Source organism: Lentzea sp. NPDC059081, from assembly GCF_042738015.1.
GTDB lineage: Bacteria > Actinomycetota > Actinomycetes > Mycobacteriales > Pseudonocardiaceae > Lentzea.
Map to the genome: position 1 here is coordinate 56,192 of NZ_JBHYGW010000015.1, position 54,728 is coordinate 110,919.

Here is a 54,728-nt window from a genome sequence, read left to right on the forward strand (position 1 = left end):
AGCGGCGCCGGGCGCGGGAAGCGGAAGAGCGTCGACTTCATGGCCGACGTGGCGTTGTCGACCGAGCGCACCGCCCAGTCGAGCAGCCGCCGCAGCGCGAGCCGCGAGTCCGCGCGGCCCTCCTCGAACGCCAGGCGCTCGGCCGCGTAGTCGCGCAGCAGGTCGTGGAACTGGTAGCGCGACGGTGCGTGGTTCGCGATCAGGTTCGCGGTGGCCAGGCGGTCCAGCCGGCGGCGGGCGTCCTGAGTGGTCAGTCCCGACAGCGCGGCCGCCATCTCCGGCGTGAAGTCCGTGCCGGGCACCAGCGACAGCACCCGGAACATCTGGGCTAGCTCGGGCTTCAGGGCCGTGTAGGAGAGGTCGAACGCCGCGTGCACCGCGACCCGTTCGTCGCCCTCGACGGCCAGCGCGGCGAGCCGGTTGCCCGCCCGCAGCTCCTCCACGTAGTCCGCGATGGACAGTTCCGGACGCGACACGAGGTTGGCCGCCGCTATTCGCAAAGCCAATGGCAGATGAGCGCACAACGACGCCAGCTCGACCGCGGCGTCCTCCTGGGACGCCAGCTCGTCCGCGCCCAGGATGCCCGCCAGCAACGCCCGCGTCTCGTGCCAGTCGAGGACGTCGAGCCGCACGTTCGACGCCGCGTGCGAGACGGCCAGGCCGCGCAACGTGTCCCGCGAGGTCACCAGCACCGCGCATCCCGGCGACCCCGGCAGCAACGGCCGGATCTGCTCGGCCGACGACGCGTTGTCCAGCAGCAGGAGCACGCGCTGACCGGTCAAAGTGGACCGGAACATCGCCTCCTGCTCGTCCTGGTCGAGCGGCACCTGGTCGGGCTCGGTCCCCAGCGCCCGCAGGAAGCGCGGCAGCACGTCGACCGCGCTCAACGGCGGTCCGGGGGCGTAGCCGCGCAGGTTGACGTAAAGCTGGCCGTCCGGGAAGTCCGCGCGCATCCGGTGCGCGGCGTGCACGGCCAGCGCCGTCTTGCCCACGCCCGGCGGCCCGGCCAGCGTGACCACCGGCACCCCCTGGGCGGTCCTCAGCAGGGCGATGATCAACGACACGGCCTCGTCGCGGCCCACGAAGTCCGGGATGTCCGCCGGCAGCTGCGACGGCACGACCCGCTCCGGCTTCGCGGCCACGACCGGCGCGCCGGGGGCGGCGGACGCCACCGCGTCGATCGACCCGGACAGCACCTGGCTGTGCACGCGCCGCAGCTCGTCGCCGGGGTCGATGCCCAGCTCGTCGCCCAGCAACCGGGAAACCCGCTGGTAGGCGGCCAGCGCCTCGCTCTGCCGGCCGGAGCGGTACAGCGCCACCATCAGCTGCGCCCAGAACCGCTCGCGCAACGGGTGGTCGCTGGTCAGCCGGGACAGCTCCGCGACGAGCTCGCCGTGCCTGCCCAGCTCGAGGTCGACCTCGACCCGGCGTTCCAGCACGTGCAGGCGCCGCTCGTCGAGCCTGGGCACCTCGTCGCGGTGCAGGATCTCCGACGGCACGTCGACCAGCGCCGGCCCCCGCCAGAGCCCCAGCGCGGCGGCGAACGCGGCCGACGCGGCCTGCAGGTTCCCGGCCGCGCGCTCCTGTTCGCCCTGGTCGATCAGGGGTTCGAAGCGCATCAGGTCGATCGTCTTCTCGTCGACGTCGATCAGATAGCCGTCCGGGACCGTCCTGATGGACGTCGACGGCCCGAGGAGCTGTCTGAGACGCATGACATACGTCTGCAACGTCGCGCGCGCACGCGCGGGGGGCTCGTCGCCCCAGACGTTCGCGGCGAGCTCGTCGACGGACACCGAGGTGCCCGCGCGCAACAGCAACGACACGAGCAGCGCCCGCTGCCGACCGGCCCTGACCAGCAGAGGTTCGGAGTCGACGAGCACCTGGAGGGGGCCGAGAACGCGGAACTCGACCTGCCTGCCCATGCGACCTCCTCCGCGTTTCGTAGTTGTTTCTACAGCCTAGGAGAGCCCCCGACGCATCTGCCGTGCTCACGTTGGGTCAGCGAGCGTGCGCCGGACGTATCAGAATGCCTGGTCTAGTGGCCGGATCGTGACCTGAGTAACCCCGGACGGGGTATCTACAACGGTTATGGTCGGCGACCACACCGTGAGATGTGCGGATTGTCCAAGGGGTGTTTGATGGTCCACTCAGTAACGGCTCGCCGCCGTTGGGTTGCCGCGATCGGCTTCCTCAGCGTCAGCGCGCTCGCCCTGTCAGGTTGCGCGCAATCCCAGCGCGACTCCGGCGGTGGCGGCAAGGAAGGCGGGACGCTGACCTTCGGCGCCGCCGGCGCGCCGAAGCTCTTCGACCCGTTCTACGCGACTGACGGCGAGACCTTCCGGGTTTCCCGCCAGATGTTCGAGGGTCTGGTCGGGTTCAAGCCGGGTACCGCCGAGGTGGAGCCCGCGCTGGCGACCAAGTACGAGCCCTCCGCGGACGGCAAGACGTGGACGTTCACCCTCAAGGAGGGCGTGAAGTTCCACGACGGCACCGCGTTCAACGCCGAGGCCGTGTGCTTCAACTTCGAGCGCTGGTACAACCAGAAGGGCGCCGGCCAGTCCGACGCCGTCTCCCAGTACTGGCTCGACAACTTCGGCGGGTTCAAGGACACGCCGGACAAGCCCTCGCTCTACAAGTCCTGCACGGCCAAGGACGCCAAGACCGCGGTCATCGAGCTGAACGAGGTCACCTCGCAGTTCCCGTCGGTCCTCGGCTTCACGTCGTTCTCCATCTCCAGCCCCGAGGCGCTGAAGAAGTACGACGCCGACAACGTCCAGGCCGCCGGTGACGCGTTCACCTACCCGGCTTACGCGAACGAGCACCCGACCGGCACGGGCCCGTTCAAGTTCAGCAAGTACGACAAGGCCAACAACACCGTCGAGCTCGTCCGCAACGACGACTACGCCGGCACCAAGGCCAAGCTGGACAAGATCGTCTTCAAGATCATCCCGGACGAGACCGCCCGCAAGCAGGCGCTCAAGGCCGGCGACATCGACGGTTACGACCTGCCGAACGCGGCGGACTGGGCCGGCTTGAAGTCCGACGGCTTCAACGTGGCGATCCGCCCGGCGTTCAACGTGTTCTACCTGGGCATCAACCAGAAGAACAACCCGAAGCTCGCCGACCTCAAGGTCCGTCAGGCCCTGCAGTACGCGATCAACCGCGAGCAGCTCGTCAAGTCGCAGCTGCCCGAGGGCGCCAAGGTCGCGACGCAGTTCATGCCGGACACCGTGAACGGCTACAACAAGTCGCTCACCGCGGTGAAGTACGACCCGGAGAAGGCGAAGTCGCTGCTGGCCGAGGCCGGCGCGTCCGACCTGACGCTGAAGGCGTACTGGCCGTCCGAGGTCACGCGTCCGTACATGCCGTCCCCGAAGGACCTGTGGGGCGCCATCGCCGGCGACCTGCAGAAGGCCGGCATCAAGCTGGACGTCGTCACCAAGCCGTGGAACGGCGGTTACCTGACCGACGTCGACAACAGCATCCCGGACCTGTTCCTGCTCGGCTGGACCGGTGACAACGGCACCGCGCACAACTGGGTCGGCACGTTCTTCGGCCGCACCGACAACCGCTTCAACACCGGTGTGTCGCCGTGGGGCAAGACCCTCGCGGACGCTCTGGCCAAGGCCAACTCCGAGCCGGACGAGGCCAAGCGCACCACGCAGTACGAAGAGATCAACAAGAAGATCATGGACGAGTACCTGCCCGCGATCCCGATCTCGCACTCCCCGCCCGCTCTGGTGTTCAAGTCGGACATCAAGGGTGTCGTTCCCAGCCCGTTGACCGACGAGAAGTTCGGCCCGGCCTCCAAGGGCTGAGCAGAACCGGCTCCCACCACAAGAGAACATACGGGGTAGCTCACAGTGCTCCGCTACACCATTCGACGGCTGATCCAGCTGGTCGGCGTGGTGCTGGTGCTCTCGCTGCTGCTCTTCGCGTGGTTGCGCGTGCTCCCAGGAGGGCCGGTCTCGGCCCTCCTGGGAGACCGCTCTACGCCGGAGAAGGCGGCGGAGCTCACCAAGCAGCTCGGCCTCGACCAACCGATCTTCGTCCAGTACTTCAAGTTCCTCGGTCGCGCGGCGACCGGGGACTTCGGCGTTTCCACCGGCGTCCAGCCCGGTGACTCCGCGCTCGACATCTTCCTGCAGCGGTTCCCCGCGACGCTCGAGCTGAGCTTCTTCGCGATCCTCATCGCGATCGCGATCGGTGTTCCGCTCGGGTACCTCGCGGCCAAGCGCCGCGGCAGCTGGTTCGACAACCTCAGCGTCGTCGGCTCGCTCATCGGTGTCGCCGTCCCGGTCTTCTTCCTCGCCTACGTGCTCAAGGGCGTCGCGTCGTCCTCGCTCGGCCTGCCCTCCAGCGGTCGCCAGGACGCCATCGACGCCACGCGCGTGACGGGGTTCTTCACCCTGGACGGACTGATCACCGGTGAGATCGACGCGACGCTGAACGCGCTGGAACACCTGATCCTGCCCGCGATCGCGCTGGCCACGATCCCGTTCGCGGTGATCTTCCGGATCACCCGCGCGGCCGTCCTCGACGTGCTCGACGAGGACTTCGTGCGCACCGCCGAGTCGAAGGGCCTCACCGCACCGGTGATCCGCCGCCGGCACGTGCTGCGCAACGCGATGCTGCCGGTCGTCACGACGATCGGTCTGCAGACGGGCGCGCTGCTCTCCGGCGCGGTGCTCACCGAGAAGGTGTTCTCCTTCGCCGGTGTCGGCGAGGCGCTCGCCATCGGGTTCGAGAGACGCGACTACCCGGTGCTGCTGTTGCTGATCATCATGGCGACCATCGTCTACGTCGTGGTCAACCTGCTGGTCGACCTGTCGTACGCGCTCATCGACCCGCGCATCAGGACGAGGTGAGCGACGTGGTTCTCGGACTTTCCGCGAAGAAGGAAAAGATCGACGCGACCGCCGGCGTCTCGCTGGCCGCGAGCGCGTGGAAGCGGCTGCGGCGCAGCCCGGTGTTCCTCACCGGCGCGGTGATCATCGGCATCTTCGTCGCGATCTCGCTGCTCTCCCCGTGGCTCGCCCCGCACGACCCGGCGAACCCGATGCTGATCGACCAGGTCGTGAAGGCGCGCAACGAGATCCCGCCGTCGCAGCCGGGTCACCCGCTCGGCGGCGACCTGCAGGGCCGCGACTTCCTGTCCCGTCTGCTGGTCGGCTCGCAGCAGACGCTGATCGTCGGCGTGGGTGCCACGATCATCGGCCTCACCGGCGGCCTGATCCTGGGCACGCTCGCGGGCGCGCTCGGCGGCTGGGTCGACTCGGTCGTCATGCGCATCGTCGACGTCATGCTCTCGCTGCCGTCGCTGCTGCTCGCGTTCTCGATCGCGGCCATGTTCGCGCGGCCCAGCCAGTTCACGGTGATCCTCGCGGTCTCGATCGTGCAGATCCCGGTGTTCGCGCGGTTGCTCAGAGGCTCGATGCTGGCGCAACGGCACAGCGACCACGTGCTGGCGGCGACCGCGCTCGGCGTGAAGAAGGGCGCGATCGTGTTCCGGCACATGCTGCCGAACTCGCTCGGTCCCGTGATCGTCCAGTCCACGCTGGTGCTGGCCACCGCGATCATCGAGGCGGCGGCGCTGTCGTTCCTCGGTCTCGGCAACCCGGACGACCGGGTGCCGGAGTGGGGCCAGATGCTCGGTGACGTGCAGAAGGTGTTCGACACCCACCCGCACCTCGCCGCGTGGCCCGCGATCTGCATCATCATCGTCGCGCTCGGCTTCACGCTGATGGGTGAGACCCTGCGCGAGGCCCTCGACCCGAAGAACAGGCGGTGAGTCGTCGTGGCACTGCTCGAAGTTCGTGACCTCTCCGTCGTGTTCCAGCGCAAGGGCGAGGAACCGTTCCGCGCGGTCGACGGCGTCAGCTTCGACGTCGAGCCCGGCCAGACGGTCGGTCTCGTCGGCGAGTCCGGCTGCGGCAAGTCCGTGACATCGTTGGCGATCATGGGTCTGCTGCCCAAGCGCGGCGCCACGGTCACCGGCACCGTCTCCTACGACGGCGTGGACCTGCTGAAGCTGTCGGACAAGGAGATGCGCGACCGTCGCGGCCGCGATCTCGGCATGGTCTTCCAGGACCCGCTGTCCTCGCTCAACCCCGTCGTCCCGATCGGCCTGCAGGTCACCGAGGTGCTCGAACGGCACCGCGGCCTGGCCCGCAAGGAAGCCATGATCGAGGCGAAGGACCTGCTCGACAAGGTCGGCATCCCCGACCCGAACCGCCGGCTCAAGGAGTACCCGCACCAGCTCTCCGGCGGCATGCGGCAGCGCGCGCTCATCGCGATCGCGCTGGCGTGCCGGCCGAAGCTGCTGATCGCGGACGAGCCGACGACGGCGCTGGACGTGACCATCCAGGCCCAGATCCTCACGCTGATGAAGGAACTGGTGCAGGACCTCGGCACCGCGCTCGTGATGATCACCCACGACCTGGGTGTCGTCGCGGGCCTGTGCGACGAGGTCAACGTGCTGTACGGCGGCAAGGTGGTCGAGAAGGCGTTGCGGCACAAGCTCTTCGCCGAGCCGCGCCACCCGTACACGCACGGCCTGCTCGCGTCCATCCCGCGGCTCGACGCCCCGCGCGGCGAGAAGCTGACGCCGATCAAGGGGTCCGTCGCGGACAACATCCCGTGGACGAGCGCCTGCGCGTTCGCCCCGCGGTGCCCGAACGCGCTGGACGTCTGCCGTGCGGAGACGCCGGCCGAGGAGGACCAGCTCGGCCGTCTGCTGCGCTGCCACAACCCGGTGGTGCCGGGAACTCCCGCCGCCGAGGAGGTGCCGGTATGAGCGAGACCCTGGTTTCCGTCCAGGACATGAAGGTGCACTTCCCGATCAAGCGGGGGGTGTTCTTCGACCGGACTGTCGGCCACGTCTACGCGGTCGACGGCGTCGACCTGGAGATCAAGCGCGGCGAGACGTACGGCCTGGTCGGCGAGTCGGGCTGCGGCAAGTCCACCCTCGGGCGGGCGATGCTGCGGCTCAACGAGCCCACCGACGGCAAGATGATCTTCGACGGGCAGGACTTCTCGACCCTGAAGGGCGAGGAGCTGCGCAAGATGCGGCGCCGGATCCAGATGGTGTTCCAGGACCCGCTGTCGTCGCTCGACCCGCGCCAGTCCGTGGAGTCGATCCTGGTCGAAGGCCTGCGGGCGCACGACCTGGACAAGGGCAAGGAGGAGACCGGCAAGCGCTTGCGCGAGCTGCTCTCCGCCGTGGGCCTGCCGACGTCGGCGCTGCGCAAGTACCCGCACGAGTTCTCCGGCGGTCAGCGCCAGCGCATCGGCATCGCCCGTGCCCTGGCGCTCAACCCGGACCTGATCGTCGCCGACGAGCCGGTCTCCGCGCTCGACGTGTCGGTGCAGGCCCAGGTCGTGAACCTGCTGGAGGAGCTCCAGGAGCAGTTCGGCCTGACCTACCTGGTGATCGCCCACGACCTCGCGGTCGTGAAGCACATCTCCGACCGGGTCGGCGTGATGTACCTCGGCGGCCTGGTCGAGGAGGCCACCGCGGAGGACCTCTACGCCGAGCCGCTGCACCCGTACACGCGGGCGCTGCTGTCGGCGATCCCGGTGCCCGACCCCGAGGTCGAGGACCGGCGCGAACGGATCCTGCTCGCGGGTGACCTCCCGTCGCCCGCGAACCCGCCGAGCGGCTGCCGGTTCCACACCCGGTGCCCGTGGCGGCAGGCCACCAAGTGCGACACGGAACGCCCCGTCCTGCGGGAGCTCAAGCCGGGTCACAAGGTGGCGTGCCACTGGGCGGAGCAGATCCAGTCCGGCGAGCTCCAGCCGCACGAGGTGAAGCCGATCCTGATCGAGGAGGGCGACGGCCTGTCGCCCGACGTCCCGCTCGTGGGACCGGCCTCGGTCACCGAGGCGCTGAACCCGTAGGCGTTCTGGACGGGGCCACCTTTCGAGGTGGCCCCGTTCGTTTCTCCAGGTCGTTCTGGTGCGCTGGGCAGCATGGACAGTCGAGGCTCGATCCTGTTGAGAGCAGCGGAGATCGCCTCGGTCGACGGCCTGGAGGGCGTCACGATCGGGCGGCTCGCGATCGAGCTCGGCATGAGCAAGAGCGGCGTGTTCTCGCACTTCGGTGCGAAGGAGGAGCTGCAGATCTCGACGGTGCACGCGGCGGCGGAGATCTTCGCGCGCGAGGTCGTGGTCCCCGGTGGCTCCGTCCTGGACCTGGCCGACCGCTGGCTCGACTACTCGAAGCGCCGCGTGTTCCCCGGCGGCTGCTTCTTCGTCGTGACCCGCTCGGAGTTCGCCGCCCGCCCCGGCCGCGTGCGCGACGCGTTGATGCTCTTCACCCTGCGCTGGTTCACCCTGCTGGAACGCCTGTGCGGCGACGCGCAGCTGGCGTTCGAGGTGGACGCCCTGCTATCCGCCGCCGACCGGTTCGCCGTGCTCTACGACGACGCCTCGGCGTACGAGAGAGTGCGGTTGGCATTGCGCGCACGGATGGCCATGCCGACCGGGATGGAGATGAGCGTGGCCACGCCGAACGACAACAGCATCGCCAGCCAGGCCTCGTCCACGATCTGACCGCCGATGTACCCGACGGTGGCGGGGTAGAGACTCCACAACGCCGACCCGACCGCCGCCACCGGCACGAACCGCTTGAGCGGCCACTTCAACGCCCCGGCCAGCAGCGCCCCGACAATGCCCCCGGCCGGCAGGAACCGAGCCGCGATGAGGATCGTCTCGCCCTTCGACGCGAGCTGGTCGGCCGTCCACACGACCATGGCCCGAGCCTTGGCGTTCTTGTTCACCTTGTCGAGCGCCTTCATCCCCATCCGGCGCCCCGCGGTGAAGTTGATCATGTCCGCCACCAGGCAGCCGGCGGCGGCGACGAGCACCACCAGGTAGAGCGGAACCTCACCGGCCGCGGCCAGGACACCGGCGCCGATGAGCACTGCCTCCGTCGGTGCCAGTGGCACGACGGCGACCAGGAACAGCACTACGAGGCTGGCTGTGGTGCTCATGATCGGTGAACGTACGTGACCGAGATGAACAATCCCGACCAGGGGGTTTCTTCAGCGCAACCACAGGTACGGGGTTCGGTCGGGTGCGTGGCGCGAGAGAGATGGGGGTCGCGTGGGGGTGAGAGGGGGCTGTGCGCGAGAGGCGTGACGTGCGCAGGGGGTGCGGCGTGCGCGAGGGGTGCGGCGTGCGCGAGAAGCGTGGCGTGCGCGAGAGGGGTGGCGTGAGTGGAGAGGGGTGGCGTGCGCGAGACGGTCGCGGAATGGCGGGAGGGTGGCGCGAGAGAGATGGCGCCGCGTGTGGGGTGAGAGGCCGCCGGCTGCGAGAGACGTGGCGTGCGCGAGAGGTGTGGCGTGCGCGAGAGGTGTGGCGTGCGCGAGAGGTGCGGCGTGCGCGAGAGGCGTGCGTGCGCGAGAGGCGTGGCGTGCGTCAGAGACGGGGCCTCGAGAGAGACTGCGCCCGCAAGAGAGACCGTGCGCGCAAGAGAGACGGCGTGCGCGAGAGAGAGACCGTGTGCGAGAGAGACCGTGTGCGTCACACAAGTGGCGTCCGCGAGAGACGCGGCGCCCGCGACCGAGGCCGTTGCCCGAGATAGGCCGTGTGCGTCACAAGAGCGACGCCGCGAGAGAGACGCCATCCTCAACCCCCGCGGCGCGCGCCTGAGCCGGCCATCCACCAGCCACGCGATCGCGCCCACCCCACCGCCCACTGTCCAAAAGGGCACAACCTCTCCTCCGTGAACCGGGATTTCCCGGTACGCCGTTGACCCGTCCGTCCACCGGTCGCTACCGTCCGAAGTCAATTGGAAAGCTTCTTTACCAATCCTTCGAGCCGCCGCCCGCGCCCAGGAGGACGAAGTGATCAGAAAGCGAACCCGGACCGGTACAGCGGTAGCCCTGCTCGCCCTGGTCGTGCCGCAGGTCGCGGCATCGGGCACGGCCAACGCCGCCGACTCCCTGCTCTCCTCGAACAAGCCCACCACCGTGTCGTCCGTCGAGGCCGAGACGTTCGGCGGCGCCAACGCGGTGGACGGCGACCCGGCCACGCGCTGGGCGAGCCTCGAAGGCGTCGACCCGCAGTGGATCGCCGTCGACCTGGGCGCGAACGCCACGATCTCCAAGGTCAAGCTCGACTGGGAGGCCGCGTACGCCTCCGAGTACAAGATCCAGACGTCGGGCGACGGGTCGTCGTGGACCACGAAGAAGACCCTGACCGGCCAGGACGGTGGCGTCGACGAGACGGCGCTGACCGCCACCGGCCGGTACGTGCGGATCTACGGCACCAAGCGCGGCACGGCCTACGGGTACTCGCTGTTCGGCCTGGAGGTCTGGGGCAGTAGCGCGAACGGCGACACCGCGGCGCCGACCGCGCCGTCCGGGCTGGCGAGCACCGGGGCCACGTCGAGCGCGGTCAGTCTGCAGTGGACGGCGGCGACCGACGACGTCGGCGTGACCGGGTACGAGGTGCTCCGGAACGGCAGCGTCGTCGGTACGCCGAAAACGACCACGTTCACCGACACCGGGCTCGCGTCCGGCACGCAGTTCACCTACACCGTCCGCGCCCGTGACGCGGCCGGCAACCTCAGCGCGGCGAGCAACGCGGTGCAGGTGACCACCTTGCCTGCGGCGCCCGGCGATGCGATCACCGTCGTCGTCGCGGGCGATATCGCGTCGTTGACCAACACCGAGCACTACGAGACCGCGAAGCTCATCGACCAGATCAGGCCGAACCACATCCTCACGGTCGGCGACAACCAGTACGACAGCGGCACGCTCGCGGAGTTCAAGGCCCACTACGACAAGTCGTGGGGCAGGTACAAGAGCATCACCCATCCCGCGACGGGCAACCACGAGTGGGAAGACGGCCTCAACGGCTACAAGTCGTACTTCGGCGCCCAGGCCTACCCGCAGGGCAAGCCGTACTACAGCTGGGAAGCCGGCGAGTTCCACTTCGTCTCGTTCGACTCGAACACGCTGTACGAGAAGGGCAGCGACGCGACGCAGCTGAGCTGGCTCAAGGCCGACCTGGCCGCGAACACCAAGGCGTGCGTCGTCGGCTACTGGCACCACCCGCGGTTCAACTCCGGCCAGTACGGCGACAAGTCCGTGATGGCGCCGCTGTGGAACGCCTTCGCCGACGCCAAGGCCGACCTCGTGTTCAACGGGCACGACCACCACTACGAGCGGCTCAAGCCGTTGGGCAAGAGCGGTTCGGTCGACGAGGCCAACGGGCTGCGGATGGCGATCGTCGGCATCGGCGGTGACTACCTCTACGACGAGGTGAAGCCGCGCACGGGTGTGGAGAAGTGGTTCGCGGACAGCCACGGCGTCCTGAAGCTCACCCTGTCGGGCCGGTCCTACTCGTGGGAGGTCATCGACACGGCGGGCAAGGTCCGCGACCAGGCCGGTCCCTACAACTGTCGTTGATCCGGAGGCCGTCGTGTACATCGCAACCGCAAGGCAGGCCCCGGCAGCGGGCGGCACCGGCAGGATCGCGGGCAACGTGCTCGCGCTGGGCGCGGTGTCGCTGCTCACGGACGTGTCGTCCGAGATGGTCACCGCGATCCTGCCGCTCTACCTGGTGCTGGGACTGGGGTTCTCCCCGTTGCAGTTCGGTGTGCTCGACGGCGTCTACACCGGCGTGACGGCACTGGTTCGCGTTGCCGGCGGTCATGCGGCGGACCGTTGGCAGCGCCGCAAGCTCGTGGCCGGGCTCGGGTACGGGATCTCGGCGCTGGGCAAGCTCGGCCTGCTCGCCGCCGGGACCTCCGCCACCGCGATGGGGCTCGTGCTGGCGGGGGACCGGACCGGCAAGGGCCTGCGCACGGCGCCGAGGGACGCGCTGATCACGTTGAGCAGCGAGCCCTTGGCGCTCGGACGCGCCTTCGGTGTTCACCGCGCCATGGACACCGTGGGCGCGTTCCTCGGTCCGCTGGCCGCGTTCTGTCTCTTGTGGACGATGCCCGCCCGTTACGACGTGGTGTTCGTCGTGAGCTTCTGCTTCGCGGCGTTGGGTTTCCTGGTGCTGGTGCTGTTCGTGCGCGACCACCGGGACGTGCTGCCGCGCGTCGCGGTGTCGCTGCGGTCGGCGTTCGGGCTGCTGCGGTCCAGGCCGTTCCGGCGGGTCTGCCTGGTCGCGGGCGGGCTCGGGTTCCTGACCCTGGGCGACGGGTTCGTCTACCTGCTGCTGCAGAAGAAGCTCGACGTCGAGGTCGCCTACATCGCGTTGCTGCCCCTCGGCACGGCCGGCGTGTACCTGCTCGCCGCCGTGCCGCTGGGGTCGCTGGCCGACCGGCTCGGGCGGTGGCGGGTGTTCCTCGCCGGGCACATCGCCTTGTTCGGTGCGTACGCGTTGCTCGTCGGAGCGTCCGGGATCTCTTTGCTCGTAGGAGTTCTGGTGCTGCACGGCGTGTTCTACGCGTGCACGGACGGCGTGCTGACGGCCGTCGCCGGGCCGTTGATGCCCGACGAACTGCGCACTTCCGGCCTGGCCCTGCTCCAGACCGGGCAGGTGCTGGCTCGTGCGTGTTCATCGGTGCTGTTCGGGGCGTTGTGGACGTGGTTCGCGTGGTGAGGGCTTTGGTCGTCGTGCTCGCGGTGGTCGTGCTAGGTGCGGGGGCCACCGCCTATGCGCTGCGGTCGCCGGACTCCGTGGCGGTCGCAGTCGAACAGGGGCCAGTCGAGCTGACCGCCGGGAAGTTGCTGTTCCTGGACGAGGCGAGCGGCAAGGTCGCGTCGGTGCCGCTGTCGGACCCGACCGGACCACGACGCGTGAGCTCGTTGTCCTGCAAGCGTTTCTACACGGCAGCGCGGCAGGGCCTGTGTCTCGCGGAGGGGTCCGGTCCGTTGCCGGGGTCGGTGGCGCAGTTCGTCGACCAAGGGCTGGCCGAACGGCGGCGCGTCGAGGTGGCGGGCGTGCCGAACCGCGCGAAGCTGTCGGCGGACGGGCGGATGGCGTCGTGGACGACGTTCGTGACCGGCGACTCGTACGCGCAGACCGGCGCGTTCTCGACCCGCACGGCGATCTTCGACCGGCAGACCGAGGTGTACTCCAGCAACGTCGAGGGCACGCGGGTCGAGGGCATGAAGATGACCAACGACCAGAACTTCTGGGGCGTTACGTTCACCTCGGACGACCGCACGTACTACGCGACGTTCAGCGCTGCCGGGAAGACGTACCTGATCCGCGGGGACGCGGCGGACGAGTCGGCGAAACCGTTGCGGGAGAACGTGGAGTGCCCGTCGCTCTCCCCGGACGGCACGCGGCTGGCGTTCAAGAAGCGCGTGCCCGGCGACGGCGCGCGGCCGTGGCGCGAGCACGTGCTGGACCTGACCACGATGGTGGAGACACCGCTGGCCGAGACCCGCGGGATCGACGACCAGGTCGTGTGGCTCGACGACGACACCATCGCCTACGGCCTGCCGGGCGAGGGGATCTGGGCCGTGCAGGCGAACGGGGAGGGCGCGCCGCGGCAACTGGTGCCGCACGCGTCCTCCCCGTCGGTCGTCCTCTAGCGGTTGGCGCGGTTGATCGCGCTCACGATCGCGCGGAACGACGCCGCGACCGTGCTCGAGTCGATGCCGACGCCCCACAGCACCCGGTCGCCCACGGCGCACTCGACGTAGGCGGCGGCCCGGGCGTCGTCACCGGCGGACAGCGCGTGCTCGGCGTAGTCCAGCACCCGCACGTCGTAGCCGATGGACGCGAGCGCGTCGACGAACGCGGCGATCGGACCGTTGCCGGAACCCGTGATCTCCTGCTGGTCGCCGTCGATCAGCAGCGTCGCGGTGATCTCCTCGCGCCCGCTGCCGTCCGAGGTCGCGCGGTGCTTCAGCAGGTACAGCGGCACCCGGCCGTGCAGGTACTCGTCCGCGAAGGCGTCCCACATCTCCTTCGGGCCGATCTCGCCGCCCTGCGTGTCGGTGACCTCCTGGATCACCTTCGAGAACTCGATCTGCAGGCGCCGCGGCAGGTCGAGGTGGTGCTCCTGCTTCATCAGGTACGCCACGCCACCCTTGCCGGACTGCGAGTTGACCCGGATGACGGCCTCGTAGTTGCGGCCGACGTCCTTCGGGTCGATCGGCAGGTACGGGACCTCCCACGGGAAGTCGTCGACGTGCTGGCCCGCGTCCTTGGCGTCGGCCTCGAGCGCCTCGAAGCCCTTCTTGATGGCGTCCTGGTGCGAGCCGGAGAACGCCGTGAAGACCAGGTCGCCGCCGTACGGGTGCCGCTCGGGCACGGGCAGCTGGTTGCAGTACTCGACCGTGCGGCGGATCTCGTCGATGTCGCTGAAGTCGATCTGCGGGTCGATGCCCTGGCTGAACATGTTCATGGCCAGCGTGACCAGGCAGACGTTGCCGGTCCGCTCGCCGTTGCCGAACAGGCACCCCTCGATCCGGTCGGCGCCGGCCAGGTAGCCCAGCTCCGCCGCCGCGACCCCCGTGCCGCGGTCGTTGTGCGGGTGCAGGCTCAGGATGATCGAGTCGCGCTGGGCGAGGTTGCGCGACATCCACTCGATCGAGTCCGCGTAGACGTTCGGCGTCGCCATCTCCACCGTGGCCGGCAGGTTGATGATCAGCGGCTTCTCCGGCGTCGGCCGGATGATCTCGGTGACCGCGTTGCATACCTCCAGCGCGTACGTGAGCTCGGTGCCCGTGTACGACTCGGGGGAGTACTCGTAGCGGAAGTCGGTCTCCGGGTAGCCGGCCTCCTGGGCCTTCGCGAACTTCGCGGCGTCCGTGGCGATCTTCTTGATGCCGTCGCGGTCGGAGCGGAAGACGACGCGGCGCTGCAGGATCGACGTCGAGTTGTAGAAGTGGACGATCGCCTTGTTCGCGCCGCGCAGGGACTCGAACGTCCTCGCGATCAGCTCCTCACGGCACTGGGTCAGGACCTGGATCGTCACGTCGTCCGGGATCGCGCCGTCCTCGATGATCTCGCGGACGAAGTCGAAGTCGGTCTGGGACGCGGCCGGGAACCCGACCTCGATCTCCTTGAAGCCCATCCTGACCAGCAGGTCGAACATCTTGCGCTTGCGCGCGGGGGACATCGGGTCGATCAGCGCCTGGTTGCCGTCGCGCAGGTCGACCGCGCACCACGCGGGAGCCTTGGTCGCCGTCCTGGTCGGCCACGTGCGGTCCGGTACGTCGATCTTCTCGACGACCTCGTGGAACGGGCGGTAGCGGTGGAACGGCATGCTGCTGCCGAGCTGCGTGTTCCAGCCCGGCTGCTCGTCCGGCGCCGGACGGGAGGGCTTGCGGATGCGGCTGGTGCCAGAGGTGTAGGCGTCTGGGGAGGTCATCTGTCCTGCTCCGGGTCGTTGTGGGAGACGACCGGCGGCAACGCTGAGTCCCGCGACGGGGGGCCGGTCTGATCAGACCCCGTCACGGCAGCGAAGCAGAAGGGAACGCCACACGTCGGACAGAGTAGTCACACTTTCGTCCGGGATGGAACCGAGGGACCGGATCGTGGGACTTGTAGGGGGCCGGGTTAGGGGGGTGTCGGGCGGTGTCGTGCGGGTCGCGACTCTCGTGGGTGGTTGCCTTGCGTGGGGTGAGTCGCGACTCTCGCGGGTGGTTGCCTTGCGGGCGGCCGGCTTGCGTTGCGTGCTTCCCCTCAGGGGCTCTGCCCCCGAACCCCCGGCAATCTGATCGGGGGCTACCGCGCCCTCGGCGGGTTGATGGCACGCCTGTTGCTTTGGGCGGCTGCCTGTTTCGTTGTCGGTTGCGTTGCGACGGGACCCCACCGCGGGAGCTTGCGCTCAAAGACCTTGTGCTCGCCTTCGGCTTCGCTTGAGGATTCCTCGGCTTTGTCTCGAGCATTTGCGTTTGCGATCGAGTTGCGATGATGGTCATGTTGCAAGTTTTGTCGCACTCGAACGCGGGAAAAGTTCATACATGTCCAGATTACGTACAACCAGCGGCCGCGGCACGGCTTCCCGCGTGATCAGCGGCATCGGCGTTCTCTTCGCCTTCATCGAGATCCTGTACATCTTGATGGTCGTGCTCGGCGCGAACCCGGCGAACGCGTTCTTCGGCTTCATGAGGTCCCTCGCCGATCCCCTCGCCCTGTTCTTCCCCGGCCTGTTCCAGACGGGGAACTTCAACCTCGACGTCTTCCTCAACTACGGTCTGGCCGCCGTGTTCTGGCTGGTCGTGACCGGGATCCTCGCGCGGGCCGTGTCTCGCTACTGAGGAGTAGTACATTCCTGACCTATGCGTACGCGGGTGGTCGGGATAGCCGCTGGGATTGTCAGCTGGGTCGGCCTCGCGCTGGCGGTCGTGCTCGTCGTGCACGTCGTGCTCACCGTCGGCGGGGCCAACCCCGGCAACCCCATCACCAGCAATGTCCGAGCCGTTGCGGAGCCTCTTGCCCTCGCCTTCAGAGACCTGTTCAGTCCCGACGACCCCAAGCTGCGGACGATCGTGAACTTCGGCCTTGCCGCGTTGTTCTGGCTGGCCGTTCGAGCGATCGTCCTTAAGCTCGTTAGGCGTCTGAACTAGGTTCGGTCCCATGGCGCGCGACGACTTCTGCAACAGCTGCGGCACCCAGTACGCGGACACGGCCGGATACCCACGCAAGTGCGCGAGCTGTGCGCACATGGTGTGGGCCAATCCCTCGCCTGTCGTGGTCTTGTTGGTGCCCGTCAAGGACGGGCCCCGGACCGGTCTCCTCACCGTGCGTCGAGCCATTCCGCCGGTGGGGCAGCTGGCGTTCGTCAGCGGGTTCATGGAGCGGGGCGAGTCGTGGCAGGAGAGTGCCGCGCGCGAGCTCGAAGAAGAGGCGAACCTGCGCATCGAGCCCGGTGAGCTGCGGCCGTTGCACTTCGTTTCGACGCCGGACGGGGGGACGGTGCTGCTGTTCGCCACCGCTCCCGCCGTCAACGCCGAGGACATGCCTCCGTTCGTGCCCAACGAGGAGGCGTCCGAGCGGAGGGTCATCTTCGAGTGCGAGCCGTTGGCGTTCCCGCTGCACAACGAGGTCGCGACGAAGTACTTCTCAACCGAACAGTGACTGGCCCCAGGAGTCGGTGAAGACCGTCTCCGACAGCGGGTGCCGGACTCGTTCGCGCTGCTCACGGGCCTGGAGGTCCTCGGGGAGGTCCTCCAGCGCGCCCTGGTGCCCGACGGCCATCGCGACCAGCGGGCGGACGTCGGCCGGGATGTCGAAGGCCGTGCGGGCAGCCTCGGGGTCGAAGCCGCCCATCATGTGCGCGACCAGGCCCAGGTGGACCGCCTGCAGCGCGATGTTCTCCATCGCGAGGCCCAGGCCGAACTCGACGTTCGGGATGTCGCCGCGGTCGTCCTTCGTGATCACGCAGCCGATCAGCAGGACCGAGGCGCGGAAGGCCCAGGTCCTGTTGCCGCGGGTCAGGGTGTCGAAGATCTTGTCGAACGCCGGGGTGCCGCGCCTGCCCACCACGAAGCGGGCCGGCTGGCTGTTGCCGTGGGACGGGGCCCAGCGCGCCGCTTCCAGCAGCAGGCGCAGCTCGTCGTCGGAAACCGTTGCGTCAGCGGAGAAAGCGCGAGGGCTCCAGCGCTTCGAGATCAGCTCGTTCATCAGATCGCATACTGCCAAACGGCGAGGGAGTAGGCACCGAACCACGCGCTGAACAGCGTCGCCACGCCGAGCACGGTGAGGACCGTGGACAGCCGGCGGCGGGCCAGCACCAGTGCGAGCGGGACCAGCAGGGTGAAGGCCGGGAGCAGCAGGCGGGCCTTCGAGTTCATCAGGCCGTTCGAGCCGAGGTCCATCACCAGCACGCCGATGCCGTAGACGATCAGCGGCCACTCCAGGCGGCGCTGGAAGGCGTAGAAGACCAGCACGATCGCGAGCGCCAGCAGCCACACCGTGCCGGTCTCGAGGACCGAGCGCGGGTTGGCGAGGTGGCCGAGCGCGAACTCCCACGTCGCCGCGCCGCCGTCGAACTTCGAGCCCCAGCCGCGCTGCTGCACGCCGAACCAGCCCGACAGGTCGCCGGTGCGGGACGCGACCCAGGCCAGGTAGCCGAGCAGGCCGAGCGGGGCGACCGCGCCACCTGCCCAGGCCCGCCAGTCCCTGCGGTCGGCGATCACCGCCACCAGCGCGGCCAGGCCGACCGCCGCGATCAGGGCCGCCGCCGTGGGACGGACCAGGCCCGCCGCCGCGGTGCACACGCCCGCCAGGATCCAGCGCTTCTTCACCACGCCGACCAGCGCCCACGCGGCGAAGGCGCAGAACGTCGCCTCCGAGTAGGTCATCGACAGCACGACCGCCATCGGCGAGGCGGCGAACAGCGTCACCAGGATCAGGCCGGTCGGCACCGAGCCGTCGCGCACCGCGCGGCCGAGCACGAACAACCCGTAGGCGCAGAACAGACCGCTGATCAGGCTGACCGCGAACGCCGCGCCCACCACGTCCACGCCCGGCAGGCCGTCGACCCACCTGATCAGCGCGGGGTAGCCGGGGAAGAACGCCAGCGGGGTCTCCGCGCTGCGCCGGCCGGCCGCGTCGGTCAGGCGCTGCGGCACGTCGTCGTAGCCGCCCTGGGCGATGCCGAGGAACCACTCGCCGTCCCACGACTTGAGGTTGTCGACGGACGTGTCGGCCTTGCCGGTGGTCTTGTTCTGGAACTCGACGACCAGCTGCAGCACGAACAGGCCGACCTGCCGCACGACCAGGTAGATCAGCGCGGGTGCCGTCCAGAGCGCCGCCGGGTGTCTGAGCCACTCGGCCATCCGGGAGCGCGCACTGCTCTCATGCACGGCTGCTGGGGCCTCCACGACATCGGCGCTCGACGACACCCGGACAGCGTAGTCACGCGCATCACGGCTCCAGAGTCTCACCAGGTGGTCCGGGTAGGCTGCCTACGACGTGGGGTTTTAGTCGCGCGAAGGAGGTCAGGTCGGTGGCGCTCGTCGTCCAGAAGTACGGCGGTTCATCGGTTGGGAGTGCCGAGCGGATCAAACGCGTGGCCGAGCGCATCGTCGCGACCAAGAAAGCGGGCAACGACGTCGTCGTCGTGGTCTCCGCCATGGGCGACACGACCGATGAGCTGCTCGACCTCGCCCGCCAGGTCTCGCCGGTGCCGCCAGCCCGCGAGCTCGACATGCTCCTCACCTCCGGTGAGCGGATCTCGATGTCGCTGCTCGCGATGGCGATCAACTCGCTGGGTGCCGAGGCGCGCTCCTACACGGGCTCGCAGGCCGGCGTGATCACGACCTCGGTGCACGGCAAGGCCCGCATCATCGACGTGACGCCGAGCCGGATCCAGGACGCGACGTCCGAGGGGGCCATCGCGATCGTCGCGGGCTTCCAGGGCGTCTCCCAGGACTCCAAGGAGATCACCACGCTCGGCCGCGGCGGCAGCGACACCACGGCGGTGGCGCTCGCGGCGGCGACGAAGGCCGACGTGTGCGAGATCTACACCGACGTGGACGGCGTCTACACCGCCGACCCGCGCATCGTGCCGAACGCGAAGAAGCTCGACACGATCACCTACGAGGAAATGCTCGAGATGGCCGCCTGCGGCGCCAAGGTGCTGATGCTCCGCTGCGTGGAGTACGCCCGGCGCTACAACGTCCCCGTGCACGTCCGTTCGTCGTTCAGCAACAAGACCGGGACCATCGTGTCCGGTTCAGTGGAGGACCTTCCCGTGGAACAGGCGATGATCACCGGCGTCGCGCACGACCGGTCCGAAGCCAAAATCACCGTCACCGCAGTCCCCGACCACCCCGGCATCGCGGCCAAGATCTTCCGCGTCGTGGCGCAGGCGGAGCTCGACATCGACATGGTCGTGCAGAACGTGTCGCAGGCGGCGTCCGGCCGCACGGACATCACATTCACGCTGTCCAAGGACGACGGCCCGCGCGCCGTCGCGGCGCTGGAGAAGTCCCGCGGCGAGATCGGGTTCGACCAGGTGCTCTACGACGAGCACGTCGGCAAGGTGTCGCTGATCGGCGCGGGCATGCGCTCGCACCCCGGCGTCACGGCGACGTTCTGCGAGGCGCTGGCCACGGCCGGCGTCAACATCGACATCATCTCCACCTCGGAGATCCGCATCTCGGTCATCTGCCGCGACACCCAGCTCGACGACGCCGTGCGCGCCCTGCACGACGCGTTCGACCTGGGTTCCGACGAAGAGGCCGTCGTGTACGCGGGGACCGGCCGATGAGCGCCCCCGTGCTCGCGCTGGTCGGCGCGACCGGTGCCGTGGGCACCGTGATGATCGACATCATGAACACCCGCTCCGACTTCCCGTGGGGCGAGGTGCGGCTGATCGCCTCCGCGCGGTCGGCGGGAAAGAAGATCAACGTGCGCGGGCAGGACCTCACGGTCGTCGCGCTCTCGCCGGAGGCCTTCGACGGCGTCGACATCGCGATGTTCGACGTGCCGGACGAGATCTCCGCCGAGTGGGCGCCGATCGCCGCCGAACGCGGTGCCATCGCGATCGACAACTCCGGCGCGTTCCGGATGGACTCGGACGTGCCGCTGGTCGTGCCCGAGGTCAACGCGGACCAGATCGACAACCGCCCGCGCGGCATCATCGCGAACCCGAACTGCACGACGCTGTCGATGATGGCGGCGCTCGGTGCCCTGCACCGGGAGTTCGAGCTCGAGGAACTGGTCGTCGCGTCCTACCAGGCCGCGTCCGGCGCCGGTCAGTCCGGCATCGACCGCCTGTACGCCGAGATCGCCGCCCTCGCGGGCAAGGAGGCGGGCGTCGTCGCGGGTGACGTGGCCGAGGTGCTGGCCGCCGCCGGTCTGTCGGCCGACGACTCGCCGTTCCCGGCCCCGCTGGCGCTGAACGTGGTGCCGTGGGCCGGTTCGGTGAAGGAGGACGGCTGGTCGTCGGAGGAGCTGAAGGTCCGCAACGAGGCCCGCAAGATCCTCGGCATCCCGGACCTGAAGGTCTCCGCGACGTGCGTGCGCGTCCCGGTGGTCACGACCCACTCGCTGTCCGTCCACGCGAAGTTCGCGCGCGAGGTCACCGTCGAGGCCGCGCACAAGATCTTCGAGGAGCAGCCGACCATCGTCCTCATCGACGACCCGGCCGCGAAGAAGTTCCCGACGCCCGCCGACGTGGTGGGCGGCGACCCGACGTACGTGGGCCGGGTGCGCCAGGCGCTCGACTTCCCGAACACGCTCGACTTCTTCGTGTGCGGCGACAACCTGCGCAAGGGTGCCGCGCTGAACACCTACGAGGTCGCGGAAGAGCTCGCGAAGCGCCTCTGAACGACCTGAGAGGAAGGCCCCTGTCGTGCGAACGGCAGGGGCCTTCTCTCTCCTAGGCTGGGCGGCATGGCGGAGAGCGACGATCAGTACGACGCCCTGGGCGCGATCTACGAACGTGCCAAGTACATCCCCACCGGACTGGCCGAGCGCGCCACGCTGCTCTCCGCGGTCGGCGACCTGCGCGGCAAGTCCGTGCTGGACGTGGCGTGCGGGACCGGCTTCTACGCCCGCCTCTTCCACGACCTCGGCGCGACGAGGGTGGTCGGCGTCGACTCGGCCGGCGAGATGATCGGGTACGCGCGGCACGTCGAGGAACGCGACCCGCGCGGCATCACCTTCGAGCAGCACGACGCGACGGAGCTGCCCGTGCTCGGCGAGTTCGACGTCGTCACGGCCGTGTGGCTGCTCGGGTACGCGGACGACGTGCCGGCGCTCGACGTCATGATCGGCAACCTGACGGCCAACCTCGCTCCCGGCGGCCGGCTCGTCGTGCTGGTGCCGAACCCCGACGCCGACTGGGACCTGCTCGCCCGGTACGGCCGCTACGGCTACGAGATCATCCGCACCGGGCCGCTCGACGTGAAGCAGCCGGTCACCGTGCACGTGCTCGGCGACCCGCCGTTCGACTTCGACTCGTTCTACTGGGAGCGCGGCGTGTTCGACGGGGCGTTGACCCGTGCCGGGCTCGTCGACGTGACGCACCAGCCGTCCGTGACGCCGGACGACGACCGCGGCGAGGAGTTCTGGGGCCCGCTGCGCAAGTCGCCGAGCTTCGCCGTCTTCACCGGGCTGAGGAGCGAGTCGTGATCGTTCTGGCGGTGGACCTCGGCACGACGGCGACCAAGGTCGTCGCGGTGGACGCGCAGGCCCGCGTCGTGGCCTCGACCGAACGCGGCTATCCCATGCGCACCAGCGGGTTGGAGGCCACGCACGACCCGAAGCAGGTGCTCGACGCCGCGCTCGACGCGATCCGCGAGCTCGCGTCCGAGGACGTGCGGGCGATCGCGCTGACCGGTGCCATGCACTCGATCATGGGCCTGGACGCGTCGCTGTCCCCGGTCACGGACGCGTTGAGCTGGGCCGACAACCGCGCGGTCGAGCAGACGGAACGCCTGCGCGGCACCGAGGAGGGCCGCGCGCTGCACCAGGCGACCGGTGCGCCGATCCACTCGTTCACGCCGCTGATGAAGCTCGCGTGGTTCCACGAGAACGGCGTCACCGCCGCGAAGTGGTGCGAGATCAAGGACTTCGTCCACCTCCACCTCACCGGCGTGCTGGTCAACGAGCACTCGTCCGGCTCCGGCACCGGCCTGATGAACATCCACACGCTGCGGTGGCACGAGCCGTCGCTCGAGTTCGCCGGGGTCACCGCGGACCAGCTGCCGCCGCTCGTCGAACCCACCCACTCGACGCCGCTCACCGCCGTGATCCCCGGCCTGCGCCCCGGCATCCCGGTGGTCGTCGGCGGCGGTGACGGGCCGCTCGGCAACCTCGGCGTCGGCGCGGCCACCCCGGGAGCCGGCGCGGTGTCGCTCGGCACGTCGGGCGCGCTTCGCGTGGCACAACAGGGGCCCGGCGTCGACGAGGAGGGCCGGACGTTCAGCTACGCCATCGGCGAGGGCCTCTGGGTCCGCGGTGGCGCGATCAGCAACGGCGGCGTGGTCGCGCAGTGGGCCGCGGAGACGTTCGGCATCGAGGTCGGTGACCTGCTCGACCAGGCGTCGAAGGTCGACTCCGACGGGCTCGTCGCGCTGCCGTACCTGCTGGGCGAACGAGCGCCGTGGTGGGACCCGACGGCACACGCCGCACTGCTCGGTCTACGGCGCGAACACACCCCTCAGCAGATCACCAAGGCGTTGGTCGAGGGTGTGTGTCAGCAGCTGGCGCTGGTGTTGGAGGCCGTGCCGAACGTCGAGTCGTTGCGGATCACCGGCGGAGCGTTCCGCGCGCCGATCTGGGCGCAGACGCTGGCCAACACCCTCGGCATGCCGTTGCACCTCACCGAGGACAGCGGCGGTTCGGCGGTGGGCGCGGCGCTGCTGGCGTGGCGGGCGCTGGACGAGATCCCGAACCTGACGGTCGACCTCGTGCGGCCGACGAAGACCATCGAGCCGGACGAGGACGCCATCGCGAGGTACGCGAAGGCACGGCCGTTCGTCGCGAAGGCCTACCGGGCGCTCGAAGACCTGTACGCCGAATCACGTCGTTAGCAAAGAAAACCTTTTGCCGGACGGGCGAGGATGACCCTGTGGACCTCGCCCCGTTCAAACACGTCCTGGTGCAACCCGGAGTGCGTCCGCTGACGTTGCTGATGTTCTTCGCCAGGATGCCGCAGGCGGCGACCGGGGTGATCCTGACGCTGCACGTCGCCGTCACGCTGGACCGCGGCTACGGCGCCGCGGGGCTGGTCGGCGCGGCGGGCACGATCGGCATGGGCCTCGGCGCGCCGCTGATGGGCAGGCTCGTGGACGAACGCGGCCTGCGGCCGGTGCTGGCCGTGGGAGTCACGGCGTCGGCGGTGTTCTGGCTCACCGCGCCGCTGATGGACTACTGGACGTTGCTCGGGACGTCGTTCCTGGTGGGGCTGGCCGGCGTGCCGATGATGCCGATCGGTCGCCAGGTGATCACCGCCCTCGTGCCGGAGAGCGGACGCCGGGCGGCGTTGTCGGTCGACTCGATCTCCGTCGAGCTGTCGTTCATGGCCGGGCCCGCTCTCGCCGTGCTCGTCGCCACGAGATTCTCCACGAACGCCGCGCTGCCGCTCGTCGGCCTGGTGCTCCTGGTCACGGGCGTGGTGCTGTACTGGGCGAACCCGCCGACGATCCACCGGGACGAGGTCGTCGACGGGCCGAAGCCCGAGATCGCCGAGTGGATGAGCAGGCGGATCCTCGGCGTGCTGGTCGTGTGCGCCGGCGCGAAGGTGTGCATCGTGGGCATGGAGCTCTCGGCCATCGCGTCGCTGGAGCACATCGGGGAGCAGAACTGGCTCGGCCTGGTGTTCTTCGCGATGTGCGCGGCGTCGATCGTGGGCGGTCTGGTCTACGGAGGTGTGCAGCGAGTGCCCAGCGTGGTGATGTTGCTGGCGCTCATGGCGGTGCTGGAGGTTCCGATCGGTCTGGGCGACGGCAACGTGCTGCTGCTGTGTCTGCTGCTCGTGCCGGCGAGCCTCATGTGCGCGCCGCTGGTCTCCGCCTCCGGCGAGCACATCAGCAGACTCGCCCCGCCTTCCGTCCGCGGCCTCGCGCTCGGCTTGCAGGGATCGGCGTTCACCCTCGGCGGCGCGATCGGTGCTCCTGTCGCCGGTGTGGTGATCGACGGCGGCGGCGCTCCGGCCGGCTTCGCCGTCGCCGGTGGCATCGGGCTGGTGGTGGCGGCCGCCGCCTGGGTGCTGGCGCGCAAACCGGTTGCCACTCGGGTGACGATGGCCCCGTGAACTTCGCCCCGTTCCGGAGTGTCCTGACGCTGCCCGGCGTCCGGCCCCTGATGCTGCTGATGCTCTTCGCCCGGATCCCTCCGACGGCGGCGGGCGTCACGGTGACGCTGCACGTCGTCACCACGCTCGACGAGGGCTACGCGGCGGCCGGCACGGTCGGGTTCGCGACCATGATCGGTCTGGGCCTCGGGTCACCGCTGATGGGCAAGCTCGTCGACAGCAAGGGCTTGCGGTTCGTGCTGGCCCTGAGCCTGCTCGAAGGCCTGTTCTGGGTGACCGCGCCGCTGATGGACTACTACGTCCTGCTGGTGCTCGCGTTCGCCAACGGGCTGGTGGCGGTGCCGATGATGTCGATCGGCCGGCAGGCGTTGACCGCGCTGGTGCCCGAACCCCACCGGCGCCCGGCGTTCTCGCTCGACTCCATCTCGGTCGAGCTGTCCTTCATGGTCGGACCCGCCGCGGGTGTGGCCATCGCGACGAAGTTCTCGACCGGCACGGCGCTGGTCACCATCGGCGTGGCGATCCTGGCGGCGAGCGCGGTGCTGTTCGCCGTGAACCCGGTGCTGGTGCACGAGGACGAGGTCGTCGACGGACCGCCGCCGAAGGTCCGGCAGTGGCTGCGCGGACCGGTGCTCGCTGCGTTGATCATCCCGTTCGGGGCGACGATGACGTTGTCCGGCATGGAGATCGCGTCCATCGCCTCGCTGGAGCAGGCGGGCAAGCAGAGCTGGCTGGGCCTGGTCTTCGTGGTGATGTGCGCCGCGTCGGCCACCGGCGGGCTCGTCTACGGCAGCATCAAACGGGTGCCCAGCGGGGTGGTCCTGCTGGCCTGCATGGCGTTGCTGGAGATCCCGGTCGGACTGGGCGACGGCAGCGTGCTGCTGCTGGCGCTCGCGCTCATCCCGATGAACCTGGTGTGCGCACCGACCATCACGGCCTCGACCGAGCTGATCAGCAGGCACGCGCCGCCGACGGCCCGCGGTCTCGCGCTCGGGCTGCAGGGCTCGGCGTTCACGTTCGGCGTCGCGGCGGGCCAGCCGCTCGCGGGGGTCGCCGTGGACCACAGCGGACCCCCGCTCGGCTTCGTCGTCGCCGGACTGGCCGGACTGCTCGTCGCCGGGCTGGGCTGGGTGTTCAGCCGCCAGCGTCAGGCTGTCTCGGCCACGTCCTGAGCGGAGTTGGCCAGCGCGAGGCCGGTCCGCAGGGCACCCACCGCCTCGGACACGGCCTCGCGGAAGATCCCGCCGATGCCGAGCACGTTGGCGAAGCCGTGGAACAGGCCCTCGTGGCGGCGCAGCACGACCGGCACGCCCTCGGCTGCCAGGCGTTCGGCGAAGGCCTCGCCCTCGTCGCGCAACGGGTCGTAGCCCGCGGTCGCGACGTAGGTCGGCGGCAGGCCCGAGAGGTCCTCGGCCAGCATGATCGACAGCCGCGGGTCGTGCCGGTCCTTGCCGCCCTCGGTGTACTGGTCGAGGAACCAGTCCATCTTCTCGTCGGTCAGGAAGAACCCGTTGCCGAAGATCTCCCGCGACCGGCGGCGCACCGACGCGTCCACGCCGGGATAGAAGAGCAGCAGGAACGCGAGGTCGATCTCGGCGCCGTGCGCGGTGACGGCGGCCAGGTTGCCGCCCGCGCTGTCGCCGCCGAGCGCGATCCGCTTCGGGTCGATGCCCAGGTCCTCCGCCTTCGCGATGGCGTAGCGCAGCACCTCGGCGGCGTCGTCGGCCGCGGCCGGGAACGGTGCCTCCGGCGCGAGCCGGTAGTCGGCCGCGAGCACCCGCACGCCGGCCTCCTTCGCGAGGAACCGGCACAGGTTGTCGTGGCTGTCGAGGCTTCCGGTCACCCAGCCGCCGCCGTGGTAGAAGATCAACAAAGCCGAGCCGGGCGCGAGGCCGTCCGGCGTGTAGAGACGGCCGGCGAACTCCCCGATCGTGAGCTCCCGCGCACCCACCCCGGTGATCTTCGGACCCGAGACGAGCCTCGAACTCAACTCCAGGTCCAGTCGGCTCTCGGATGCTGTCTTCGTGCGCCAGTCCGTCCCGGACAGCTGCTGGAGCCTCAGCAGGAGCTGCGCCTCCGGGTGCAGGTCCTGGCCGTCCAGGCGGATGGGCGTACCGGCGATGAGACGACGCACGGGGCCGGGGAGACCGAACGCGAAGCGCAGAGCACCGGCCAGCACGGCCGCCTGGAAGTTCGACATGTGGTGAAGGTTACTCGCGAGTAGTGCTGGATCTCCAGGTATCTGGAGGTGGAAGGATCGTTGGTATGACGGTGACGGTGGTGGGCATCGGGGGCTCGATCAGGTCCGACTCGCAGTCCGAACGGGCGCTGCGGGTGGCTCTGGAGGGTGCCCGCGAGCTCGGTGCGCAGACGATCCAGTACAGCGGACCCGACCTGGTGCTGCCGTTCTACGACCCGTCGGTGCCCGACCGCACGGACGTGGCCATGCGGATGGTCGAGGACCTGCGCAGGGCCGACGGCGTGATCGTCGTGTCGCCGGGCTATCACGGCACGGTGTCCGGTCTGGTCAAGAACGCCCTCGACTACATCGAGGACCTCCGCGACGACGACCGCCCGTACCTCGACGGCCGCGCGATCGGCACGATCACCGCCGCGTACGGCTGGCAGGCCGCGGTGAACACGCTCGCGGCTGTTCGTTCGATCGTGCACGCGCTGCGCGGCTGGCCCACGCCGTTGGGTGCCGCGATCAACTCCGCGCAGGTCAAGTTCGACGGCGACGGTGCCTGCTCGGACGCCGACGTCGACAGGAACCTGCGGGTGATCGGGCGCCAGGTCGTCGAGTTCGCGCTGAGCCAGGCCGCCCGTCCCGACGTGAGCTGAGTCACGACGGGGCATTTAAATCGTGCACGATGCGTTCTTCTCGGTGACAGGGTCATCTACTTGAGGAGAGCGGAATGGAAGCGCTGTACACGGCTGAGGCGACTGCTTACGGCGAAGGCCGCAACGGCGAGGTGCGTTCCTCCGACGGTGTGATCGACGAGGTGCTGTCGGTCCCGAAGGAGATGGGCGGCCCCGGCGGTGACGCGACCAACCCCGAGCAGCTCTTCGCGGCCGGGTACTCGGCCTGCTTCAACTCCGCCATCGCCGCCGTCGCCCGCGCCGGGAAGATTCAAGTTGCGTCTTCCGAGGTAACCGCCAAGGTGGGGATCGGATCCAACGGGGCAGGCGGCTTCCAGCTCGCCGTCGAGCTCGCGGTGAAGATCCCCGGACTCGACCAGGCGGTCGCGGAGAAGCTCGTCGAGCAGGCCCACCAGGTCTGCCCGTACTCCAACGCGACGCGCGGCAACATCGAGGTGACGCTCACCGTCACCGTCTAAGGGAGGCGCGTTCACAATGGCCAAGAACCCGATCACCAGCCCGCTGTCCGACGGCGACCGCGACGCGGTCGGAACCGTGCTGCAGGCGACGCTGGTCGACCTGGTCGACCTGTCCCTGATCGGGAAGCAGGCGCACTGGAACGTGATCGGCAAGAACTTCCGCAGCGTCCACCTCCAGCTCGACGAACTGGTCGTCCTGGCGCGCAACGCCGCCGACCAGGTCGCCGAGCGGGCGGCCGCTCTCGGTGTCACGCCCAACGGCACGGCGAAGACCATCGCCGCGTCGACCGGCCTGCCCGAGATCGAGACCGGCTGGCTGAAGGAGGACCAGGTCGTCACGTCGATCACGACGTCGCTGGCTTCGCTGATCTCGCGGATGCGTGCGCGCATCGACGAGACCGACAAGCCGGACCTCGTGACCCAGGACCTGCTGATCGGCATCACGCAGGAGCTGGAGCAGGCGCACTGGATGTGGCAGGCCCAGTCGGCCTGACCGGTTCGAGAACGACGGATGGCCCGCTCCCCCCGTGGAGCGGGCCTCGTCGTGTCCAGTGCGGTGACCACAATCCTCACCGGGTTCTGCGGGGCCCAGGTGGACGCCTCGCGGCACCTCCCCCACGCCCCCGTACAACCAGTACGAGGACGTGGGGGAGGCACCACGATGCGTCGCCCTGGACCGCGCACAACCCGGCAAGGGTTCGTGGTCACCGCACTAGAGACCGAGGTGGCGTCGAGCGAAGTCCACTTCGGCCGCCGTCTGCACCATCGTCTCGGCGACGACCAACGAGCCGTGGCCGGCGTCGTAGCGGTACATCTCGTACGTGTGCCCGCGGGCCGCGAGCGCGTCGAGGTAGTTGTCGATCTGCCGGATCGGGCAGCGCGGGTCGTTCTCGCCCGCGAGGATGAGCACCGGAGCGGTGACCTGGTCGACGTACGTCAGCGGCGAGCACTCCTTGTAGAGCTCGGGGAGCTCTTCGGGTGAGCCGCCGAACAACGCCCGGTCGAACGCCCGCAGCGGTTCCATCTCGTCCTCGTAGGCGGCGAAGTAGTCCGCCACCGGGACCCCCGCGACGCCGACGGCCCAGCGCTCCGGTTGCGTGCCGATGCCGAGCAGGGTCAGGTAGCCGCCCCACGACGCGCCGTTCAGGACCGACCTGGCGGGGTCGGTGAGCCCGGACTCGACCGCCCAGTCGTGCACGGCGGCGATGTCCTCGAGCTCGGTGAGCCCCGGCCTGCCCTCGATGGCGTCGCGCCACTTCGAGCCGTAACCGCTGGAACCGCGGTAGTTGACGTGCACCGTGGCGAACCCGGCGTCCAGCCACACCGCGCGGTAGGCGGAGAAGCGGTCCTCGTCGGAGGAGTGCGGGCCGCCGTGGATCAGGAAGACCGTCGGGAACGGGCCCTCGCCGTCGGGCTTGGAGACCAGCGCGTGCACGTCGCCGACGAAGACGTCCTCGAGCTTGCGCGACGTCGCGGGCTTCGCGCCCTGCGGCTCGACCAGCACGCTCTCGGTGCCGTCGGTGGCCAGCGCGCGGATCACCGTGGACTTCTCGGCGGACGACCACGAGTACTCGATCGTGCCGTCCGGCCGCACGCCCGCCGACCCGATCACGCCGGGCGCGGTGTCCAGCGTGGACAGCTCGCCGCTCGCGAGGTCGTAGCGGTGCACGGTGTTGCGGCCGTGGTGGGTGTGCACGATCAGCAACGCCGACGCGTCCGGGTACCAGTCGGCGGCCACCTCACCCGGCAGGTCCAGCACGATCTCGGACTCGGTGTCCGCGGCGACGTCCCAGATCAGCAGCTCCTCGCGGCCGCGGCGCTCGTGCAGCACCAGCAGCCGCTGGTCCCCGCGCACCGGGCTGAACGAGATGGCGTCGAGGCCCTTGCCCTTGCCGTCCCACTTCTCGGCCTTGGTGTCCCCGGTCGCGGCGTCGAGCACGCGCAGCGCCATGTGCCGGTTGTCGCCGTGCTCGGAGTGCGCGATCCCGACCAGCGACTCGTCCTTGGACATCGAGGACACGCCGGCGTCGTTGACGTGCTGGTAGATCACCTCGGACCGGCCGCCGCGCGACAGCCAGACCGTGGTGCCGTCGTCGGTGGACGCGGCCACGGCCGTGACGGTCGGCCCGATCTCCAGGCCTGCCGGGTAGCCGGCCGTCACGTCGGGCAGCGCGGGCTCGGCCTTGCTGCCGTCCGCGGTGAACGGCTCGCGCACCCAGACGCCGAACTCGTCGCCGTCGTGGTCGTCGAACCACCAGATCTCGGTGCCGTCGGGGTTCAACGTGCCGTGCGACGTGCCGTTGGGGCGGTCGGTGACCCGGCGGTGCTCGTCGGTGGCCCGGTCCCAGGCGTAGATCTCCCAGACCCCGCTCGCGTTGGAGACGTACAGCGTCCGGTCCGGTGCGTCGTCGGCCCAGCCGGGCAGGCTCATCCGGGGAGCGGTGAACCGCTCGCGCCAGCGGGTCTCGGCGGCCGGGTCGTCGAAGAGCTGGTCCGGAACGGTGGGAGAGGGGTGCGTCGTCACCCTTCAACACTAGAGTCCGAAGTCCGGGCCATGGGGATTTGCGGGTTGACACCGGCGTCACGACGACAACGGGTCAGCTGTTCCCCGGCTTCCCGAGCACACGTCGAAACAGACCTGCACAGTCGTGTAGATCAATTGATCGGATTGTGTTTGTTCGACGGGGAATAGCTGGATGTGAAGCCTTCCGGGGGATAACTTGGAAGCATGTCCGAAACGATGGATCGCCTCGCCGCGGCAGCCACCCTGGAGGAGGTGCAGCGGATCGTCCGCACGACGGCCCGTTCCTCGCTGGCCGCCCACGGTGCGACGTTGGTGCTGCTCGACGGCGATCTCTGCTACTACGCCGACGAGGACTCGATGAGCCCGTTGTGGAAGGGCCAGCGCTTCCCCGCCGTCAACTGCATCAGCGGCTGGGCGATGAGAAATCGTCAGACGGTGGCGATCAGGGACATCCGCTTCGATTCGAGGATTCCTCAGGACGCGTACCGGCCGACATTCGTGCGGAGCTTGGTGATGGCCCCGATCCTGCGTCCCGAGGCAATTGGTGCGATCGGCTGCTACTGGGCCGTTCCGCACTCGGCGACGCAGGGGGAGACCGGGAGCCTGGAGTCGTTGGCGCTGGAGGCCGGCGATGCGTTGGAGCGCTTCCCCGAGGGCCTGCCCGCGCGGGGCTTCATCGCCTGATGCGGCCGGAGCGCCGCACCGTCGGCGACCGCCGGGGCACGGTCGCCGCGCCACCGGCTGACGAGTTCCGCGCTCAGGGGCGGTGGAGCTCTTCCTCGAAGATCTGGTCGACCTTGCCCGACGCGCGGGACAGCGCCCGCACCGCGAAGACGGCGAGGGTGAACGCGGCCGCGACGGCGATCGCGACCCAGATCGAGGTGAACATGTAGACGATCGCGAGCAGTTGCAGCACCACGACGGTCTTGGCGGCCAGGACGATCCAAGGCCGGTGAGCAGGACTGACGGCGGGGGCGGAGTCCATCACGAGCTTCTCCCAGTTATTCAACGAGTGTCGAACCACTGCCTACGTCGTTTGGATCTAGACAGCTGTTACGTACGGTGATGTGTGGCGTCAACTCTCACTCGTAAGGGTTAACGCTACGTAGTCGTTTCGAATTGTTTGGCGTAGAACGATCGCCCTACGTCCTGCAATTACGGTGAAGTCTGCTGCCGCTGGTGTCGAGACGTATCACACGATCGGGTGGCTTATCGGGAACGTTGATGCCTTTTGCGCCGACTGCTCGGGACCTTCGACTCTGTGGCCGAAGTGGGCGTAAGCCGACTTGTCGACGAACAAAGGTGGAGACAATTCACTTTTGAATGGAATCTTTTTCGCATTCAGTGATGAACGTGTTTCGCATCACCCTCACCGCGCGGGTATGGCTGGCACCAGTACCGATCGGCTGGTTCGCCTCATCGTGGGCCGGGCGCGGCATTCCTAGGGTTCTCGCCATGACCAAGCACTCGATTCCCCTGCGCCGCAAGGCGATCGCCCTCGGCGCCGCGGTGCTCGTCGCGCTCGCGGCGTTCCCGGCCTCGGCCGCCACGGGCAGCCCGTCGGCTACGACGCGCACGGTGACGAACGCGGAGCACGACCTGGTCTTCCACGTCGTGGACGGCAGGTCGCCCGCCCTGGTCCTGGACGCGGGCGGCGGGCTGAGCTCGTCCTACTGGAAGGACCTGGCGCCCAGGCTGGCGAGGACCACCGGCCGGAAGGTCATCACCTACGACCGGGCCGGCGAGGGCCGCAGCGACGAGATTTCGGGCCCGTGGAGGATCGAGAGCGCGGTCTCGGACCTCGAAGCGGGCCTCAGGGCACTGAGCGAGACGAGGAAGGTCGTGCTGGTCTCGCACTCGATCGCCGGCGAGGTCGCCACCACGTTCGCGGCAAAGAACCCGGGCCGGGTCGCCGGTGCCGTGCTCGTCGACGCCAACGTGCCCGACTTCTTCAGCGACGAGATGCTGACGGCCTTCGCGCCGGTCGTCGAGCAGCAGCGCGCGGACCTGCTGGCCCAGCCCTCGACCAAGAAGAACCGCCAGCTGCTCGCCGTCATGGCCGACTTCGCCCCCACCCACCGCGCCTACAACAAGCTCGCCTGGCCGAACACCGTGCCGGTGACCGTGATCGTCACCTCCGGCACCCCGTTCGACGCACCAGAGGCGGCGCGGCTGTGGCGCGACGCCCAGGCGCGCTTCGCCCAGGCCGGCCCGAACCGCAAGCACGTGGTCGCCGAGAACACCACGCACGAGGGGATCGTGACCGAGCGCCCGGACGTCGTCGCCGGGGCGGTCGAGGACGTGCTGAAGGCGGTTCGCTAGCCGATTCGGCCGAGGGTGGGGAATCGTCCGGCGGAATGGCCGGTATTCGGAGAAAAGAAAGAGCCGGTCTCCGCAGCAGCGGAAACCGGCTCTTTCTTGTTCAATCGGGGTGACAGGATTTGAACCTGCGACCTCTTCGTCCCGAACGAAGCGCGCTACCAAGCTGCGCCACACCCCGGCTGGGAACGAGTAGAACTCTACATCATGTCCGCCCCAGCTCCGAATCGGACCCCCTCATTCCGGCCCTGACCAGGCGTAACAGGCCTCGGGACCAGGGTCAGCAGGGAAGCCTCCGGAGGACAGCAGAACCGCACCGGAGCGTACGGAGAAGTGCCCATGCCCGCGGACACGTTCATCCACATGTGCGAGCCCCAGCGCGAAACGCCGCGGGCGCGCGAACGGTCCAGTTCGCAGTTGGTGACAATCGCGCCGTAGAACGGCACGCGCAGCTGACCGCCGTGGGTGTGGCCCGCCATCACGAAGTCGTAGCCGTCCGCGGCGAACGGGTCCAGCACGCGCGGTTCCGGCGAGTGCGTGACGCCCAGGCGCAGGGCGGCGGACGGGTCAGGGGCGCCGGCGATGTCGGCGTAGCGGTCGCGCTTGAGGTGCGGGTCGTCGAGGCCCGCGCAGAAGATCTCCTGGTCGCCGACCTTGATGGTCTTGCGCAGGTGCGTCAGGTCTTCCCAGCCGCGCTCGATCATGCCCGCGCGGAGGTCGCGCCACGGCAGCGTCACGCCGTGGATGCGCTTGGTCTTGGCCGACGGCAGCAGGTAGCGCACCGGGTTCTTGAGCCTGGGCGCGTAGTAGTCGTTGCTGCCGAACACGAACACGCCCGGCTTGTCGAGCAACGGGCCGAGCGCGCGCAGCACGCCCGGTACGGCGTCCTTGTGCGCGAGGTTGTCGCCCGTGTTGACGACGAAGTCCGGGTTCAGGTCAGCGAGGGAGGCCACCCAGCGCTGCTTCGACACCTGGTTGGGCGTCATGTGCAGGTCGGAGATGTGCAGCACGCGGATCGGCTTGGCGCCGGGGGACAGCACCGGCACCGTCGCTGTCCGCAGCGTCCAGTGCCTCCTCTCGATTCCGGCCGCGTACGCGATGGTCGCGGCACCGACTGCGGTCGTGGCGAGGAGGGCTCGGCCGAGCTTGTTCACGCGTCAAGGGTACGGAAGGGCGTTAACTCGATCGGCGCGGCATCCGGGGCGCTGTACCGTTCTGCGCCATGGCGGAGTTGAAGACGCGGCTGAAGAACGACCTGACTGCGGCTATGAAGGCCCGGGAGACGGTCACGGCTGGTGCGCTGCGTATGGCGCTCACGGCCGTCACGAACGAGGAGGTCTCGGGCAAGCAGGCCCGCGAGCTCAGTGACGACGAGGTCGTGAAGGTCCTCTCGCGCGAGGCGAAGAAGCGCAAGGAGGCCGCCGAGGCGTTCGACGGTGCCGGCCGGGCCGAGAAGGCCGAGCTGGAGCGCCAGGAGCTCGCCGTGCTGGAGACCTACCTGCCGGCGCAGCTCGACGACGCCGCGCTCGCGTCCATTGTGGACAAGGCAGTCGAGGCCGTCGCCGCGCAGCTCGGCGAGACGCCGGGACCCAAGCAGATGGGCCAGGTCATGAAGGCCGTCAACGCCGAGGTCGCCGGGCGCGCCGAGGGCGGCCGGGTCGCCGCCGCCGTGAAGTCCAAGCTCACCAGCTAGAACACGAGGTGCCGCAGCGGTGTCGCTGCGGCACCGTTCAGAACGCCTTGTCGACCGCGTCCGCGAACTCGCCCATCGACCCGAACTCGAGGTCGTAGCCGAAGTCCCCGGACGGCTGCGGCGTCGCGCCCCAGCCCGGCCGGTCCCGCCTGCGGTTGATCCACACCGACGGCAGCCCCTCGCGCTTGGCCGGAACGTGGTCGTGGAACAGGCTTTGCGCCACGTGCAGCAACCCGGACCGCTCCACGCCCAGTTCGCCGAGCTTCGCGTCCAGCGCCCGGAAGTGGTTCTCCGCCGGCTTGTACCCGCCGACGTCCTCCGCGGTGATGATCGCCGCGAAGTCCCCGCGCAGCTGCTCGTTGCTGCCCGCGAACCCCGCGCGGTGCACATTGGACAGAATGATCAGCCGGTAGCGGGAAGCCAAGCGCGCCAACGCATCCGCGGAGTCGGGGAACGCGGGCCAGGCCGGCACCGAGTCACCCAGCCGCCGCGCCCACCCGTCGCTCACCTCGCGTCCCAGCTTCGTGCCGGTCCGCCGGAACGCCTTGGCCAGCACCTCCGGGTAGAGCGCGGTCGGCGTCGCGGCCTCGACCGCCGCCTCCTCGTCGGCGTAGGCGAGCAGCAGGTCCTCGTTGGAAATGTCGAGCCCTTGTTCGCGAGCCCACGGCGCGAGCACCGCGGCGATGCCGGTCTCCCAGTCGATGAGCGTGCCGTAGCAGTCGAAGCTGAGCGCCTGGAACGTCGTCAGGTCCATGTGTAGAACTGTAGTACAGTTCAACTGCAGAGCAACTCAGTAGACTCGATGCCATGTCCGCCCTCGAAGGCCTCGAAGTGCGCCGCACCACCACGGCCCAGCAGCTGGCCGACGGCCTCTCCGAACGGATCATGGCCGGCGCCTTCGGCCCCGGTGACAGGCTCAGGGAGAGCGCGATCGCGGCCGAGCTGGGCGTCGCCCGCAACACCATCCGCGAGGCCGTGCGCATCCTCGAGCTGACCGGCCTGGTCCGCTACGAGGTCAACCGCGGCGCCGTCGTCATCGCGCCGACCCGCGAGAAGGTCGAGGCGCTCTACACGGCCCGCGAACGCCTGGAGACCGCCGCGATCGCCCGCACCCCGCGCCCGGAGCAGCTCGAGGCGATCACCACGGCGTTCGAGGAGCTGGAACAGGCGGCACGGACCGGCGTCGGCATCGTCGACCGCGACCTCGCGTTCCACCAGGCCATCGTCGCGCTGCTCGACAGCTCACGGCTCGACGAGTTCTTCGCGTCGCTGACCCAGGAGCTGCGCTTCTACCTCACGGTGCTGAGCAAGTCGGAGACGCCGGAGGAGGTCGTCGCGGAGCACCGGCTGATCCTGGACGCCATCCGCCTCGGCGACCGCGACCGGGCGGTCGCCGAGATCCGCGCGCACGTCGAGGCGAGCGTGGAGCGCCTCAACGAGCTGCTCTAACGCCCTGGTCTGCCGGGCTCCGTCGGCAGCGTGATCGTCGGCCTGCCAGGACGCCCCGGTTCCGTCGGACCACCCGGTGTGGGCGGCTGACCGGAGTTCGGCGGCTCCGTGTTCACCGGCGGCGGCACGTACCCCGTGCTCACCGACAGCGTGATCACGGTGCCGCGCAACGCGTTGCCGCGCGGCGTCTGGCTCACGACCGTGCCCTTGGGCTGCTCGGAGTTCACCGACTGCTGGCTCGCCTTGTAGCCAGCCTGGTCCAGGATCCGCATGGCGTCGTTGACCTGCCGGCCCACCACGTCGGGGATCTGGATCTCCTTGCCGCCCTTGAGGTAGCGGGGCTCGACGGCGGGCAGCTGGGCCACCGGCAGCGAGCCGTGCACCTTCGTCATCGTCTCGAACCACGTCTTGGCCGGGATCGTGCCGCCGAAGATGTTGCCGTTGCCGCACAGCCGGGGCGCGCCGTTGCCCGCCAGGCAGATCGGGCGGGGGGAGGTGCCGTCGTTGAACGTCTGGACGGCGCCCGCGAAGTCCGGCGTCGCGCCGATGAACGCCGCCGACTTGTACTCCTCGGTGGTGCCCGTCTTCGCGATCATCGGGCGGGTCCACTTGGCGTTGCGGGCCGCCTGGGCCGCGGTGCCGCCGCCGATGTCGTCCTTGCTCATGCCGACCGCGAGGCCGTTCGCGAGGCCCTCGGCGACGACCTGCTCGCACGGCGCCTCGTTGACCGTGACCGCCTTGCCGTTGCGGTCGAGCACCTTGGCGACCGGGGTGGGCGGGCACCACTTGCCGCCGCTCACGATGGTGGCCGCGACGTTCGCGAGCTCCAGCGTGGACACCGGCGCCGGGGAGAGCGTGAAGGAGGCGTTGCCGCCGTTCTGCTTGTAGAACTCCGTCTGCGAGACGCGGTTCTGCTTGTCCTTGGCCTTCGGGTCCGGCCGGGTGCCCTGCAGGTTCGTCGCCATCGTCTCGCGCATGCCGAGCCGCGAGGCCATGTCGACGACCGCGTCCATGCCGGTCTGCTCCTCCAGGATCACGAAGCCGGTGTTCGGCGAGGTCGCGAGGGCCTGCTGGAGCGTCATCGACGACGGGTAGCTCGAGTCGAAGTTGGCCAGGCAGTACCAGCGCGTGCCGGGCTCACCGGTGCTCGGGCAGCGCTGGGCGCCGCCCTTGAAGACCCGCGAGGTGTAGGACGTCGGCGTCTGGATGACGTTCTCGATGCCGAGGCCCTTCTCCAGCGCCGCCGCGGCCGTGAAGACCTTGTAGACCGAGCCCGCGCCGAACTTGTTCTCCACGCCGCTCGGCAGGTCGTACGTCGTCTGGCGCAGGTCGGCCTTCAGGCCGTAGTCGCGGTTCGCGACCAGCGCCAGCACCTCGTGGCGCTCCTTGCCGGGCTTCACGACCGCCATGGTGTTCGCGATGCCGTCGACGCCCTTGCCGACGCCCGCCTCCGCGGCGGCCTTCGCCTGCTGGGTGACGGTCCTGTCCAAAGTGGTCTGGATCGTGTAGCCGCCGGTGCGCAGCTGCTCCTCGCTGAAGCCGGCGCGCTGCAGGTAGTTGATGACGTACGAGCAGAAGAAGCCGTTCTCCGGGCCGGCGCCGACGCAGCCGTTCGGCGGCGTGCGGACCGGGTTCGCGAGCCCGAGGCTCTCCTTCTTCGCCGCCTCGCCCGCGTCCCGCGACAGCTTGTCGTTCTCGACCATCCGGTCGATCACTTTGTTCCGGCGCTCCATTGCTTTGTCCGGATACGCTTCGGGGTCGAGTGCTGACGGACTGTTCACCATTCCCGCGAGCATCGCCGCCTGGGGAACCGTCAACTTGTCGGGCGTCGTGTTGAAGTACGCCTGGGCCGCCGCGGCGATGCCGTAAATGGTCGAGCCGAATGGGACGACGTTGAGGTAGCGGGCGAGGATCTCCTCCTTGCCCAGCTTGCGCTCCAGCTGCAGGGAGATGCGGGCCTCGCGCATCTTGCGCGCGATGGTCTGCTCCTGGGCCTTGGCCTGCTCCAGCTTGTTGTTCCGCGCCACGACGTGGACCAGGTAGTTCTTCACGTACTGCTGGGTCAGCGTGGACGCGCCCTGCGACACCGAGCCGCTCACCTGGTTGGTCAGGCCCGCGCGGATGGTGCCCTTCCAGTCGACGCCCTGGTGCTCGTAGAACCGCCGGTCCTCGACCGAGATCAGCGCCGCCTTCATCGTCGGCGAGATCTTGTCGGGTGGCGTGAGCACTCTGTACTGGTCGAACAGGTAGGCGATCGGGGCGCCGTCCTTGTCGGTGACCGTCGAGATCAACGGAGGATCCGTCGTCACGAGGTCGGCGGAGATGCTGTCCACGGTGTCGCTGGCCCTGTTCGAGACGAGGCCGGTCGCACCCACGACTGGGAACAGCATGCCGGCGAGGAGAACCCCAGCCAGCAGGCACAGGCCGAGCATCTTGAGCACGCCATTCCTGACTCGCACGCGGGCCAGCGTACGCCGTACACGAACGGGTGAGCGTGATCAGTAAGTGCCGTTACTCAGCATGAGTAGAGATACGCAAGACAGGTAACAGTCGGGTGACCCAGGCTTGGAAGGGGAACCGAACGGCACTACAGTCCGTCAACGTCCAAGGAATGCAGTCGTAGCTCGAACGCTACGGCATCCGTGGCAGGGGTGTGGCGGATTTCCACATTTGGACAGCACTGAGGAGTGGGGGATATGAACCAGGGGGATTGGCGTATCAACGCTTCGTGCCGAGATGAGGAGCCGGACCAGCTCTTCGTACGAGGTGCGGAGCAGCGCAAGGCGAAGCTCGTGTGCCTGGGTTGCCCAGTTCGCATGGAATGCCTCGCCGAAGCGCTCGACAACAGGATCGAGTTCGGGGTCTGGGGAGGCATGACCGAGCGCGAACGCCGTGCTCTGCTGCGCCGCCGTCCGGACGTCGAGTCGTGGTTCGAGCTGCTCAGCAACGCGCGTCAGGAGCACCTCGAGGACACGAGGGTCGGTTAACAGCGGGTGAACATCTCATTCACCGGCTAGCCGGCGGCCCATCTCCCGAAGGCCGTCGAGGTCGTGCACGTCCGCGGGCAACGCGGGCACGCCGACCAGCGACACACCGGGATGAGCACGTGTGAACCGGGCGAGCAGCCGCTTCTCTCGATCGGCGACTGCCACCCGGTCCGCATGCAGGCGGAGCACCGCCGCGGCGAGCGGCGCGTCACCGGAGCGGTCCAGGTCGTCCGCTGCCGCGAGCGCCTTCGCCGCGGGCAGGTCCGCCGCGAGCACCGGGTGGGTCCTGTTCGCGACCAGCCCGCACAAAGGCATGCCCTCGTCGCTGAGCCGTTCCACGAAATAGCTCGCTTCGCGCAAAGCGTCCGGTTCTGCCGCCGCCACCACCACGAAACCGGTTCCGGGCGAGCGGAGGAGTTCGTAGGTCCGCTGCGCGCGTTCCCGGAATCCTCCGAACATGCTGTCGAAAGCCTGTACGAAAGTCGACGCGTCCTGCAGCAGCTGGCCGCCGACGATCGTCGAGACGGCGCGCGTGAAAAGGCTGAAACCGGTTCCGACGATCTTCATCAGACCGCGTCCGCTCGCCCGCGCCGGTGCCGAGAGCATCCGGATGAACTTGCCGTCGAGCACCGTCGACAACCGCTGCGGCGCGTCCAGGAAGTCGAGCGCGGAGCGGCTCGGCGGGGTGTCGACGACGATCAGGTCCCACTCGTCCTGCGCCACCAGCTGGCCCAGCTTCTCCATCGCCATGTACTCCTGCGTGCCGGAGAACGACGAGGAGATGGTCTGGTAGAAGGGGTTCGACAGGATCTGGTCGGCCCGGTCGCGGCCCGCGTGGGTCAGCACCATGTCGTCGAACGTGCGGCGCATGTCGAGCATCATCGCGAACAGCTCGCCCTTGGGCTCGAAGCCGTCGACCACCACCTCGCGCGGGTGGTTGTCCAGCTCGCGCAGGCCGAGCGACTGCGCCAGCCGCCGGGCGGGGTCGATCGTCAGCACGACGACGCGCCTGCCGCGTTCGGCGGCCCGCAACGCCAGCGCCGCCGCCGTGGTCGTCTTGCCCACGCCACCGGAGCCGCAGCACACCAGGACCCTGGTCTCCGGGTCGTCGAGCAACGGGTCGAAGTCGAGCTTGTTCACCGCACACCCGCCGCGACCAGCACCTCGGCCAGTTCGTAGAGCGCCGCCACGTCCACCCCGTCGGTCAGTTCCGGCAGGTCGAGCGTCGGCAGGTCGGACTCGCGGAGCAGTTCCATCGCCTCCTGTTGCGACCGCACCCTGATGGCGTGCTCCACCGTCTCGTCCACCAAACCCTCGAGCGTGAACTCGTCCAGGTCGAGACCGGCGGCGGCGAGGCCCGTGCGCACCCGCGACTCGTCGATCCTGCCTTCGGCGGCGACGGGGATCGAGCGGGCCGGCAGGCGTTCCGGCTGGACCCGGTTGACCAGCACGGCACCGGGCCGCAGGTCGGCGCCGTCGAGCTCGGCCACCGCGTCCAGGGTCTCGCGCACCGGCATCTCCTCCAGCAGCGCGACCAGGTGCACCGCCGTGTCACCGGAGTGCAGCAGCCGCACCACGCCCTCGCTCTGCCCCTTGATCGGACCGACCTTGGCGAGGTCGGCCATGGCCTTCGTGACGTCCAGGAACTTGACGACGCGGCCGGTGGGCGGCGCGTCGAGCACGACGGCGTCGTAGAGGTGGCGGCCGTCCGGGCCGGTCCGGTTCACGCACTCCTTGACCTTGCCGGTCAGCAGCACGTCCCGCAGGCCGGGCGCGAGGGTGGTGGCGAACTCGATCGCGCCCATCTTGCGCAGCGTGCGGCCCGCGAAGCCGAGGTTGTAGAACATCGCCAGGTACTCGAGCAGCGCGGCCTCGGCGTCGACGGCGAGCGCGTGCACCTCACCACCGCCCGGCGCGGACGCGATCCGCTCCTCCGAGTACGGCAGCGGGGCGCGGTCGAAGAGCTGGGCGATGCCCTGCCTGCCCTCGACCTCCACCAGCAGCACCCGGCGGCCACCGGTGGCCAGCGCGAGCGCCAGCGCGGCCGCGATCGTGGTCTTGCCGGTGCCGCCCTTGCCGGAGACCACGTGCAGACGGGCTCGGGTCAGCTCCTCGGTCCACGACGTCACACGTCCAGACTAGGTGTGAATCCGGTCGAAGGTGGACTGGTCGGTCAATCGACCATCGTGAGGAAGAGAACGGCGAAGGCCGTCGCGGCGACCAGTGCCCAGGCCACGACCGACGGCAGCCACAGCGCGATGCTCGCCGTGACGACGACCACGACGACGAGTCCGATGACCCCTGCCTGCACGACCTGCGTGCGACTGCTGTGCTTGCGGTCGCGCACCTGGGCCATGGCGACGAGCACCATCACCAGCCCGCCCACGGCGAACAGGCTGGTGGCGACGATCCGCCAGGTCTCCACGTGATCAACGTAGCTCGAACCGGGACAACCGCGCAGGCTTCGATCGGGTGGCGCGTTAGGCTCCGCGCATGACGAAGTGGGAGTACGCGACCGTGCCGTTGTTGATCCACGCCACGAAGCAGATCCTCGACCAGTGGGGTGACGACGGCTGGGAGCTGGTCACGGTGCTGACGAACCCGACCGGTGAGCAGCACGTCGCGTACTTGAAGCGGGCCAAGGCGTGAGCGCCTGGACCACGCGCCTGAAGGAGCTCGGCATCGAGCTTCCCGGTGTCGCCGCGCCGCTCGCCGCGTACGTCCCCGCGACGCAGAGCGGCCCGTGGGTCTTCACGTCCGGCCAGCTGCCGTTCGTCGACGGCCGGCTCCCCGCCACGGGCAAGGTCGGTGCGGAGGTCTCCCCGGAGGAGGCCAAGCAGTACGCCGCGACCTGCATCCTCAACGCGCTGGCGGCAGTTCACGCGCTCGTGGGGATTGACTCGATCAAGAGAGTCGTGAAAGTTGTCGGGTTCGTGGCCTCCGCCGAGGGCTTCACGGGGCAGCCGGGTGTCGTGAACGGCGCCTCCGAGCTGCTGGGGGAGATCTTCGGCGACGCGGGCAAGCACGCCCGGTCGGCCGTGGGGGTCGCAGAGCTGCCGATCGGCGCTCCGGTGGAGATCGAACTGATCGTCGAGGTGTGACATGTCGGACACGTGCCACGAACTGCTGCTGCGCCTCGCCGGGCGCCTTCCCGACGAGCTGCTGTGGCGGTACCGGGACTGGGCGTCCTCCGACGCGTACGCCGTGCTCGCGCGTTCGTTGCCGCGCACGTTGCTGCACGGGCGCATCCCTCTGACGGACCACGAGATGCGCCTTTTGCAGGACGCGCTCGTGCCCTACGGGGCGGAACCGGGTGCTGTCAGTTCGGTCAAAGGGCTGGACGAACTGCCCCCCACCGACTACACCTTTTCCCCGGAATCACCCGATCGGGTGTCCATGGGGGATTCCGCGACCGTCGTCCTCGGTGCCACGCTGCGCGGCCGGCACGGGGTCGGAGAGGTTCGCTCGTGCTGGCGCATCGGTCCCTCCGGGATCAACCGCGTCCTGCTGGTGGCGGCCACGTCCGGCCACGCCCGGCTGACCGGTGAGCTGCAGCGCGTTCTGCGGGCGCTGGGCGAACACGACCCGTGCGTCGAGGTCGTGCCGTCCGGTCTGGACCTGCCGCCCTACCACCGGGCGGCGCTGGCGGCATCGGAGCCGGTGTGCGCCGGCGCCGAGTCCGACGAGCACCTGGTGCTCAGCTAAGGAGAGTTGACGTGACGAACGACGGTGTCGGCCTGCCGGTCCGTCTGCACGATCTCCTGCTGTCGATGGCCGGGCGGATCGACGACGCCGCCCTGTCGCAGGCACGCGAGTTCCTCGCGGTCGGAGAGCTGGACCGTGCGGTCGAGATGCTCGTCGGAACGCTGCTGTCCGGTGGCATCCCGGTGTTACCTGACGAGCGCGCGGCCATCACGTGGGCGTTGCACGAGGTCCGCTCGGACGCGTCGCTGACCGACCGCATGGCGGTCGCCGAGATGCTGCCGTTCCTGCGCCACCGCTTCACGTCCGAGACCGACCCGGTCTCCGACATCACCGGCGCGCTGGCCCGTGCCGTGGCGATGCTGCCGGACGTCCGCTCGGTGCGGGCGGTCTGGCGGTCCTCGCCGACGGGGTCCACGCCCGGCCCGCTGCCGCAGCGGGTGGTGCTCGTGGACATCGGTCCGCAGGGCTTCGCGCCGGCGACGGCGTACCGGATCGACTCGGTGCTGCGGAAGGCGGGCGTGCGCGCCGCCGTCGAGGTGCTGACGACCGGCACGCAGCTCAGCGAGTACCACGCCGCCGCGATGACGTCCTCGAAGCCGGTACCGGTCACCGGTGCCGCGGGGATGAGGGTCGCCGAGCCGGTCTCGCCACAGGGGGCCTGGTTCGACCAGTCAGAGGAACTTCCCGCTCCGGCGCCGGTGGCCGAGCCGACACCGGCGCCGGAGCCACTGGAGGAAACCGGCTCACGTCGCAGCAGAACACCCTCGCTGGAGGGCTCGCAGCCCTTCCCGCCCAAGCCCGTCAAGCGGATCCCGAAGGCGGCCGCGGAACCGGTTCCCCCCGCACCGGAGCCGGAGCCGGAGGCGGAGATCTTCCCGCTCCCCGAGCCCACCCCGATCAACAGGGCCGAGGTGACCACCGAGATCCGGGGTGACGAGCTCGCGGCGCTGCAGGCCGCGCTGGCCGAGTCGCCCGCGGAACCGTCCTCGGTGGACGCGAACCTCAGCGAACGGGAACGCGCCCTGCTGCAGCAGCTCCACGAGGAGCTGGCGCAGCGGGAGCAGATCGGGTCGAAGACGACGGACAGCGGCCACTGGCAGCTCGACCGCTCGTCGCACCAGACGTTCGGCGCCTCGAACAACGGGCACCAGACGCCGTAGGTCGTGGGTCAGGCCCCGGCCTTGCGCCGGGCCTGGTCGATGATCCGCTGCAGGTGCAGGCCGCGCCGCACGTCGCACTCGTGGGTCGTGGTGCCGCTGTGCACCATGGCCACGAAGTCGTCGAGCAGGTTCGTGAAGCACTCCAGGGCCGGCGTGTCCCGGTTCGACAGCGTGCGGGCGCCGTTCGTGCCGAAGATCGTGAAGTCCGCGAACGGCGGCTGCAACGGCAACGACAGGCACAGCGAGGCGGTGCTGGTGGCACCGCCCGCGTGCCGCAGGATCAGCTGCCAAAGGCCCGTGTCCGTCACGTTCGCGGCGACCACCTCGGTGATCTCGCCCAGTGCCGCGTCGAGCAGGTCGAACGCGTGCGGGCCGACGTCGTCGAGCGCGCCCCTGTCGTGCCGCCACGGCGAGTTCGAGAACGGGCCGTCGAGCAGGGCGCCGGAGATCCACCGGCTGTCGGCGCCGGTCCAGCCGCCCGTGCGGTGCAGCTGGGCCAGCATCTCCTTGGTCTCCGGCGCGTAGCGGCGGGTCAGCACGACCAGCGACGCGACGCCCGCCTCCTCGACGGCCGCGACGAGGCGTTCCGCGGCCTCGACCGTCTCGGCGACGGGCTTCTCCAGCACCAGGTGCTTGCCGGCCCGCGCGGCCTCGACCGCCATCGGCCCCTGCACGCCCGGTGGCACGCAGAACGCGACGGCATCCACAGTGGACAGCATCTCCGCGTAGTCCGCGAACGGTTCGGCGCCGTGGGCGTGCGCGAGCTCCTGCGCCGCCTCGGGCCGCCGGGCCCACACCCCGCTCAGCGTCGTTCCGGGGTGGTTCGCGATGCCGGGGGCGTGGACCATCTCCGCCCACGGGCCGGCACCGACGAGTCCTACGCGCAGCTGTTCGTCCACTGGGTCATCCTGCCTCAGGAGTAGGCGGCCTTGGGGACGAAGATCTCGCCACCGTTGTCGAACTTCAGGCGCAGGCCGGCGTCGGTCGTCTCGCGCTCGGGGTCGTGGTCCCAGCCGGTGGGAACGGTCACGACGTGCCCGCGGTCCGGCGTCGGCCCGAGCCAGATCTCGTAGTAGGTGCTGCCGACCAGCTGTTCGACCTCCTTCACGTACACGCCCGGCGACGTGGAAGTCGGGTCGACGCTGATCACGGTCGTGCGGTCCGGGACGAACATCACCACGCCCGCCACCGCGGTGAGGCCTGTGCCCATCACCGCGCCGAGCAGGAAAAGCAGGATCTTCACCAGGCAGCCGGAGACGTTCGTCGCCATCACACCATCCTCGAGTAAGCGCGGTCGTACGCTCGGAGAATGCCCGACGACATGACCTTGCCGGGAAACCTGGTACCCACCAGGCCCGCCGCCCAACCCGCGCAGCCCCGTGACGCCGTCACCGTCGTGCTGCTGCGCGACGGCTCCGAGGGCGTGGAGGCGTTCCTGCTGCGCCGCGTGAAGGGGATGGCGTTCGCGGGCGGCATGAGCGTTTTTCCCGGTGGTGGCGTCGATCCGCGCGACGCGGACACGTCCGTCGCGTGGGCCGGTCCGCCGCCGGAGTGGTGGGGGTCGGTGTTCGGAGTGGACCCGTCGACCGCGCGGGCGTTCGTGTGCGCGGCGGTCAGGGAGATGTTCGAGGAGTCGGGCGTGCTGCTCGCGGGACCGGATCCCGCGTCGGTCGTGGCGGACACGTCGGCGTACTCGGCCGCCCGGCAGAAGCTGGTCGACCGGGAGCTGTCGCTGGCGCAGTTCCTCGCGTCCGAGGGGCTGGTGCTGCGAGCGGACCTGTTGCGGCCGTGGGCGAACTGGGTGACTCCCGTCGAGGAGCCGCGCCGGTACGACACGCGGTTCTTCGTCGCCGCGCTGCCGTCCGGCCAGCGTGCCGACGGCGAGACGACCGAGGCGTCCGACGCGTCGTGGCAGACGCCCGCGTCGGCCGTCCAGGACGCTGCCGAAGGTCGCCGGATGCTCATGCCGCCGACGTGGCGCACGCTCGACGAGGTGGGTGCGCTGGGCAGCGTGGAGAAGGTGATGGCGGCGGAGCGCAGCGTCGAGAAGATCATCCCGAAGCTGATCCGCGAGGGCGACGTCGTGCGGGTGGTGCTGCCTTGAGCGGGTCGCCGCTGATCGGTGCCCGTGCCGCGCACCCGTTGTACGGGGAGCTGCGGCAGGTGACGCCGCACGCGGCCGTGCTGCTGGCGGACAACCCGTCGCCGATGACGCTCGACGGCACGAACACGTGGCTGTTGAAGGCACCGGACGCGTCCTCGTACGTCGTGGTCGATCCCGGGCCGCTGGATCCCGCGCACCTGGAGCGGATCGCGTCGGTCGGCCCGATCGCCGAGATCTTGTTGACGCACGGGCATCCTGACCACTCCGAGGGCGCGCGGTCGTTCGCGGAGCTGGTGGGCGCGCCGGTGCGGGCGTTGGACCCGACGTTCACCTTCGGCTCCGAGGGCCTGGTGGACGGCGACGTGGTGACCAGTGCCGGTCTGGAGCTGCGCGTCCTGGGCACGCCCGGCCACACCAGCGACTCGCTGTGCTTCGTGCTCGACGGCGAGGCGGTGCTGACCGGCGACACGGTGCTGGGGCGCGGCACGACGGTCGTGGCGCACCCGGACGGCAAGCTCGGCGAGTACTTCGAGTCGTTGCGGCTGTTGGCGGACCTGCCTCCGGGCACCGCCGTGCTGCCCGGCCACGGCCCGGAGCTCGCGGACGCCGGTGAGGCCGCGCGGACGTACCTCGCGCACCGCACCCAGCGCCTGGAGCAGGTGCGTGGAGCCGTTGCGGCACTGGGAGGTTCGCCCACACCGCGCCAGGTTGTCGAGGTGGTCTACGCCGACGTCGACCGCGTGCTGTGGCCGGCGGCGGAGTGGTCGGTGCGGGCACAGCTGGAGTACTTGCGCACCGTCACCGAATGAGACACCGCGCTTCCGCTGCGTGGCGAAGACCGCTAGCGTTCTCCAGTCGCTTCGGGGCACCCGGAATTGTCAGGGGTGCCCGCTAACGTCCGGAACCATGGACCTCACCGCCACGACAGCAGAGCTCGCGAGCGCCGCCGCGGAGGTGGCGCGACTGCTGCCGACCCGTGTGCTCGACCCGGTGCTCGCCGGGCTCCGCCTGACAGCAGGGCAGGACGTCGAGATCGCGGGCAGCGACCAGGAGCACGGCGTGCGCCTGTCCGTCAACGCCGTCGTCCACACGGAAGGAGAGGTGCTCGTGCCCGCCAAGCCGCTGGCCGCCACCCTCCAGGCGCTGGACGACCCGCAGGTGAGGCTGAAGGTGGAGGGCCAGCGCCTGGCCGTCCGCACACCGACGTCTCGTTTCGCCCTGCCGTTGCTCTCGCTGGCCGACCACCCCGGCGTCCCCGCGTTGCCCGCGCTGCAGGGCCACGTCGACGCCGCCCGGCTCGACGTCATCGCCGCGGTCGCCGGCGCCGCCTCGAAGGACGACGCGCTGCCGATCTTCACGGGCCTGCGGATCCAGTCCGACGCCGAGAAGCTGCACGTCATCGCGACCGATCGCTACCGCATGGCCTACGCCACACTCCCGTGGGAACAAGCGGGCGAGCTGGACCTGTTGGTACCGGCGAAGCCCCTCGTGGAAGCCGCACGCCAGGCCACCGGCCGGGTAGCGCTCCATGCCAGCTCCGACCGCATCGCCCTCGCCTGGGGCAACAACTCGATCTCCACCGCACTCTTGGCCGCTCCGTTCCCGGACGACCGGGCGCGCCGACTCCTGGAGGCAGTCATCGACAGCACGGTGCTAGTGGACGCGGACTCACTCGCACGCGCCGTACGCAGAGCCACGCCCTACGGCGGCCCGCACCAGGCCGTCACCATCCAAGTCGAGGACTCCGAGATCCGCGTGAAGGGCAGCGACCCCCAGCAGGGCGAGTCCGAGGAGTTCGTCAAGGCGGACGTCGAAGGCGACCACCTGACCAAGACCTTCCAGGCCCGCTACCTGGCCGACGCCCTGAAGGCCTTCGCGGGCCGCAGGATCGAGCTCAAGATCCAGGACGGCCTCCGCTCGACGGTGCTGACGTCGACGCCGGGCGAGGACGGCGTGGAGCTCACCTACCTCGTGGTGCCGATGCGCTCGGTGGCCTAGCCGCTCTGCTCGCCGCGCGGAAGGCCGGGCGTGCGGCTGCGGCCGTCCTGTCTGGACGGCCAACCGGGCTCGCTTCGACGGCTGGTGCCGGAAGTCGACACCAGCTGCTCGCCAGGCCGCATCGCCTTCGCCGCCGTTGCGCGGCAGGCCGACGTACGCCGACGGCTGGTGCCAACGTACTGACACCAGCCGTCGCAGTCAGTTCCGTGCGGAGCCTCAGCGGGCCGCCAGCTCCATCTCCGAGCGCAGCGGCACCTCGGCAGGCACGCCGCGCCGCACCGTCCCGCGCAGCAGCCACACCGCCAGCGCGATCAGCAGGCCCGCGACGCCCGCGGCGACGAACGCCGGGCGCGTGCCGAAGTGCTCGATCAGCTGGCCGGACAGGCCCTGCCCGATGGCGAGGCCGACGGTCACCGAGGTGATCACCCAGCCGAACGCCTCCGCGGCCATGCCGTTGGGCGTGACCTGCTCGATCGCCGCCGAGTGCGCGGTCGACTGCGGCGTGATCAGCGTGCCCACCAGGAACAGCGCCAGGCCCAGGCCGACCAGTGACGCCGGGATGGCCAGCAGGAACGCCAGCAGCGCGAAGCCGCCCAGCAGCACCGGCAGGCGCAGGTGCATCGGGCGCGGCCACGGGCGCATGCCGTAGAGCACGCCGAAGATCACCGAGCTGATCGACCACAGCGACAGCATCAGGCCGCCCATCGACGGCTGGCCGACCGCCTTCGCGAACGCCGGCACCGCCACCTCGACGAAGCCGATCGTCACGCCGAAGCCGAGTGCCGCCAGCGCGACCGTGCGCATGCCGGGGTAGGCGAACGCGCCGAGCAGCGGTCGCCGGACACGAGCCACCGCGCCCCAGGCGCGCACGACCGGGTTGAACGCGAACCACAGCGCGCCCACGACCATCAGCACCGCGCCGACCACGACGCCGGTGCCCGCCCACGGTGCCGCCAGCAGCAGGCCCGCGAGGCCGGGGCCGAGGATGAAGAAGACCTCCATGCTGATGGCCTCGTACGCGTAGGCCGCCATCCGGGTCGGGCCGGTCGGCACCATTCGCTCCCACAGCGCCCGCGACGCCGAGCCCACCATCGGCTCCGTCGCGCCGACGCCGAGAGCCAGCGGGACCAGCACGAACACCGAGAAGCCCGCCTCAACGGCGAGCACGGAGACCGTCACGAAGAACGCGAACAGCGCGGTCGTGAAGCCCAGCGGACGGGTGGGGCCGAAGCGGTCCATCAGCCGGCCCTGGACGACCGAGCCGAGGGCCACGCCCACCAGCGCCGCCGCCGAGACCATGCCGGCGACCGCGAACGACCCCGTCGCGCGCTCGACGTAGAGCAGCAGCGAGAGCCCGACCATCGCGATGGGCAGGCGGGCGAGCAGAGACGCGACCACGGGGCCGCGCATGCCGGGGGTCGTCAGGGCAGCGCGGTAGTCGGACAGGCGGGCAGAGTGGGACATGTGTACCAGTATGCCAAACTTGGTACGCGTGTACCAGATCGGGTGCCGGGAGTCACGATGGTTGCGATTGGGTCACGGGAATGCGATGACCGGGTGAAACATGCAACGAATCGGCCACACCCGAGGTCCTTGAGGGTGAAAGGGCTTGAGTGGTACGGGTGGCGACGTGCGAAAGTTGACTCGTCGACCGAGGCGACGTCCAGCTCGGTGATCGAAGACCAACCTCTGGCTTGAGGGTCGGGGCCTACGCGCCAGAGGGCGGAACGCACGGTTCGTCGGGGGATGGACCGTGCACCAAAGGGGCCGGTGCGCCACGTCGGGGGTGGCGCCCGGCTCCCTTTTTTGGTCGCTGCTTCGCAGACTCCCGGCTCGTTCGCCGAGGAGCTGGTCATCCGTCCGCCGCTTCGCCCTGATTGGGCTTCGCCGAATCACGACGAAGAGGCGAACGGATGACCAGCGCGAACTCGCGAAACTCCTCGCATCCGATCTGGCCTGGCCTCTCGCGAGCTCGAGGAAACCGTGCGAGGCCTTGCGTGCTTGAGGCCCCGCCTGCGACATGCGCAGACGGGGCCTCAAGTGGGTGGTGCGGTGTTGTTCCTAGCGGGCGCGGCGGGCCAGGCGCTCCGGGTCCAGGATCAGCACGCTCTTGCCTTCCAGGCGCAGCCAGCCGCGGTGCGCGAAGTCGGCGAGCGCCTTGTTCACGGTCTCGCGGGACGCGCCGACGAACTGCGCGATCTCCTCCTGCGTCAGGTCGTGCGTGACGCGGAGCAGGCCGGCCTCCTGCGAGCCGAAGCGCTGCGCGAGCTGCAGCAGCGCCTTGGCGACGCGGCCGGGCACGTCCGTGAAGATCAGGTCGGCCAGCATGGAGTTCGTCCGGCGCAGCCTGCGGGCCAGGGCCCTCAGCAGCTGCTCGGCGATCTCCGGCCGGTTGGTGATCCACTGGCGGAGCGCGGGGCGGTCCATGGACACCGCGCGCACCTCGGTCACCGTCGTCGCGGTGGACGTGCGGGGGCCGGGATCGAAAATGGACAGTTCACCGAACATGTCGGAGGGTCCGAAGATCCCCAACAGGTTCTCGCGGCCGTCCGGCGACTTGCGGCCGATCTTCACCTTGCCGGACTGGATGATGTACAGGCGGTCGCCCGGCTCACCCTCCGCGAAGATCACGTGGCCACGCGGGAACTCCACCGTCTCCAGGGTCTGCGCCAGCGCCTCCGCTGCCGCCGGGTCAACCCCTTGGAAGATGCCCGCTCGCGCCAGGGTCTCGTCCACCTCGTCCCTCCTAATCGACGCGACGGCACGCCTACCACCATCTTTGGTGGAGTCAGCGCCGTGCCGCCGATCACTGCGTTGCAGTCTAAGGGCTCTCCTGTGGATCGCCGCTCGGCTCGCCGTCTCAACGGGAACAACGAGACTGACTCGATCCAGAGCCCAACGAACCAGTCTACGCCATTCGGGTGTGCGTCGACGCGGGACCCGGGGCGGGTGTCCGAGCCGGCCTCAGCCGAGCCCGGACACGAGCCCTAGCGGACGCGCTTGCGCGGCGTGCCGCGACCGCGACGACGGAGGCGGAACATGTCGAGTGCGCGACCGATGCCGTGTCCGTAGAGCGCCTTGACCTCTTCCGGCCTGGCGGACTCCAGGAACTCCTCGACCTCGTTCTCCTGCACGGCAACGTGCCGGAGCTTCGCTTCCACGCGCTCCATGAAGAGCGCGAAGAACATGATCACGATCGGAACGACGATCACAAGCCAGGCAGTCATGATGCTCCGCAGTGTGGCGCATGTGGGATTCGAGTATGGATCTAGGGGTCGGTTCCGGCGTGTTGACTACTCTGGATCAGTGCCCGCAACCAAGAAACCGGAAACCAAGCTAGGCCTGACCCGCAGGGCCCGCCGGATGGTGCGCGTGCTCGCCGAGGGATACCCCGACGCGCACTGCGAGCTGGACTTCACCACGCCTCTCGAACTGATCGTGGCGGTGGTGCTGTCCGCGCAGTGCACCGACAAGAAGGTCAACGAGGTCACTCCCGCTCTCTTCGCGAAGTACCCGACCGCCGCCGACTACGCCGGCGCCGACCGGACCGAGCTCGAGGAGATGATCCGCCCGACCGGCTTCTACCGGAACAAGGCGACGTCCCTCCTGGGACTCGGCGCTGCTCTGGTGGAGCAGTACGACGGCGTCGTCCCGGGCACTCTCGAAGAGCTGGTCAAGCTCCCCGGTGTAGGACGCAAGACCGCCAACGTGGTTCTCGGCAACGCGTTCGATGTGCCCGGCATCACAGTCGACACCCACTTCGGCCGGCTCGTCCGCCGCTGGGGCTGGACCGAGCTCGAGGACGCCGTCAAGGTCGAGCACGCGATCGGCGAGCTGATCGAGAAGCGCGACTGGACCATGGCGTCGCACTGGATCATCTTCCACGGCCGGCGCGTCTGCCACGCCAAAACGCCTGCGTGCGGTGCCTGTCTGCTGATGAAGGACTGCCCGTCGTACGGCCTGGGCCCCGAGGACCCCGACAAGGCCGCGAAGCTCGTCAAGGGCGACGAGAAGCCCCATCTGCTCGAACTCGCCGAGCGCGTGCGGGCCGGTGAGAAACTGGTGGGGTGAACAACCGCACGCGCTGGCTCGTCGTCGTGCTCGTCCTCGGCGTGGCGGGTGTCGTGGCGCTGTGGCCCCGTGACGACGCACCGGCGCCGCCCACACCCTCCCGGCCGACGCAGGACGTGGCCGCGTTGCGCGCGCAAGCCCAGCTCAGGGCCTGTCAGCCGGCAGGTGAGGGCGGTGCGGACGTCACGTGCCTCGGCGACGGCACCCGGACGGCCCTCGCGCTGAAAGGGCCGGTCCTGATCAACTTCTGGGCGACCTGGTGCCAGCCGTGCCAGAAGGAGCTGCCCGTCCTGGACGCCTACGCGAAGCAACCCGGCGCCGTCCCGGTCGTCCCAGTTCTCGTGGAGAGCACGGAGGCGGACGGGCTGGAGCTGCTCGCGCGCCTCGGCGTGCGGCTGCCCTCGGTCTACGACGGGCCCGACGAGCTGCGCAAACGCGTGAAGGCGCCGATCACGCTCCCCGCCACGTATTACGTAGCAGCGGACGGTCAGGTCCGGCAGATCACGGACCCGCCGGTGTTCACGGCGCCCGAGCAGGTGGAGAAGGCGGTTCGATGACGGAGGCAGCCGAGACGGGGGCAGCCGGGACGGAGGCCGTCCAGCCACCCGACTGGATGCAGCGCCTGGCCAAGGCCACCGAGCAGATCGACGCGAAGACGTTCATGCGCGACCCCCGCACGCCGACGCGCAGCTACCGGGCCGCGGCCGTGCTGATGCTCTTCGGCGAGTCCGAGGAGCACGGGCCCGACGTCCTGCTGCTGCGCCGGTCGGACACCCTCGGCTCGCACCCCGGCCAGGTCGCCTTCCCGGGCGGCGCGTCCGACCCGGAGGACGACGGGCCGGTGGCGACGGCATTACGCGAGGCTTACGAGGAGACCGGTGTACTTGGGTCAGGAGTGAGACCGCTCGCCCTGCTGCCGGAGCTGTACGTGCCGGTGTCCGGGTTCGTGGTCACGCCCGTGCTCGCCTACTGGGAACAGCCGAGCCCCGTCGCGCCCGTCGACCCGGCGGAGACCGCCGCTGTCGCGCGCGTGCCGGTGGCACACCTCGCGGACCCCGCCAACCGGTTCCGCGTGCGCCACCCCGCGGGTTACGTCAGCGCGGCGTTCTCCGCGCCGGGCATGCTGGTGTGGGGCTTCACCGCGGGGTTGATCAACGGCCTGATCGCACTCGGCGGCTGGGAACAGCCGTGGGATGCGACCGATGTGCGCGATCTTGAACTAGCGTTGCGCGCTACACAGTGAGGCGGAGGTTCTGGGTTGAACTGGGTTGACCTGCTCGTGCTGGGCCTGGCCGCGATAGCCGCGGTGTCCGGCGCCAGGCAGGGCATGGTCGTCGCGCTGCCCGCGTTCGTCGGTGTGCTCGTCGGCCTCATCCTCGGCACTCAGATCGCGCCGCTGCTCGTGTCCCAGTTCGAGAACGTCGTCACCAAGGTCGTGTTCGCGGTCGGCATCGTGGTGCTGCTCGTGGCGCTGGGCGAGACGATCGGCGTCTACATCGGCCGGACGATCAAGGCCCGCGTCAACGCGTCGCCGTTGCGCGGGGCGGACAACGCCCTGGGCGCGATCGTGCAGGGCCTGGTCGTGTTCGTCGTGGCGTGGATGATCGCGTTGCCGCTGACCTCGGTCGTCGGCCTGCCGGACCTGACGTCGTCGCTCAAGCAGTCGGTGATCCTCGGCAAGGTCGACCAGACCATGCCGCAGGCCGCCCGCGTGCTGTCGGGCGACCTGCAGAAGCTCTTCGACGTCTCGGGCTTCCCGCAGGCGATGGACCCGTTCAACCGCACGCCGCTCAAGGACGTCGAGCCGCCGAACAGCCAGCTCGCCGACTCCCCGGTCGCGAGGAAGCTCCAGGCGAGCGTGCTCAAGGTCCGCGGCCGTGCGCCGTCGTGCTCACGGGCGCTGGAGGGCACCGGGTTCGTCATCGCGCCCGAGCGGGTCATGACGAACGCGCACGTCGTCGCCGGCACGAACGAGGTGACGGTCGAGGTCGGCCGCGGCCAGTTCGACGCGACGGTCGTCTCCTACGACCCGCGCACCGACATCGCCGTGCTCGCGGTGCCGGACCTGGAGGCCACGCCGCTGCAGTTCCGCAGCGACGAGGTGCAGCCGGGCGAGGACGGCATCGTGCTCGGCTACCCGCTCGACGGCCCGTACAAGTCGTCCCCGGCCCGTGTCCGCGAGCGGATCCCGCTGCTGCGCGGCCCGGACATCTACGACGCCCAGACCGTCACGCGCGACGTCTACACGGTTCGCGCCGAGGTCCGCTCCGGCAACTCGGGCGGCCCGCTGGTCGACCCGAACGGCCGCGTGATGGGCGTGGTCTTCGGTGCCGCGGTCGACGACCCGGAGACCGGCTTCGTGCTCACGGCCCAGCAGGTGCAGTCGATGGTGCAGAAGGCGCCGTCGCTGACCCGCCGGGCGTCCACCCAGGGCTGTGCCAACTAGCTACAGACCGCGCCGGGTCGCGATGCCGTCGAGCACGTAGCCCAGCCCCGTGTCGAACCACGACGCGGCGTTGGTGTGCTCGGCGTCGTACATGACCCTGGCGAGCCGCGGGAACCGGCCGGTGGCGAGCACCCGCTGCATGTACGGGCCGGACGCCGCCTGCCACTGCTCCTCGGTCATGCCGCTGGCCTGCTCGTCGCGGTCCTCGGCGATCTCGTTGCGGACCGCGCCGTGCACGAACGCCATCACGGTCCCGACAGCGCCGAGCACGTCGTCGATCGTGGGGAACTCCGGCCG

The 54,728-nt window shown here is 69.6% G+C and carries 55 protein-coding genes, 1 tRNA gene and 2 pseudogenes (2 of these 58 running past the window's edge); 37 read left to right on the forward strand and 21 right to left on the reverse strand.

Annotation, left to right across the window (positions count from 1 at the left end; all coding sequences use genetic code 11):
• A protein-coding gene (locus tag ACFWV3_RS28530) for a BTAD domain-containing putative transcriptional regulator (RefSeq protein WP_382415463.1) crosses the window boundary here: on the reverse strand, positions 1-1,922 show its 5' portion. It extends 1,357 nt beyond the left edge of the window; 1,922 of the gene's 3,279 nt are visible here — the first part of the coding sequence; it begins with the start codon at positions 1,920-1,922; the stop codon falls past the left edge of the window.
• Positions 1,923-2,138: 216 nt separating this feature from the next.
• On the opposite strand from ACFWV3_RS28530, the gene ACFWV3_RS28535 reads away from it, so the two are divergent.
• The 6 genes from ACFWV3_RS28535 (at position 2,139) to ACFWV3_RS28560 (ending at position 8,553) form a co-directional block, all read left to right on the forward strand.
• Entirely contained in the window at positions 2,139-3,818 is a 1,680-nt protein-coding gene (locus ACFWV3_RS28535) for an ABC transporter substrate-binding protein (RefSeq protein ID WP_382415465.1), read from the forward strand.
• Positions 3,819-3,863: 45 nt separating this feature from the next.
• Complete coding sequence (locus ACFWV3_RS28540) at positions 3,864-4,868, forward strand: ABC transporter permease (RefSeq protein ID WP_382415467.1); 1,005 nt, start codon at positions 3,864-3,866, stop codon at positions 4,866-4,868.
• Positions 4,869-4,873: 5 nt separating this feature from the next.
• Positions 4,874-5,791 carry an ABC transporter permease gene (locus ACFWV3_RS28545; RefSeq protein ID WP_382415469.1) on the forward strand — a complete coding sequence of 306 codons (918 nt, stop codon included), beginning with the start codon at positions 4,874-4,876 and terminating at the stop codon, positions 5,789-5,791.
• A 6-nt stretch (positions 5,792-5,797) separates the two neighbouring features.
• Positions 5,798-6,796: an ABC transporter ATP-binding protein gene (locus ACFWV3_RS28550; protein WP_382415471.1), complete on the forward strand. Its 999-nt coding sequence runs from the start codon at positions 5,798-5,800 to the stop codon at positions 6,794-6,796.
• On the forward strand, positions 6,793-7,899 hold the full coding sequence (locus tag ACFWV3_RS28555) for an ABC transporter ATP-binding protein (RefSeq protein ID WP_382415473.1): 1,107 nt from the start codon (positions 6,793-6,795) through the stop codon (positions 7,897-7,899). Before ACFWV3_RS28550 ends, ACFWV3_RS28555 begins: the two co-directional genes overlap by 4 nt.
• A gap of 72 nt (positions 7,900-7,971) precedes the next feature.
• A complete protein-coding gene (locus ACFWV3_RS28560) occupies positions 7,972-8,553 on the forward strand; it encodes a TetR/AcrR family transcriptional regulator (protein WP_382415475.1) in 582 nt (193 codons plus the stop codon).
• A gap of 20 nt (positions 8,554-8,573) precedes the next feature.
• Here the strand turns inward: ACFWV3_RS28560 and ACFWV3_RS28565 are convergent.
• Positions 8,574-8,993 (reverse strand): annotated as a pseudogene (locus tag ACFWV3_RS28565) (DedA family protein); the annotation flags it as partial.
• Positions 8,994-9,848: 855 nt separating this feature from the next.
• Between ACFWV3_RS28565 and ACFWV3_RS28570 the strand changes: the two are divergent.
• The 3 genes and pseudogenes from ACFWV3_RS28570 to ACFWV3_RS28580 all read left to right on the forward strand — a co-directional run bounded on the left by ACFWV3_RS28570 (position 9,849) and on the right by ACFWV3_RS28580 (position 13,505).
• Complete coding sequence (locus ACFWV3_RS28570; RefSeq protein ID WP_382415477.1) at positions 9,849-11,417, forward strand: discoidin domain-containing protein; 1,569 nt, start codon at positions 9,849-9,851, stop codon at positions 11,415-11,417.
• 13 nt (positions 11,418-11,430) lie between these two features.
• Positions 11,431-12,635, forward strand: a pseudogene (locus tag ACFWV3_RS28575) (MFS transporter); the annotation flags it as partial.
• Positions 12,636-12,641: 6 nt separating this feature from the next.
• Complete coding sequence (locus tag ACFWV3_RS28580) at positions 12,642-13,505, forward strand: hypothetical protein (RefSeq protein ID WP_382415751.1); 864 nt, start codon at positions 12,642-12,644, stop codon at positions 13,503-13,505.
• On the opposite strand, the gene leuA is transcribed toward ACFWV3_RS28580, so the two are convergent.
• A complete protein-coding gene (leuA, locus tag ACFWV3_RS28585; protein ID WP_382415479.1) occupies positions 13,502-15,292 on the reverse strand; it encodes a 2-isopropylmalate synthase in 1,791 nt (596 codons plus the stop codon). The genes ACFWV3_RS28580 and leuA overlap by 4 nt on opposite strands.
• 595 nt (positions 15,293-15,887) lie before the next feature.
• On the opposite strand from leuA, the gene ACFWV3_RS28590 reads away from it, so the two are divergent.
• From ACFWV3_RS28590 to ACFWV3_RS28600, 3 genes are read left to right on the forward strand one after another with little or no spacing between them, the layout of a single operon-like run.
• On the forward strand, positions 15,888-16,184 hold the full coding sequence (locus tag ACFWV3_RS28590; RefSeq protein WP_382415481.1) for a hypothetical protein: 297 nt from the start codon (positions 15,888-15,890) through the stop codon (positions 16,182-16,184).
• Positions 16,185-16,205: 21 nt separating this feature from the next.
• Positions 16,206-16,493, forward strand: a complete 288-nt coding sequence (locus tag ACFWV3_RS28595) for a hypothetical protein (protein ID WP_382415483.1) — start codon at positions 16,206-16,208, stop codon at positions 16,491-16,493.
• 10 nt (positions 16,494-16,503) lie between these two features.
• Positions 16,504-17,004: an NUDIX domain-containing protein gene (locus tag ACFWV3_RS28600; RefSeq protein ID WP_382415485.1), complete on the forward strand. Its 501-nt coding sequence runs from the start codon at positions 16,504-16,506 to the stop codon at positions 17,002-17,004.
• Here the strand turns inward: ACFWV3_RS28600 and ACFWV3_RS28605 are convergent.
• Complete coding sequence (locus tag ACFWV3_RS28605) at positions 16,990-17,550, reverse strand: nitroreductase family protein (RefSeq protein ID WP_382415486.1); 561 nt, start codon at positions 17,548-17,550, stop codon at positions 16,990-16,992. The two genes, ACFWV3_RS28600 and ACFWV3_RS28605, sit on opposite strands and share 15 nt — an antisense overlap.
• Positions 17,550-18,773, reverse strand: coding sequence for a hypothetical protein (locus tag ACFWV3_RS28610; RefSeq protein ID WP_382415488.1), 1,224 nt, complete (start codon positions 18,771-18,773; stop codon positions 17,550-17,552). The genes ACFWV3_RS28605 and ACFWV3_RS28610 overlap by 1 nt, the downstream gene beginning before the upstream one ends.
• A 104-nt stretch (positions 18,774-18,877) precedes the next feature.
• On the opposite strand from ACFWV3_RS28610, the gene ACFWV3_RS28615 reads away from it, so the two are divergent.
• From ACFWV3_RS28615 to ACFWV3_RS28640, 6 genes are all read left to right on the forward strand, one after another.
• Positions 18,878-20,143, forward strand: a complete 1,266-nt coding sequence (locus ACFWV3_RS28615; protein ID WP_382415490.1) for an aspartate kinase — start codon at positions 18,878-18,880, stop codon at positions 20,141-20,143.
• Entirely contained in the window at positions 20,140-21,204 is a 1,065-nt protein-coding gene (locus tag ACFWV3_RS28620; RefSeq protein WP_382415492.1) for an aspartate-semialdehyde dehydrogenase, read from the forward strand. Before ACFWV3_RS28615 ends, ACFWV3_RS28620 begins: the two co-directional genes overlap by 4 nt.
• A gap of 66 nt (positions 21,205-21,270) precedes the next feature.
• Positions 21,271-22,011: a class I SAM-dependent methyltransferase gene (locus ACFWV3_RS28625; RefSeq protein ID WP_382415494.1), complete on the forward strand. Its 741-nt coding sequence runs from the start codon at positions 21,271-21,273 to the stop codon at positions 22,009-22,011.
• Positions 22,008-23,414 (forward strand): gluconokinase, encoded by a 1,407-nt coding sequence (locus ACFWV3_RS28630; RefSeq protein ID WP_382415496.1) that lies wholly within the window; start codon positions 22,008-22,010, stop codon positions 23,412-23,414. The genes ACFWV3_RS28625 and ACFWV3_RS28630 overlap by 4 nt, the downstream gene beginning before the upstream one ends.
• A 38-nt stretch (positions 23,415-23,452) precedes the next feature.
• Positions 23,453-24,637, forward strand: coding sequence for an MFS transporter (locus ACFWV3_RS28635; RefSeq protein WP_382415498.1), 1,185 nt, complete (start codon positions 23,453-23,455; stop codon positions 24,635-24,637).
• The gene (locus ACFWV3_RS28640) at positions 24,634-25,809 is read left to right on the forward strand and encodes an MFS transporter (protein ID WP_382415500.1); all 1,176 of its coding nucleotides are present in this window, start codon (positions 24,634-24,636) and stop codon (positions 25,807-25,809) included. Before ACFWV3_RS28635 ends, ACFWV3_RS28640 begins: the two co-directional genes overlap by 4 nt.
• On the opposite strand, the gene ACFWV3_RS28645 is transcribed toward ACFWV3_RS28640, so the two are convergent.
• A complete protein-coding gene (locus ACFWV3_RS28645; RefSeq protein ID WP_382415502.1) occupies positions 25,785-26,837 on the reverse strand; it encodes an alpha/beta hydrolase in 1,053 nt (350 codons plus the stop codon). The two genes, ACFWV3_RS28640 and ACFWV3_RS28645, sit on opposite strands and share 25 nt — an antisense overlap.
• 65 nt (positions 26,838-26,902) lie before the next feature.
• Between ACFWV3_RS28645 and ACFWV3_RS28650 the strand changes: the two genes are divergently transcribed.
• From ACFWV3_RS28650 to ACFWV3_RS28660, 3 genes are all read left to right on the forward strand, one after another.
• Positions 26,903-27,478 carry an NADPH-dependent FMN reductase gene (locus ACFWV3_RS28650; protein ID WP_382415504.1) on the forward strand — a complete coding sequence of 192 codons (576 nt, stop codon included), beginning with the start codon at positions 26,903-26,905 and terminating at the stop codon, positions 27,476-27,478.
• 74 nt (positions 27,479-27,552) lie between these two features.
• Positions 27,553-27,975, forward strand: coding sequence for an organic hydroperoxide resistance protein (locus ACFWV3_RS28655; protein WP_382415506.1), 423 nt, complete (start codon positions 27,553-27,555; stop codon positions 27,973-27,975).
• 16 nt (positions 27,976-27,991) lie between these two features.
• A complete protein-coding gene (locus tag ACFWV3_RS28660; RefSeq protein ID WP_382415508.1) occupies positions 27,992-28,468 on the forward strand; it encodes a Dps family protein in 477 nt (158 codons plus the stop codon).
• 219 nt (positions 28,469-28,687) lie between these two features.
• On the opposite strand, the gene ACFWV3_RS28665 is transcribed toward ACFWV3_RS28660, so the two are convergent.
• Positions 28,688-30,499 carry a S9 family peptidase gene (locus ACFWV3_RS28665; RefSeq protein WP_382415510.1) on the reverse strand — a complete coding sequence of 604 codons (1,812 nt, stop codon included), beginning with the start codon at positions 30,497-30,499 and terminating at the stop codon, positions 28,688-28,690.
• 204 nt (positions 30,500-30,703) lie between these two features.
• Between ACFWV3_RS28665 and ACFWV3_RS28670 the strand changes: the two genes are divergently transcribed.
• Positions 30,704-31,183: a GAF domain-containing protein gene (locus tag ACFWV3_RS28670; protein WP_382415512.1), complete on the forward strand. Its 480-nt coding sequence runs from the start codon at positions 30,704-30,706 to the stop codon at positions 31,181-31,183.
• Between the two features lie 73 nt (positions 31,184-31,256).
• Here ACFWV3_RS28670 and ACFWV3_RS28675 read toward each other — a convergent pair whose 3' ends face one another.
• Positions 31,257-31,484: a hypothetical protein gene (locus ACFWV3_RS28675; RefSeq protein WP_382415513.1), complete on the reverse strand. Its 228-nt coding sequence runs from the start codon at positions 31,482-31,484 to the stop codon at positions 31,257-31,259.
• A gap of 470 nt (positions 31,485-31,954) precedes the next feature.
• On the opposite strand from ACFWV3_RS28675, the gene ACFWV3_RS28680 reads away from it, so the two are divergent.
• Positions 31,955-32,821, forward strand: a complete 867-nt coding sequence (locus ACFWV3_RS28680) for an alpha/beta fold hydrolase (protein WP_382415514.1) — start codon at positions 31,955-31,957, stop codon at positions 32,819-32,821.
• 104 nt (positions 32,822-32,925) lie between these two features.
• On the opposite strand, the gene ACFWV3_RS28685 is transcribed toward ACFWV3_RS28680, so the two are convergent.
• Positions 32,926-32,999, reverse strand: a tRNA-Pro gene (locus tag ACFWV3_RS28685).
• Positions 33,000-33,018: 19 nt separating this feature from the next.
• A complete protein-coding gene (locus ACFWV3_RS28690; RefSeq protein WP_382415516.1) occupies positions 33,019-33,972 on the reverse strand; it encodes a metallophosphoesterase in 954 nt (317 codons plus the stop codon).
• Positions 33,973-34,040: 68 nt separating this feature from the next.
• On the opposite strand from ACFWV3_RS28690, the gene ACFWV3_RS28695 reads away from it, so the two are divergent.
• Complete coding sequence (locus ACFWV3_RS28695) at positions 34,041-34,511, forward strand: GatB/YqeY domain-containing protein (RefSeq protein WP_382415517.1); 471 nt, start codon at positions 34,041-34,043, stop codon at positions 34,509-34,511.
• A gap of 37 nt (positions 34,512-34,548) precedes the next feature.
• On the opposite strand, the gene ACFWV3_RS28700 is transcribed toward ACFWV3_RS28695, so the two are convergent.
• Entirely contained in the window at positions 34,549-35,265 is a 717-nt protein-coding gene (locus tag ACFWV3_RS28700; protein WP_382415519.1) for an HAD-IA family hydrolase, read from the reverse strand.
• Between the two features lie 53 nt (positions 35,266-35,318).
• On the opposite strand from ACFWV3_RS28700, the gene ACFWV3_RS28705 reads away from it, so the two are divergent.
• Positions 35,319-35,960: a GntR family transcriptional regulator gene (locus tag ACFWV3_RS28705; RefSeq protein ID WP_382415521.1), complete on the forward strand. Its 642-nt coding sequence runs from the start codon at positions 35,319-35,321 to the stop codon at positions 35,958-35,960.
• On the opposite strand, the gene ACFWV3_RS28710 is transcribed toward ACFWV3_RS28705, so the two are convergent.
• Positions 35,957-38,419, reverse strand: coding sequence for a transglycosylase domain-containing protein (locus tag ACFWV3_RS28710; protein WP_382415523.1), 2,463 nt, complete (start codon positions 38,417-38,419; stop codon positions 35,957-35,959). The two genes, ACFWV3_RS28705 and ACFWV3_RS28710, sit on opposite strands and share 4 nt — an antisense overlap.
• 237 nt (positions 38,420-38,656) lie before the next feature.
• On the opposite strand from ACFWV3_RS28710, the gene ACFWV3_RS28715 reads away from it, so the two are divergent.
• Positions 38,657-38,947, forward strand: a complete 291-nt coding sequence (locus ACFWV3_RS28715) for a WhiB family transcriptional regulator (RefSeq protein ID WP_382415525.1) — start codon at positions 38,657-38,659, stop codon at positions 38,945-38,947.
• 15 nt (positions 38,948-38,962) lie between these two features.
• On the opposite strand, the gene ACFWV3_RS28720 is transcribed toward ACFWV3_RS28715, so the two are convergent.
• Genes ACFWV3_RS28720 through ACFWV3_RS28730 form a run of 3 tightly spaced genes read right to left on the reverse strand, consistent with a single transcriptional unit; the run spans position 38,963 to position 41,372 of the window.
• A complete protein-coding gene (locus ACFWV3_RS28720; RefSeq protein ID WP_382415527.1) occupies positions 38,963-40,087 on the reverse strand; it encodes an ArsA family ATPase in 1,125 nt (374 codons plus the stop codon).
• A complete protein-coding gene (locus ACFWV3_RS28725) occupies positions 40,084-41,076 on the reverse strand; it encodes an ArsA-related P-loop ATPase (RefSeq protein WP_382415529.1) in 993 nt (330 codons plus the stop codon). Before ACFWV3_RS28725 ends, ACFWV3_RS28720 begins: the two co-directional genes overlap by 4 nt.
• Before the next feature lie 44 nt (positions 41,077-41,120).
• Positions 41,121-41,372, reverse strand: coding sequence for a hypothetical protein (locus ACFWV3_RS28730; RefSeq protein ID WP_382415531.1), 252 nt, complete (start codon positions 41,370-41,372; stop codon positions 41,121-41,123).
• Positions 41,373-41,440: 68 nt separating this feature from the next.
• Between ACFWV3_RS28730 and ACFWV3_RS28735 the strand changes: the two genes are divergently transcribed.
• From ACFWV3_RS28735 to ACFWV3_RS28750, 4 genes are read left to right on the forward strand one after another with little or no spacing between them, the layout of a single operon-like run.
• Positions 41,441-41,596 carry a DUF4177 domain-containing protein gene (locus ACFWV3_RS28735; RefSeq protein ID WP_089950120.1) on the forward strand — a complete coding sequence of 52 codons (156 nt, stop codon included), beginning with the start codon at positions 41,441-41,443 and terminating at the stop codon, positions 41,594-41,596.
• Positions 41,593-42,048: a RidA family protein gene (locus tag ACFWV3_RS28740; protein WP_382415533.1), complete on the forward strand. Its 456-nt coding sequence runs from the start codon at positions 41,593-41,595 to the stop codon at positions 42,046-42,048. The genes ACFWV3_RS28735 and ACFWV3_RS28740 overlap by 4 nt, the downstream gene beginning before the upstream one ends.
• 1 nt (position 42,049) lies before the next feature.
• Complete coding sequence (locus tag ACFWV3_RS28745) at positions 42,050-42,652, forward strand: hypothetical protein (protein WP_382415535.1); 603 nt, start codon at positions 42,050-42,052, stop codon at positions 42,650-42,652.
• An 11-nt stretch (positions 42,653-42,663) separates the two neighbouring features.
• On the forward strand, positions 42,664-43,812 hold the full coding sequence (locus ACFWV3_RS28750; protein ID WP_382415537.1) for a hypothetical protein: 1,149 nt from the start codon (positions 42,664-42,666) through the stop codon (positions 43,810-43,812).
• 8 nt (positions 43,813-43,820) lie between these two features.
• Here the strand turns inward: ACFWV3_RS28750 and ACFWV3_RS28755 are convergent, their stop codons facing one another.
• Complete coding sequence (locus ACFWV3_RS28755) at positions 43,821-44,711, reverse strand: Gfo/Idh/MocA family protein (RefSeq protein ID WP_382415539.1); 891 nt, start codon at positions 44,709-44,711, stop codon at positions 43,821-43,823.
• A gap of 14 nt (positions 44,712-44,725) precedes the next feature.
• Positions 44,726-45,082, reverse strand: coding sequence for a hypothetical protein (locus ACFWV3_RS28760; protein ID WP_382415541.1), 357 nt, complete (start codon positions 45,080-45,082; stop codon positions 44,726-44,728).
• Between the two features lie 39 nt (positions 45,083-45,121).
• Between ACFWV3_RS28760 and ACFWV3_RS28765 the strand changes: the two genes are divergently transcribed.
• The 3 genes from ACFWV3_RS28765 (at position 45,122) to dnaN (ending at position 47,914) form a co-directional block, all read left to right on the forward strand.
• A complete protein-coding gene (locus tag ACFWV3_RS28765; protein ID WP_382415543.1) occupies positions 45,122-45,916 on the forward strand; it encodes an NUDIX hydrolase in 795 nt (264 codons plus the stop codon).
• The gene (locus ACFWV3_RS28770) at positions 45,913-46,725 is read left to right on the forward strand and encodes an MBL fold metallo-hydrolase (RefSeq protein WP_382415544.1); all 813 of its coding nucleotides are present in this window, start codon (positions 45,913-45,915) and stop codon (positions 46,723-46,725) included. The genes ACFWV3_RS28765 and ACFWV3_RS28770 overlap by 4 nt, the downstream gene beginning before the upstream one ends.
• A 97-nt stretch (positions 46,726-46,822) precedes the next feature.
• Positions 46,823-47,914 carry a DNA polymerase III subunit beta gene (gene dnaN, locus ACFWV3_RS28775; protein WP_382415546.1) on the forward strand — a complete coding sequence of 364 codons (1,092 nt, stop codon included), beginning with the start codon at positions 46,823-46,825 and terminating at the stop codon, positions 47,912-47,914.
• 216 nt (positions 47,915-48,130) lie between these two features.
• Here the strand turns inward: dnaN and ACFWV3_RS28780 are convergent, their stop codons facing one another.
• The 3 genes from ACFWV3_RS28780 to ACFWV3_RS28790 form a co-directional block, all read right to left on the reverse strand.
• The gene (locus ACFWV3_RS28780) at positions 48,131-49,378 is read right to left on the reverse strand and encodes an MFS transporter (protein ID WP_382415548.1); all 1,248 of its coding nucleotides are present in this window, start codon (positions 49,376-49,378) and stop codon (positions 48,131-48,133) included.
• 597 nt (positions 49,379-49,975) lie between these two features.
• Positions 49,976-50,650 carry a Crp/Fnr family transcriptional regulator gene (locus tag ACFWV3_RS28785; RefSeq protein ID WP_030469453.1) on the reverse strand — a complete coding sequence of 225 codons (675 nt, stop codon included), beginning with the start codon at positions 50,648-50,650 and terminating at the stop codon, positions 49,976-49,978.
• Between the two features lie 251 nt (positions 50,651-50,901).
• Positions 50,902-51,141: a hypothetical protein gene (locus tag ACFWV3_RS28790; protein WP_382415549.1), complete on the reverse strand. Its 240-nt coding sequence runs from the start codon at positions 51,139-51,141 to the stop codon at positions 50,902-50,904.
• Positions 51,142-51,277: 136 nt separating this feature from the next.
• Between ACFWV3_RS28790 and nth the strand changes: the two genes are divergently transcribed.
• The 4 genes from nth to ACFWV3_RS28810 are packed head-to-tail and all read left to right on the forward strand — an operon-like array spanning position 51,278 to position 54,431.
• A complete protein-coding gene (gene nth, locus ACFWV3_RS28795) occupies positions 51,278-51,985 on the forward strand; it encodes an endonuclease III (RefSeq protein ID WP_382415753.1) in 708 nt (235 codons plus the stop codon).
• The gene (locus ACFWV3_RS28800) at positions 51,982-52,542 is read left to right on the forward strand and encodes a TlpA family protein disulfide reductase (protein ID WP_382415551.1); all 561 of its coding nucleotides are present in this window, start codon (positions 51,982-51,984) and stop codon (positions 52,540-52,542) included. The genes nth and ACFWV3_RS28800 overlap by 4 nt, the downstream gene beginning before the upstream one ends.
• Complete coding sequence (locus ACFWV3_RS28805; protein WP_382415553.1) at positions 52,539-53,228, forward strand: NUDIX hydrolase; 690 nt, start codon at positions 52,539-52,541, stop codon at positions 53,226-53,228. The genes ACFWV3_RS28800 and ACFWV3_RS28805 overlap by 4 nt, the downstream gene beginning before the upstream one ends.
• Before the next feature lie 15 nt (positions 53,229-53,243).
• Entirely contained in the window at positions 53,244-54,431 is a 1,188-nt protein-coding gene (locus ACFWV3_RS28810; protein ID WP_382415555.1) for a MarP family serine protease, read from the forward strand.
• On the opposite strand, the gene ACFWV3_RS28815 is transcribed toward ACFWV3_RS28810, so the two are convergent.
• On the reverse strand, positions 54,432-54,728 hold the 3' portion of the coding sequence (locus ACFWV3_RS28815) for a TetR/AcrR family transcriptional regulator (RefSeq protein ID WP_382415557.1). Its footprint extends 411 nt past the window's final position; 297 of the gene's 708 nt are visible here — the last part of the coding sequence; its start codon lies off the right edge, out of view — the gene reads right to left on this strand; the stop codon is at positions 54,432-54,434.

What these genes read in the sequence shown, in the direction of transcription:
- nth (WP_382415753.1), top strand. Translation starts at nt 51,278, where the DNA reads ATGGTGCGCGTGCTCGCCGAGGGATACCCCGACGCGCACTGCGAGCTG.
- ACFWV3_RS28605 (WP_382415486.1), bottom strand. Translation starts at nt 17,550, where the DNA reads ATGAACGAGCTGATCTCGAAGCGCTGGAGCCCTCGCGCTTTCTCCGCT.
- ACFWV3_RS28760 (WP_382415541.1), bottom strand. Translation starts at nt 45,082, where the DNA reads ATGGCGACGAACGTCTCCGGCTGCCTGGTGAAGATCCTGCTTTTCCTG.
- dnaN (WP_382415546.1), top strand. Translation starts at nt 46,823, where the DNA reads ATGGACCTCACCGCCACGACAGCAGAGCTCGCGAGCGCCGCCGCGGAG.
- ACFWV3_RS28560 (WP_382415475.1), top strand. Translation starts at nt 7,972, where the DNA reads ATGGACAGTCGAGGCTCGATCCTGTTGAGAGCAGCGGAGATCGCCTCG.
- ACFWV3_RS28645 (WP_382415502.1), bottom strand. Translation starts at nt 26,837, where the DNA reads ATGTCGAACTTCCAGGCGGCCGTGCTGGCCGGTGCTCTGCGCTTCGCG.
- ACFWV3_RS28620 (WP_382415492.1), top strand. Translation starts at nt 20,140, where the DNA reads ATGAGCGCCCCCGTGCTCGCGCTGGTCGGCGCGACCGGTGCCGTGGGC.
- ACFWV3_RS28745 (WP_382415535.1), top strand. Translation starts at nt 42,050, where the DNA reads ATGTCGGACACGTGCCACGAACTGCTGCTGCGCCTCGCCGGGCGCCTT.
- ACFWV3_RS28660 (WP_382415508.1), top strand. Translation starts at nt 27,992, where the DNA reads ATGGCCAAGAACCCGATCACCAGCCCGCTGTCCGACGGCGACCGCGAC.
- ACFWV3_RS28790 (WP_382415549.1), bottom strand. Translation starts at nt 51,141, where the DNA reads ATGACTGCCTGGCTTGTGATCGTCGTTCCGATCGTGATCATGTTCTTC.
- ACFWV3_RS28555 (WP_382415473.1), top strand. Translation starts at nt 6,793, where the DNA reads ATGAGCGAGACCCTGGTTTCCGTCCAGGACATGAAGGTGCACTTCCCG.
- ACFWV3_RS28705 (WP_382415521.1), top strand. Translation starts at nt 35,319, where the DNA reads ATGTCCGCCCTCGAAGGCCTCGAAGTGCGCCGCACCACCACGGCCCAG.
- ACFWV3_RS28680 (WP_382415514.1), top strand. Translation starts at nt 31,955, where the DNA reads ATGACCAAGCACTCGATTCCCCTGCGCCGCAAGGCGATCGCCCTCGGC.
- ACFWV3_RS28655 (WP_382415506.1), top strand. Translation starts at nt 27,553, where the DNA reads ATGGAAGCGCTGTACACGGCTGAGGCGACTGCTTACGGCGAAGGCCGC.
- ACFWV3_RS28625 (WP_382415494.1), top strand. Translation starts at nt 21,271, where the DNA reads ATGGCGGAGAGCGACGATCAGTACGACGCCCTGGGCGCGATCTACGAA.
- ACFWV3_RS28595 (WP_382415483.1), top strand. Translation starts at nt 16,206, where the DNA reads ATGCGTACGCGGGTGGTCGGGATAGCCGCTGGGATTGTCAGCTGGGTC.
- ACFWV3_RS28590 (WP_382415481.1), top strand. Translation starts at nt 15,888, where the DNA reads ATGTCCAGATTACGTACAACCAGCGGCCGCGGCACGGCTTCCCGCGTG.
- ACFWV3_RS28735 (WP_089950120.1), top strand. Translation starts at nt 41,441, where the DNA reads ATGACGAAGTGGGAGTACGCGACCGTGCCGTTGTTGATCCACGCCACG.
- ACFWV3_RS28600 (WP_382415485.1), top strand. Translation starts at nt 16,504, where the DNA reads ATGGCGCGCGACGACTTCTGCAACAGCTGCGGCACCCAGTACGCGGAC.
- ACFWV3_RS28700 (WP_382415519.1), bottom strand. Translation starts at nt 35,265, where the DNA reads ATGGACCTGACGACGTTCCAGGCGCTCAGCTTCGACTGCTACGGCACG.
- ACFWV3_RS28675 (WP_382415513.1), bottom strand. Translation starts at nt 31,484, where the DNA reads ATGGACTCCGCCCCCGCCGTCAGTCCTGCTCACCGGCCTTGGATCGTC.
- ACFWV3_RS28780 (WP_382415548.1), bottom strand. Translation starts at nt 49,378, where the DNA reads ATGTCCCACTCTGCCCGCCTGTCCGACTACCGCGCTGCCCTGACGACC.
- ACFWV3_RS28715 (WP_382415525.1), top strand. Translation starts at nt 38,657, where the DNA reads ATGAACCAGGGGGATTGGCGTATCAACGCTTCGTGCCGAGATGAGGAG.
- ACFWV3_RS28670 (WP_382415512.1), top strand. Translation starts at nt 30,704, where the DNA reads ATGTCCGAAACGATGGATCGCCTCGCCGCGGCAGCCACCCTGGAGGAG.
- ACFWV3_RS28535 (WP_382415465.1), top strand. Translation starts at nt 2,139, where the DNA reads ATGGTCCACTCAGTAACGGCTCGCCGCCGTTGGGTTGCCGCGATCGGC.
- leuA (WP_382415479.1), bottom strand. Translation starts at nt 15,292, where the DNA reads ATGACCTCCCCAGACGCCTACACCTCTGGCACCAGCCGCATCCGCAAG.
- ACFWV3_RS28805 (WP_382415553.1), top strand. Translation starts at nt 52,539, where the DNA reads ATGACGGAGGCAGCCGAGACGGGGGCAGCCGGGACGGAGGCCGTCCAG.
- ACFWV3_RS28650 (WP_382415504.1), top strand. Translation starts at nt 26,903, where the DNA reads ATGACGGTGACGGTGGTGGGCATCGGGGGCTCGATCAGGTCCGACTCG.
- ACFWV3_RS28765 (WP_382415543.1), top strand. Translation starts at nt 45,122, where the DNA reads ATGCCCGACGACATGACCTTGCCGGGAAACCTGGTACCCACCAGGCCC.
- ACFWV3_RS28695 (WP_382415517.1), top strand. Translation starts at nt 34,041, where the DNA reads ATGGCGGAGTTGAAGACGCGGCTGAAGAACGACCTGACTGCGGCTATG.